The 56,558-nt window shown below is 67.8% G+C and carries 52 protein-coding genes and 7 pseudogenes (1 of these 59 running past the window's edge); 39 read left to right on the plus strand and 20 right to left on the minus strand.

Features of this window, described 5'->3' with window-relative positions; translation table 11 throughout:
* The 7 genes and pseudogenes from ACF062_RS20915 to ACF062_RS20945 form a co-directional block, all read right to left on the minus strand.
* Positions 1-207 (minus strand): annotated as a pseudogene (locus ACF062_RS20915) (phytanoyl-CoA dioxygenase family protein) (it extends 417 nt beyond the left edge of the window).
* An 817-nt stretch (positions 208-1,024) separates the two neighbouring features.
* Positions 1,025-2,659 (minus strand): flavin-containing monooxygenase, encoded by a 1,635-nt coding sequence (locus ACF062_RS20920; protein WP_392140131.1) that lies wholly within the window; start codon positions 2,657-2,659, stop codon positions 1,025-1,027.
* A gap of 99 nt (positions 2,660-2,758) precedes the next feature.
* Positions 2,759-3,814 carry a type II toxin-antitoxin system prevent-host-death family antitoxin gene (locus ACF062_RS20925; RefSeq protein ID WP_392140133.1) on the minus strand — a complete coding sequence of 352 codons (1,056 nt, stop codon included), beginning with the start codon at positions 3,812-3,814 and terminating at the stop codon, positions 2,759-2,761.
* Positions 3,815-3,915: 101 nt separating this feature from the next.
* Positions 3,916-4,306 (minus strand): annotated as a pseudogene (locus ACF062_RS20930) (IS630 family transposase); the annotation flags it as partial.
* A 386-nt stretch (positions 4,307-4,692) separates the two neighbouring features.
* A complete protein-coding gene (locus tag ACF062_RS20935; protein ID WP_392140135.1) occupies positions 4,693-5,790 on the minus strand; it encodes a PDR/VanB family oxidoreductase in 1,098 nt (365 codons plus the stop codon).
* A 77-nt stretch (positions 5,791-5,867) separates the two neighbouring features.
* A complete protein-coding gene (locus ACF062_RS20940; protein WP_392140136.1) occupies positions 5,868-6,743 on the minus strand; it encodes a metal-dependent hydrolase in 876 nt (291 codons plus the stop codon).
* 1 nt (position 6,744) lies between these two features.
* The gene (locus ACF062_RS20945; RefSeq protein WP_392140137.1) at positions 6,745-7,569 is read right to left on the minus strand and encodes an SDR family oxidoreductase; all 825 of its coding nucleotides are present in this window, start codon (positions 7,567-7,569) and stop codon (positions 6,745-6,747) included.
* 296 nt (positions 7,570-7,865) lie between these two features.
* Here ACF062_RS20945 and ACF062_RS20950 point away from each other — a divergent pair.
* The 7 genes and pseudogenes from ACF062_RS20950 to ACF062_RS20980 all read left to right on the plus strand — a co-directional run.
* Positions 7,866-9,866 (plus strand): annotated as a pseudogene (locus ACF062_RS20950) (MMPL family transporter); the annotation flags it as partial.
* A gap of 116 nt (positions 9,867-9,982) precedes the next feature.
* Positions 9,983-10,240, plus strand: coding sequence for an acyl carrier protein (locus ACF062_RS20955; RefSeq protein WP_392140138.1), 258 nt, complete (start codon positions 9,983-9,985; stop codon positions 10,238-10,240).
* Positions 10,240-11,478, plus strand: a complete 1,239-nt coding sequence (locus tag ACF062_RS20960) for a beta-ketoacyl-[acyl-carrier-protein] synthase family protein (RefSeq protein ID WP_392140139.1) — start codon at positions 10,240-10,242, stop codon at positions 11,476-11,478. The genes ACF062_RS20955 and ACF062_RS20960 overlap by 1 nt, the downstream gene beginning before the upstream one ends.
* A 31-nt stretch (positions 11,479-11,509) precedes the next feature.
* Complete coding sequence (locus tag ACF062_RS20965) at positions 11,510-12,559, plus strand: 3-oxoacyl-ACP synthase III family protein (protein WP_392140140.1); 1,050 nt, start codon at positions 11,510-11,512, stop codon at positions 12,557-12,559.
* Between the two features lie 264 nt (positions 12,560-12,823).
* A pseudogene (locus ACF062_RS20970) lies at positions 12,824-13,219 on the plus strand (transposase); the annotation flags it as partial.
* 387 nt (positions 13,220-13,606) lie between these two features.
* On the plus strand, positions 13,607-13,864 hold the full coding sequence (locus ACF062_RS20975) for a hypothetical protein (protein ID WP_392140270.1): 258 nt from the start codon (positions 13,607-13,609) through the stop codon (positions 13,862-13,864).
* An 8-nt stretch (positions 13,865-13,872) separates the two neighbouring features.
* A pseudogene (locus tag ACF062_RS20980) lies at positions 13,873-14,145 on the plus strand (hypothetical protein); the annotation flags it as partial.
* Between the two features lie 308 nt (positions 14,146-14,453).
* Here the strand turns inward: ACF062_RS20980 and ACF062_RS20985 are convergent.
* On the minus strand, positions 14,454-15,188 hold the full coding sequence (locus ACF062_RS20985; protein WP_392140141.1) for a dienelactone hydrolase family protein: 735 nt from the start codon (positions 15,186-15,188) through the stop codon (positions 14,454-14,456).
* Positions 15,189-15,820: 632 nt separating this feature from the next.
* Here ACF062_RS20985 and ACF062_RS20990 point away from each other — a divergent pair.
* Positions 15,821-16,303: an NAD(P)-dependent oxidoreductase gene (locus tag ACF062_RS20990; protein WP_392140143.1), complete on the plus strand. Its 483-nt coding sequence runs from the start codon at positions 15,821-15,823 to the stop codon at positions 16,301-16,303.
* A gap of 204 nt (positions 16,304-16,507) precedes the next feature.
* Here ACF062_RS20990 and ACF062_RS20995 read toward each other — a convergent pair whose 3' ends face one another.
* The 10 genes from ACF062_RS20995 to ACF062_RS21040 form a co-directional block, all read right to left on the minus strand.
* A complete protein-coding gene (locus ACF062_RS20995; RefSeq protein ID WP_392140272.1) occupies positions 16,508-16,903 on the minus strand; it encodes a lasso peptide biosynthesis B2 protein in 396 nt (131 codons plus the stop codon).
* 150 nt (positions 16,904-17,053) lie between these two features.
* A complete protein-coding gene (locus tag ACF062_RS21000; RefSeq protein ID WP_392140145.1) occupies positions 17,054-18,892 on the minus strand; it encodes an asparagine synthase-related protein in 1,839 nt (612 codons plus the stop codon).
* An 18-nt stretch (positions 18,893-18,910) separates the two neighbouring features.
* A complete protein-coding gene (locus ACF062_RS21005; protein WP_392140147.1) occupies positions 18,911-19,057 on the minus strand; it encodes a lasso RiPP family leader peptide-containing protein in 147 nt (48 codons plus the stop codon).
* A 675-nt stretch (positions 19,058-19,732) separates the two neighbouring features.
* On the minus strand, positions 19,733-20,605 hold the full coding sequence (locus ACF062_RS21010) for a sulfotransferase domain-containing protein (protein ID WP_392140149.1): 873 nt from the start codon (positions 20,603-20,605) through the stop codon (positions 19,733-19,735).
* A complete protein-coding gene (locus ACF062_RS21015; RefSeq protein WP_392140151.1) occupies positions 20,602-22,041 on the minus strand; it encodes an MFS transporter in 1,440 nt (479 codons plus the stop codon). Before ACF062_RS21015 ends, ACF062_RS21010 begins: the two co-directional genes overlap by 4 nt.
* 49 nt (positions 22,042-22,090) lie before the next feature.
* A complete protein-coding gene (locus ACF062_RS21020; protein WP_392140153.1) occupies positions 22,091-22,894 on the minus strand; it encodes an NTP transferase domain-containing protein in 804 nt (267 codons plus the stop codon).
* A 5-nt stretch (positions 22,895-22,899) separates the two neighbouring features.
* Positions 22,900-23,490 carry a gamma-glutamyl-gamma-aminobutyrate hydrolase family protein gene (locus ACF062_RS21025; protein WP_392140155.1) on the minus strand — a complete coding sequence of 197 codons (591 nt, stop codon included), beginning with the start codon at positions 23,488-23,490 and terminating at the stop codon, positions 22,900-22,902.
* Between the two features lie 41 nt (positions 23,491-23,531).
* Complete coding sequence (locus ACF062_RS21030; protein ID WP_392140157.1) at positions 23,532-24,284, minus strand: class I SAM-dependent methyltransferase; 753 nt, start codon at positions 24,282-24,284, stop codon at positions 23,532-23,534.
* Positions 24,281-24,823, minus strand: a complete 543-nt coding sequence (locus ACF062_RS21035; RefSeq protein WP_392140159.1) for an adenylyl-sulfate kinase — start codon at positions 24,821-24,823, stop codon at positions 24,281-24,283. The genes ACF062_RS21030 and ACF062_RS21035 overlap by 4 nt, the downstream gene beginning before the upstream one ends.
* Positions 24,820-27,222, minus strand: coding sequence for a PEP/pyruvate-binding domain-containing protein (locus ACF062_RS21040; protein ID WP_392140161.1), 2,403 nt, complete (start codon positions 27,220-27,222; stop codon positions 24,820-24,822). The genes ACF062_RS21035 and ACF062_RS21040 overlap by 4 nt, the downstream gene beginning before the upstream one ends.
* 344 nt (positions 27,223-27,566) lie before the next feature.
* Between ACF062_RS21040 and ACF062_RS21045 the strand changes: the two genes are divergently transcribed.
* From ACF062_RS21045 to ACF062_RS21085, 9 genes and pseudogenes are all read left to right on the plus strand, one after another.
* Positions 27,567-27,779: a hypothetical protein gene (locus tag ACF062_RS21045; RefSeq protein ID WP_392140163.1), complete on the plus strand. Its 213-nt coding sequence runs from the start codon at positions 27,567-27,569 to the stop codon at positions 27,777-27,779.
* 407 nt (positions 27,780-28,186) lie between these two features.
* Positions 28,187-28,663 carry a GNAT family N-acetyltransferase gene (locus ACF062_RS21050; protein ID WP_392140164.1) on the plus strand — a complete coding sequence of 159 codons (477 nt, stop codon included), beginning with the start codon at positions 28,187-28,189 and terminating at the stop codon, positions 28,661-28,663.
* Positions 28,660-28,866 (plus strand): annotated as a pseudogene (locus ACF062_RS21055) (transposase); the annotation flags it as partial. The gene ACF062_RS21050 and the pseudogene ACF062_RS21055, both read left to right, overlap by 4 nt.
* 37 nt (positions 28,867-28,903) lie before the next feature.
* On the plus strand, positions 28,904-29,179 hold the full coding sequence (locus tag ACF062_RS21060; protein ID WP_392140282.1) for a hypothetical protein: 276 nt from the start codon (positions 28,904-28,906) through the stop codon (positions 29,177-29,179).
* A 559-nt stretch (positions 29,180-29,738) separates the two neighbouring features.
* Positions 29,739-30,629, plus strand: a complete 891-nt coding sequence (sigJ, locus tag ACF062_RS21065; protein WP_392140166.1) for an RNA polymerase sigma factor SigJ — start codon at positions 29,739-29,741, stop codon at positions 30,627-30,629.
* 70 nt (positions 30,630-30,699) lie between these two features.
* Positions 30,700-31,158 carry a carboxymuconolactone decarboxylase family protein gene (locus ACF062_RS21070; protein ID WP_392140167.1) on the plus strand — a complete coding sequence of 153 codons (459 nt, stop codon included), beginning with the start codon at positions 30,700-30,702 and terminating at the stop codon, positions 31,156-31,158.
* Positions 31,159-31,255: 97 nt separating this feature from the next.
* Positions 31,256-31,829, plus strand: a pseudogene (locus ACF062_RS21075) (flavodoxin family protein).
* 740 nt (positions 31,830-32,569) lie between these two features.
* Complete coding sequence (locus tag ACF062_RS21080) at positions 32,570-33,259, plus strand: hypothetical protein (protein WP_392140169.1); 690 nt, start codon at positions 32,570-32,572, stop codon at positions 33,257-33,259.
* 486 nt (positions 33,260-33,745) lie between these two features.
* Positions 33,746-34,240 (plus strand): NUDIX domain-containing protein, encoded by a 495-nt coding sequence (locus ACF062_RS21085; RefSeq protein WP_392140171.1) that lies wholly within the window; start codon positions 33,746-33,748, stop codon positions 34,238-34,240.
* On the opposite strand, the gene ACF062_RS21090 is transcribed toward ACF062_RS21085, so the two are convergent.
* A complete protein-coding gene (locus ACF062_RS21090; protein WP_392140173.1) occupies positions 34,138-34,896 on the minus strand; it encodes a DUF6192 family protein in 759 nt (252 codons plus the stop codon). The genes ACF062_RS21085 and ACF062_RS21090 overlap by 103 nt on opposite strands.
* A 143-nt stretch (positions 34,897-35,039) precedes the next feature.
* Here ACF062_RS21090 and ACF062_RS21095 point away from each other — a divergent pair, with 143 nt between their 5' ends.
* Together ACF062_RS21095 and ACF062_RS21100 are read left to right on the plus strand one after the other, a co-directional pair.
* A complete protein-coding gene (locus ACF062_RS21095; RefSeq protein ID WP_392140175.1) occupies positions 35,040-36,614 on the plus strand; it encodes a phosphatidylinositol-specific phospholipase C domain-containing protein in 1,575 nt (524 codons plus the stop codon).
* A gap of 512 nt (positions 36,615-37,126) precedes the next feature.
* Positions 37,127-37,330: a hypothetical protein gene (locus ACF062_RS21100; RefSeq protein ID WP_392140176.1), complete on the plus strand. Its 204-nt coding sequence runs from the start codon at positions 37,127-37,129 to the stop codon at positions 37,328-37,330.
* Positions 37,331-37,336: 6 nt separating this feature from the next.
* On the opposite strand, the gene ACF062_RS21105 is transcribed toward ACF062_RS21100, so the two are convergent.
* Complete coding sequence (locus ACF062_RS21105) at positions 37,337-38,443, minus strand: alpha/beta hydrolase (RefSeq protein WP_392140178.1); 1,107 nt, start codon at positions 38,441-38,443, stop codon at positions 37,337-37,339.
* 365 nt (positions 38,444-38,808) lie between these two features.
* Here ACF062_RS21105 and ACF062_RS21110 point away from each other — a divergent pair, with 365 nt between their 5' ends.
* The 20 genes from ACF062_RS21110 (at position 38,809) to rfbC (ending at position 56,522) form a co-directional block, all read left to right on the plus strand.
* Positions 38,809-39,291 (plus strand): reverse transcriptase domain-containing protein, encoded by a 483-nt coding sequence (locus tag ACF062_RS21110; RefSeq protein ID WP_392140180.1) that lies wholly within the window; start codon positions 38,809-38,811, stop codon positions 39,289-39,291.
* Positions 39,292-39,530: 239 nt separating this feature from the next.
* Positions 39,531-39,845: a group II intron maturase-specific domain-containing protein gene (locus tag ACF062_RS21115; RefSeq protein ID WP_392140182.1), complete on the plus strand. Its 315-nt coding sequence runs from the start codon at positions 39,531-39,533 to the stop codon at positions 39,843-39,845.
* A gap of 1,088 nt (positions 39,846-40,933) precedes the next feature.
* Positions 40,934-41,083 (plus strand): hypothetical protein, encoded by a 150-nt coding sequence (locus ACF062_RS21120; protein ID WP_392140183.1) that lies wholly within the window; start codon positions 40,934-40,936, stop codon positions 41,081-41,083.
* A 156-nt stretch (positions 41,084-41,239) separates the two neighbouring features.
* On the plus strand, positions 41,240-42,082 hold the full coding sequence (locus ACF062_RS21125) for an aminoglycoside phosphotransferase family protein (RefSeq protein ID WP_392140185.1): 843 nt from the start codon (positions 41,240-41,242) through the stop codon (positions 42,080-42,082).
* Positions 42,079-43,002 (plus strand): T3SS effector HopA1 family protein, encoded by a 924-nt coding sequence (locus tag ACF062_RS21130; RefSeq protein WP_392140187.1) that lies wholly within the window; start codon positions 42,079-42,081, stop codon positions 43,000-43,002. The genes ACF062_RS21125 and ACF062_RS21130 overlap by 4 nt, the downstream gene beginning before the upstream one ends.
* Positions 42,999-43,598 (plus strand): flavoprotein, encoded by a 600-nt coding sequence (locus ACF062_RS21135; protein ID WP_392140189.1) that lies wholly within the window; start codon positions 42,999-43,001, stop codon positions 43,596-43,598. Before ACF062_RS21130 ends, ACF062_RS21135 begins: the two co-directional genes overlap by 4 nt.
* 50 nt (positions 43,599-43,648) lie before the next feature.
* Positions 43,649-44,224 carry a GNAT family N-acetyltransferase gene (locus ACF062_RS21140; protein WP_392140191.1) on the plus strand — a complete coding sequence of 192 codons (576 nt, stop codon included), beginning with the start codon at positions 43,649-43,651 and terminating at the stop codon, positions 44,222-44,224.
* Entirely contained in the window at positions 44,221-44,679 is a 459-nt protein-coding gene (locus ACF062_RS21145; RefSeq protein ID WP_392140193.1) for an ester cyclase, read from the plus strand. Before ACF062_RS21140 ends, ACF062_RS21145 begins: the two co-directional genes overlap by 4 nt.
* Entirely contained in the window at positions 44,676-45,620 is a 945-nt protein-coding gene (locus ACF062_RS21150; RefSeq protein WP_392140195.1) for a 3-oxoacyl-ACP synthase III family protein, read from the plus strand. The genes ACF062_RS21145 and ACF062_RS21150 overlap by 4 nt, the downstream gene beginning before the upstream one ends.
* Before the next feature lie 3 nt (positions 45,621-45,623).
* Positions 45,624-46,703 carry an alcohol dehydrogenase catalytic domain-containing protein gene (locus tag ACF062_RS21155; protein WP_392140197.1) on the plus strand — a complete coding sequence of 360 codons (1,080 nt, stop codon included), beginning with the start codon at positions 45,624-45,626 and terminating at the stop codon, positions 46,701-46,703.
* A 37-nt stretch (positions 46,704-46,740) separates the two neighbouring features.
* A complete protein-coding gene (locus ACF062_RS21160) occupies positions 46,741-47,547 on the plus strand; it encodes an SAM-dependent methyltransferase (protein ID WP_392140199.1) in 807 nt (268 codons plus the stop codon).
* A complete protein-coding gene (locus ACF062_RS21165; RefSeq protein WP_392140201.1) occupies positions 47,544-48,077 on the plus strand; it encodes a DUF6624 domain-containing protein in 534 nt (177 codons plus the stop codon). The genes ACF062_RS21160 and ACF062_RS21165 overlap by 4 nt, the downstream gene beginning before the upstream one ends.
* Positions 48,074-49,216, plus strand: a complete 1,143-nt coding sequence (locus ACF062_RS21170) for a glycosyltransferase (protein WP_392140203.1) — start codon at positions 48,074-48,076, stop codon at positions 49,214-49,216. The genes ACF062_RS21165 and ACF062_RS21170 overlap by 4 nt, the downstream gene beginning before the upstream one ends.
* A 5-nt stretch (positions 49,217-49,221) precedes the next feature.
* Positions 49,222-50,088 (plus strand): phytanoyl-CoA dioxygenase family protein, encoded by an 867-nt coding sequence (locus ACF062_RS21175; protein ID WP_392140205.1) that lies wholly within the window; start codon positions 49,222-49,224, stop codon positions 50,086-50,088.
* The gene (locus ACF062_RS21180) at positions 50,075-51,070 is read left to right on the plus strand and encodes an LLM class flavin-dependent oxidoreductase (RefSeq protein ID WP_392140207.1); all 996 of its coding nucleotides are present in this window, start codon (positions 50,075-50,077) and stop codon (positions 51,068-51,070) included. The genes ACF062_RS21175 and ACF062_RS21180 overlap by 14 nt, the downstream gene beginning before the upstream one ends.
* Positions 51,067-52,545: a hypothetical protein gene (locus tag ACF062_RS21185; RefSeq protein ID WP_392140208.1), complete on the plus strand. Its 1,479-nt coding sequence runs from the start codon at positions 51,067-51,069 to the stop codon at positions 52,543-52,545. The genes ACF062_RS21180 and ACF062_RS21185 overlap by 4 nt, the downstream gene beginning before the upstream one ends.
* Positions 52,532-53,302 carry an SDR family NAD(P)-dependent oxidoreductase gene (locus tag ACF062_RS21190; protein ID WP_392140210.1) on the plus strand — a complete coding sequence of 257 codons (771 nt, stop codon included), beginning with the start codon at positions 52,532-52,534 and terminating at the stop codon, positions 53,300-53,302. Before ACF062_RS21185 ends, ACF062_RS21190 begins: the two co-directional genes overlap by 14 nt.
* A gap of 11 nt (positions 53,303-53,313) precedes the next feature.
* Positions 53,314-54,285, plus strand: coding sequence for a zinc-binding dehydrogenase (locus ACF062_RS21195; RefSeq protein ID WP_392140274.1), 972 nt, complete (start codon positions 53,314-53,316; stop codon positions 54,283-54,285).
* Between the two features lie 774 nt (positions 54,286-55,059).
* Complete coding sequence (gene rfbD / locus ACF062_RS21200) at positions 55,060-55,962, plus strand: dTDP-4-dehydrorhamnose reductase (protein WP_392140212.1); 903 nt, start codon at positions 55,060-55,062, stop codon at positions 55,960-55,962.
* A complete protein-coding gene (rfbC, locus tag ACF062_RS21205; protein WP_392140213.1) occupies positions 55,959-56,522 on the plus strand; it encodes a dTDP-4-dehydrorhamnose 3,5-epimerase in 564 nt (187 codons plus the stop codon). Before rfbD ends, rfbC begins: the two co-directional genes overlap by 4 nt.
* The last annotated feature ends 36 nt before the right edge of the window (positions 56,523-56,558 follow it).

Genomic DNA, 56,558 nt, shown 5'->3' on the forward strand with positions numbered 1-56,558 from the left:
CCGGCCCTGGGAGCGCAGATTCGTGAAGTACCGGCTCTCGCCTTCGGGCGGCTAGCTCCCCTCGATGTGCCAGCCCGCGTCGTCAGGTTCCTCCTCGTGCGGGAAGCGCAGCCGCGCGCAGTCCGCGGCCACGCGCGGCGCGACAGTGCCCTCCAACGTCACGAAGCCGTCGCGGAGGAAACGGGATGCCAAGGTCGTGTCATCCATGCCCCCATGGTGCGGCGACACCGGCCCCGATCACCCGACATTCTCCGCACCGCCCTTGTCCATACACCGGAGATGTCCAGTTCACGGCCTTTTGCAACACCCTTTTGGGTCTGTTGTGAAAGTGGATCTTGAGCTGTGACGATCATGGTGTGGCGCGAGGGGACCTGACGGACCGGCAGTGGGCTCGACTGAAGCCGCTGCTGCAACCGCAAGAAGCTCGGCTTACGAGGCGGCCGGCCACCGGCCTTCGACAAGGGCGACTACAAGGAACGCCACACCGTGGAGTGCGGGATCAACCGGCTGAAACGGAACCGCGCTGTGGCCACGAGATACCACAAACTCGCCGTCCGATACGAGGCGACCGTGCTGGTCGCAGCCCTCAACGAGTGGCTGTGACCAGCGCTTTGGGGACCGGCTCTAGGTGTGGAATGTGGTGGTTGCCTCCCGGTCCGCCCGGCCGGTCGCGACCCGGTCTACCGGCGCACTTTGTCGGCGTAGAAGCTGAGCAGACCTTGCGGGCAATTGGCCACGCTGTAGCCGGTCGCGGCCCGCCGTCGCCGGTGACGAACAGGAACGCGGCATGGGGCGCCCGGTAGAAGCCCAGACTTTCCGTGTCGTAGGCCGCGCGAGCCGGGTGGTCGTCGGGGCCGATGCCCAGTGCTCCGTACAGACCGGCACCGAAGACAGCCCACCGTTCCTGAGTCGGCGGGGTCCGACACCGCCCCGCGCCAAGGTGTACCCCGCTCCAGCGTGCCGCGCCCGGCGGAATCCGGTGCGGCTCGTCACGCAACTGGGCCGGCGCCGCATACGCCCGCGCTCAGGAGGGTGAGGCGGAGAGGACGAAGCCGGTGTAGCCGCCCCGGCTCACGGCGTCGCACTCCTCCCGGTACCGGTCCAGTCCTCCGGCATAGGCCAGGAACACCCGGGGTTTGCCCGGAACGTTCGCTCCTGTGTACCAGGAGTCGACCGCCGGGTAGAGCGTTCGGGCGGCGAGTTCTGCCACCCGCGTGCCCCAGTCCGCCTCGGCTGTCGGGGTGGCGTCGATCTCTGTGAGCGCATGCTCCCGAAGGTGGGCGATGCAGTCGGTGATCCACTCGACCTGCTGTTCAAGGGACACCGCGATGTTGGTGAGCACGGACGGGCTGAGCGGTCCCAGGACGGTGAAGAGGTTGGGGAAGCCGGACGAGACGAGTCCCAGATAGTTCCGGGGGCCGTTCGCCCACTTCGTACGGAGGCTCACCCCGCCCTTGCCCACAATGTCGATGGCGAGTTGGGAGCCGGTCAGGGCGTCGAAGCCGGTGGCGAGGACGATCGTGTCGACGATGTGCTCCCCGTCCGAGGTCCGCACGCCCCGGGGCGTGAGGGTCTCGATCGGTGTCGTGCGAAGGTCCACCAGCGCCACGTGCGGCAGGTTGTAGGTGGCGTAATAGCCGGTGCCCAGGCACGGCCGCTTGGTCGCGAAGGGGAACGTGCGCGGGGAGAGCAGTTCGGCTGTCGCCGGATCGGTGACGATCGACCGGATCTTGGACCGGATGAACTCGGCCGCGGTCTCGTTGGCCGTCTCGTCGGTCAGGATGTCGGTGTAGGTGCGCAGCAGCCCGTTCAGCAGGCCTGAGTCCCAGGCCGACTCATAGGACGCCGTGCGCTCCGCCTCGTCCGCCTCCAGGGCCGACCGGGTCGGTGGCTCGAAGACGGTTCCTCCCCTGGACGACCGCTGGGCTTGCCTGAACTGCGGGTAGCGGGCCTTGAGTTCCTCCACCTCCATGGTGCGCAGTGGGCGGTTGTGGGCCGGGAGCACGTAGGCCGGAGTGCGCTGGAAGACGGTGAGGGCGGCCGCCTCGGCGGCGATGACGGGGATGGCCTGGACACCGGAGCACCCGGTGCCGATCACGGCGACCCGTCGGCCGGTGAAGGAGACGCCCTCGTGCGGCCACTGGGCGGTGTGGTGGATCTGGCCGGTGAAGCTGTCGGCGCCCGGTATCTCGGGGGCTTTGGGGGCCGACATGCAGCCCGTTGCCAGGATGACGAACCGGGCGATGACGACCCGCGCGGTGTTCGTGGAAACCCGCCAGAAGTGTCTGCCCTCGTCGTACACGGCGCGTGTGACCCGGGTGCCCAGTACGACGTCCCCACGCAGGTCGAACCGGTCCGCCACATGGTGGATGTACCGCAGGATCTCCGGTTGGGAGGCGTACCGTTCACTCCATTCCCACTCCTGGTCCAGCTCCGGGGAGAAGGAGTAGGAGTAGGACATGCTCTCTATGTCGCAGCGGGCCCCGGGGTACCGGTTCCAGTACCAGGTTCCGCCGATGTCGTCACCGGCCTCAAGGACCACCGCCGTCAGTCCGAGCTCACGCAGCCGGTGGAGCTGGTAGAGCCCGGACAGCCCGGCTCCGACGACGACGGCATCGACCGAGTGCGGGCCGGAGGGCGGGTCGGGCGTGGTATCCATCGGGGTTCTCCTGTTCTTCCGCGTCACTTCGTCGACCAGGTGTGCAGGCCTGCGGTGCGAAGGAGGCGGTGTGGACGGTGGTGGTCTCGCCGTGACGATTCAGCGGCGGGCCGGGCGGGCGCAGCGCACGTTCCCGGAGGTGATGGCGTCCCGCGGCAGGGCGAGGCCGAAGGCCCGTTCCAGGCCTTCGAAGAACAGCGCGATGTTGTCCGTCCAGTTGCCTGCCTTCTCCGCGATGCGCAGGTGCAGGTTGAGGAAGGACAGCGGTGCTTCCGGGGCGAACGGCGCCTCACCCGGGGTGTACCAGATGAGCTCGTACATGTCCCGCTGGTCTTCGGCGCCGTCCTCGATGGGGAAGGGGTTCTGGTACACCCCGTCCTCGAAGTAGTCGAAGGTGTAAATGGCCTTGGCCATGGTCGATCTGAGCGTGATCTGCTGCTCGGGAGGTGGGTCGAGGGAGCGCGAGAAGGCGTGGTCGAAGTCGTGGTAGCCCAGCCACGTCCAGCCGTTCTCCTCCCCGAAGGCCAGCACGCGGGTGAGGTCGTCGGTGCCGTCCCGTGCGTCTTGCTCCTCGACCTGGTGGAGCAGCAGCCCGTCGGCGATGTCCTGCGCGTCGGCTCCGTAGGCGTGGGCGACGTCCTCGGCGGTCGGTCCCTTGATGAACACGATTTCCGTGAAGGGCTCTTGGTTCCGCCAACTGCCGGCGATCCACGCCACGCCGTCGCCCACCGGGCCCTGGCGGGCGAGGAACTCCTCGAACGCGGCCGCCTGCTTCGGGGGCATGTAACTCTGGCGGGCCGTGTGTGCCCTGTCCTCCAGCCAGTCGAGCTCCGCCACGGACCTCAGTTCGGCCACGACCACCCGGTCCCGCACGAAGGTCATCCGCCCCCCGTCAGCGTGCACGTACCGGATGTACGGGCCCTGCTGGTCCGGCCCGAACGGGTGCCCCTGCCCCGAACCGGATCTGGGCCGGTGTCGCGCGCCGTCGTGGGCCCGTTGGGCGAAGTGTTCCAGCTCGGCGAGTTCCGCCGCGGGCAGGATCACACTCGTCGGCTCGCTGCCGTCGACGACACACACCCGCTCGCCGGTCTCCTCGACGCGACCGACGAGCCCCGCGAAGTCGGCTATAGCGTCGCTCAGTTCAACCTTGTCCATACGAGGGACATTACTGGCGGCGATGCGGCGGCCGGGTCGAAAGCGGGACACCAGGTGACCGCCGGGGCGGGGGTGAGGCGAAAGCTCGGCCCTCACGGAGCGAGGGCTCCCAGGCCCTCGTGGCTGATGTCGTCGACCACCCCCTCGACGGCCAGGAACTCGGCCGGCTCGGTCAGGCTCCAAGTCGAGAACGGCAGACTGTGCTCGGCCCGGGCTTGGACTTGGCGATCTTCTTGATCTCTCGGCGCTCACGCAGGGTGAAGGTTTTCGGCCGCCCGCCCGCATACTTCGCACAGAGCGGGTCGAAGCCGTCGGCGTTGAAGCCGTGGATCACATCCCGGCCCCGGTCCGCGTTGGGGAACGTCCCCTCGGCGATCTTCGCCACGGGCATGCTCTGCGCGGACACAGCACCATCCGCGCCCGGCGCCAAGTCACCACCGAGCCGGTGCCCTTGCGGAGCATCCGCAGCAGCTGGTGCGCCGCCGCTCGCATGTCCGGCCCGCCGCTGCGGCCCGTGCCGCCGTACCCTGACCCACGTGGTGGGTTGCTTTCCTCAGTCCAGTACGCCGATCTCGGTGTCGGGCACCAGGCGGCGGAGAGGGTGATGCGCCGTCGGCGCAGGGCGGCAGAACAAGCGAGTCAACTCGCGATGCCAGCTGCGGCTTGCCTCGGTCACCATCGCCATCGTCCTGGATAGACCGACAGTCCCAACGGCCCCAGGGGCATGGGAGCCCTCGGGCCACGGGCCCACTTCACTGCAGATGAAGGGGTGGACATCACCGCCCCGCTCCCGGAGCGGACGCGATATCGAGACGGTGGAGCAGACCCCATGCGATGGACGGACTGGAAGACCACGTCACCAGCTTCGTGCCCATGTGTCAGATGTCGATGGCCAGTAGTGTCCCCTCCTTGGCGCGCGATACGCAGGGCAGCAGGGCGCCGGCCTTGCGCTCCTTGGGTGTCAGGACGTGGTCGCGGTGGTCCGGGGTGCCGTCGAGCACCTGGACGCGGCAGGTTCCGCAGAAGCCCTGCCGGCAGGAGAGAGGGGCGGCCGGGCGGGCGTCGAGCAGGACGTCGAGTGCGGCCTGCCCGGCGGGGACCGGCAGGAGCGTTCCGTCGCGCAGGCGGAGGGTGAAGGGTGCCCCTTCGGCGACCGGGGCCGTGGTGAAGCGCTGCGCGTGCAGAGGCTGGTCCGCCTCGGCGGACAAGGCGCGGCGCACGGAGTCCAGGAGCGGTGCGGGCCCGCAGCAGTAGACCGCGGCATGACGTGGGGCGCGGGCGAGGAGGGAGGCGGGGTCCGGGTAGCCATCGGTGTCGTAGCAGTGGGTGGTGATCCGTGTGCCGGCCGGGTCCAGGGCGGCGGCCTCGGCGGCGTACGGCAGGGAGGCGTGGTCGCGTCCGGTCCTGACGAGGTGCCAGTCGAGGCCACGCCGCGCGGCTTCGTGGACCATGGGCAGCAAGGGCGTGATGCCGATGCCTCCGGCCAGGAAGAGGACGGCGGGTTCGGCCGCGAAGGGGAAGGTGCAGAAGGGGCCGCGAGCGGTCAGCCGTGTTCCGGGCACCACGGCGTCGTGCAGTTCCCGGGAGCCGCCTCGCCCGCCTGCCAGGCGGCGTACGGCGATGCGGTACGCGGTCGTGTCCACGGGGTCACCGCACAGGGAGTACGAGCGCATCCTGCCCGAGGGCAGGGTGATGTCGAGATGGCTGCCGGGTTGCCAGGCGGGCAGCGGTTCCCCCGGCCGCTCCGCCGTCAAGGTGAACTCGACGACGTCCGGCGTGAGAGCACGGCGCGAGCGCACGGTCAGCGGTGTTTTCGCGGGGACGGGTGCGGGCGCGGGCACCGCGGAGCCGCGCCGGACGCAGGGGAGGGTGAGGCAGAAGAAGAGGGCTCCTCTCAGCCGGGTGAGCTGGGTCAGGAACAGGTCGGGGCGTTCGGGCCGGTACAGGTCGGTGGGGGGCTGCGGCCGCGTGGGCATGAGGGGGCTCCGAGGGCGGGATGGGGCCGGAAGCGGGACGGGCGGCGGTGCCGGCCGCGCGCCGCCGGCCGGCTCGGTCACAGCTGGTCGGCGGCGCGGGCCGCGGGGGAGCGGGCCAGGTAGGCCAGGGCGGGCCGCAGGTCGAAGTCCCGTGACGGGTGGTACGTGGGGCGTACGTAGCGCAGTGCGGAGCCGCCGAGCAGGGCGGGCGGCCAGAGCAGGCCCCGGCGGGCCGCGTCGTGGTGGGCGCGCAGACTGAAGCGCACCGAGCCGCGCACCTGGGGGTCGACGCTCATGAGGTAGCGGGCGCCACGTGTCAAAAGCCAGAGCACGTTGACTCCGGTGAGCGCGGCGGTGCGCAGCCGTCGGGTGTAGCCGGGGTCCAGGTGGGTGAGCAGGTCGAAGGCGACACTGGAGTGTTCGACCTCCTCGGCGCCGTGCCAGCGCAGCAGGTCGAGCATCGCGGGGTGGGTGCCGGCACGGTCGAGGGCGGGGGTGTCGAGAACCCAGGCGCCCAAGGCGGCGGTGAAGTGCTCGGCGGCGGCGACGATGGCGGCCAGCTCCGTCACCTGCTCCCGGTAGTGGGGCGAGGAGGGCGCGTCGCGAGGAGAGAGGATCTCGCGGAAGTGGAACTCCATCTGCCGCAGGTAGGGGTCGATGTCCAGACCGAGATCGCGCAGCCTGCCGTGGACCTCCTCGTGGGCCCGGGCGTGGATGGCCTCCTGGCCGATGAAGCCGTGCAGCCGGTCGCGCAGGCGTTCGTCGGTGACCATGGGGAGGGCCTGCCGGAAGACCCGGCAGAACCAGCGTTCCCCCTCGGGCAGCAGCAGGTGCAGGGTGTTGAGGGTGTGGGTGACCTGAGGCTCGTTCGGGACCCAGTGCAGCGGCAGGTCCGACCAGTCGAAGCGGACGTCGCGCGGCAGATGCCGCAGGGCGGTGTGGGGGGTGGTCATCTCAGCTCCGGTTCAGCCGCAGGAGGGTGCGCATGGTCAGGTCGACGGCGGCGGGCGGGGCGAGGCGGGCGAGCCGTCCGAGGGCCGCTTCGTAGCCGATGCCGTAGCGGCGGCGGGGGACCGGGGCGGTCAGGGCCTTCGCGACGGTCCGGGCGACGACCTCGGGCCCGAGGGGGCCGCGGGTTTCGACGAGGCGGCGCATGGCCGCGTAGGCCGTCTCGTACCGGGTGTGCGCCGGCAGGAGTCTGAGCCCGTCGGTGAGCATGGGTGTGTCGATGAAGCCCGGTTCGATCAGCGATAGGTGGACACCGCTGCCGGCGATCTCCCGGCGCAAGGCGTCGGTCAGGGCTTCGAGGGCGTGCTTCCCGGCGCAGTACCAGCCGTTGAGCGGCATGGCGACCAGCCCTGCCACCGAGCTCATCTGCACGATGCGGCCCGCGCCGCGTCGGCGCATGGCGGGCAGCGCGAGGCGCGTCATCCGGGCCGTGCCGAGCAGGTTGGTCTCCAGGACGGCCCACGCGTCGGTTTCGCTGACATCCTCGAAGGCTCCGGAGACCGCGATGCCGGCGTTGTTCACCAGAGCCCAGGGGCCGCCGCCGGTCATGTCGGTGATTTCCGCCATGGCTGTCCGGCAGGATTCCGGAACGGTGACGTCGAGCAGAACCGTATGAACTCTCACATTGCGTTCGGCCGCCGCCGCCGCGAGTTTCTCGGCGTTTTCGGAGGAGCGGGCCGTGCCGATGATATTAAAACCGCGAGCGGACAATTCCAGAGCCGTGGCCAAGCCGATTCCGCTGGTGGCTCCGGTGACGACTACGCTTTTCATGGCTGCCCCTCGTGGACATGGCGAATCGGCTTCACGCCCGGACATGCCGTCGCCGGGATATCCGGCACCTTGAACGATCACCGTGCAATCATGACGAATGTGCGGGCCCGCCCGCGCATGTGACACGACGGAACTTCCCGGACGCGCGCGGCCATGCATGCAAAAGGGCCATGCAGACGCACTAAAAGGCAGATAAACCTTTCAGGGAACATTCTTCTTCCTCTTCGTAAAAGGAGTCGGTAGCCGTGCCATGGTCGGACACCCGAAATGGGCGGTACGTCGTCCTGCTGTGGGTGGTGTTCGCACTGGGTGCCTGTCTGGCCGTTCCGGCCGCGCAGGAGCGGCTGCGGGGCATCGCTCCGCAGGTCCCGGGAAGCTCATCGGACCAGGCGGCCCGGCTCATCGCCGACCGTATGCCCGGCCTCGGCTCCGAGCAGATGCTCCTCGCCTTCGACTCCCCTTCGCTGCGGGCGGACCAGCAGCCCTACCGGCGGGCGGTGGCCGCCACCTTGGAGGCGGTCGGCAAGGCTCACGGCGTCGGCAGGGCACTACCGCTCGCCCCGCCACGCGGCGCGGACCCCCGCCAGGCCCACGCCCTGGTGGGCACGGAAGGGGACGCCGAGACCCGTCGCCGACTGCTGCCCCGCTGGCGCGCCACGGCCGAGCGCACGGCGGCCACCGCCTCCGGTGGCCGGGTCTCCGTGGCGGTGACGGGCCTGACTCCCGTCTTCGCCGAGCTGCACCAGGCGGACCTGCGCGACCTGCGACGCCTTGAGCTGGTGACGGCGCCCATCGTGCTGCTGCTTCTCGTGCTGGGGCTGCGCTCGCTCGGCGCGGCACTGCTGACAGCGGCGACGGCGGGGACGTGCGCACTGCTCAGCGCCGGACTCCTCAGCGCCCTGGCCCTGTTGTGGCCGGTGGACAGCATGGCCCTCACCGTCGCCACCACGATCGGCTTCGGCCTGGGCCTCGACTACGCCTTGCTGTTCGTCCTCCGGCACCGCGACCTCGTACGGGCAGGAGCCGGTCACCGGGAAGCAGCCGCCGCCGCCCGGACCACCGCGGGCCGGGCCATGCTGTGGTGCGGCGGCGCGGTCGTCGTGACGTCGGCGATCCTGTACGTCATCCCGTCGCAGATGGTCCGCACGATGGGCCTGGCAGCCGGGCTCACCGCCCTGGTGACCGCGACGACCGTATGGACGGTCCTGCCCGTCGTCCTGCCCCGCCTCGGACCGCGGCTGCGGTGGGACCGGCGTACGCCCTCCCGCCCGCTGTTCACCAAGGCGGCCCCGGAAGACAGGGACGCATGCGCCCGACCGGACCGCTGGGAGCGGTGGGCCGTCCACCTCATGCGCCACCCCTGGCCCTGGCTGGCCGGGGCCCTCGCCGTGCTCGCCCTCGCCATCGCACCGGTCGGCGGACTGCTGCTGACCCCCAACCTCGACCGCGCCGCCATCACCCACAGCACGGCGGGCGTCGGACTGGAGCAGCTGGAACGGAACGGACTGGCCAACACCACCCTGCTGGCACTGCCCCACCGCGCCGGCCAAGGCCCGGTGGACACCCGCCCCTTGGCCGCCGTACTCCACGACGACCCCCGCGTCACCGCCGTCAGCACCCTGGACAACGGCCGCGACCTGACGCTGGCCGTGGTCTCCGACCGGGTGCCGGTGGACACGGCCGGCTCCGCACGCCTGGTCCGCGACATCCGGTCGGCGGCGGCCCGCGCCCTGCCCGCCGGACAGCCGGTGCACGTGGCCGGACCGGCCGCGGCCATGGCGGACTTCCACGCGACCCTGCGCGCCGCGCTGTGGCACGTCGGCGGGTTCTGCGCCGCGGGCGCCCTGCTGCTGATGCTCGTCGCCTTCCGCAGCCTGCTCATCCCGATCAAGGCCCTGCTGATGAACGCGCTGGCCACGGCGGCGGCCTTCGGTCTCCTGGCCCGGTTCACGGACCTCACCGGCGACCACGTGAACATCGTGGTCCCGGTGCTCGCCCTGACCATCGTGTTCGGACTGTCCCTGGACTACGAGGTCTTCCTCGTCCACCGCATCACCGCGTACTACCGCGCCCACGGCGATCACCGCGCCGCCGTCGTCCGCGGCCTCACCGAGACCGCGCGCCCCATCACCCTCGCCGCGGTCACCATGGCCGCCGTCTTCGCCGCGCTGCTGACCACTCAGCGCCAGGACCTGCGGCATCTGGGCTTCCTGGTGGCCACGGCGGTACTGGTCGACGCCACGCTGATCCGCGTGGTGCTCGTACCGACCCTGATGCGGTTGTTCGGCCACCTCAACTGGTGGCTGCCGCCCCTGCTGCGCGCACTGTCCCCGAAGGAGCCGGCCGACACGGAACGCCCCGCACCCCGACCCAGCCCAACCAGATCCAGCGACAACCGAGCGAGGTCACTCCCATGGACGACACCATCAACACCTTCGACGTCATTCGTACCGCCCTCACCTCCACTTTCCGTGCTCCCGAGGACGAAGTGGTGCCCGGCGCCACGCTCGAACAGCTCGAACTGGACTCCCTGGCCCTGGCGGAGTTCGCGCTCATCCTCGAGGAGCGGCTCGGTGTGAAGATCGACAGCGAGCACGCCGTACGGACCACCACCCTCGCCGAAGTGGCCCGCCACCTGGAGGAGCTGCGCTCGGCCACGGTGGCACCCTGATGGGCGCGGCCAAGGCCCCGGTCGCCATCACCGGAATCGGACTGGTCACACCGGCCGGTGACGACGCGGACACCACCTGGGACGGCGTCCGCGCCGGACGCTCCGCCGCCGCCAGGGACCCTCTCCTGGCCGGTCTGCCCGTCGACTTCTCCTGCCGCGTCCCGATGCCGGACGGGGAGCTGGACCACAGGGTCGGCCGCAAGTCGTGGCGGATGGGCCGCGCGGAGAAGCTCGCGGTGCTCGCCGCCCGGGAAGCCGTGAGCGACGCGGGACTTGACCCGAGGGCCTGGGACGGGACCCGGGTCGCGACCGTCATCGGCTGCGGCATGGGCGGCGTACAGAAGTGGGAGGAGCAGCAGACGCGGCTCCACGAGCGCGGGCCCGACATGGTCTCCCCGCTGGCCATCCCCATGATCATCCCCAATCAGGTGTCGGGTGGCGTGTCCATCGACCTCGACGCCCGCGGCGCCGGCCTGACACCCGCCACGGCCTGCGCCTCCGGGGCCACCGCCCTCGCCGTCGCCCGCGACCTGCTCGCCTCGGGCCTGTGCGACGTCGTCGTGGCCGGTGGCGCCGAGGCGGCCGTCGGGCGGCTGTGCACCACCGGCTTCTGGCGGATGGGCGCCCTCTCCGAGCGCACCGACGACATCGGCGGAGCCTCGCGCCCCTTCGCGGCCGACCGGGACGGCTTCGTGATGGCCGAGGGCGCGGGCGTCCTGATCATGGAACGCGTCGACGACGCCGTGGCCCGCGGCGCCCGCCCCCGCGCCCTGCTCGCCGGGTGCGGCAGCACGTCCGACGCCCACCACCCCACCGCGCCCCCCGAAGGGGCCTGGGGCGCGGAAGCCGCGTTGCGCGCGGCACTGGCGGAAGCCGGCGTCTCTCCGCACGACGTCGACCACGTCAACGCCCACGGCACCTCCACCCCGCTCAACGACGCCACGGAGGCGGCGCTGATCGCCCGTGTCCTGCCGCACCGCCCCAGCGTCACCAGCGTCAAAGGCGCGCTGGGTCACACCCTCGGGGCGGCGGGCGCCATCGAGGCGGCGCTCACGGTGCTGACGATGCAGCACCGCGTGGTGCCGCCCGTGGCCAACCTCCAGGCGCCCGCCCCGGAGTTCGACATCGACCTCGTCGTCAAAGAGCCGCGCCGCCAACACGTACGCACCGCCGTCAGCCACTCCTTCGGCTTCGGGGGCCACAACGTCGTACTCGCGTTGCGGTCCTGGCGGGCCTGACACGTCCTCCCTCCCGCACAGGAGACCGCACATGTCCGCCGCCTCCCTTCCTCCACACGCCCGGACCCCTCCGCTCACCCGGCCGGGGTGCTACAGCACCGTCAGCCAGGTCGCCGTGCACGTGCCCCCCGGCCACCAAACGGGCCAGGACATCGAGGAACTGCTGCGCGTCCGTGACCCCGACGCGCGAGTGATGCCCGGCCTCCTCAGACAGATGTACGGCTTCGAACAGCGCCGCGTCGCACCGCCGGGCACCTGGCCCTCGGACCTGGCCGCGGCAGCCGGGCGCGGCGCCCTGGACCAGGCCGGGCTGCTCCCGGACACCGTCGACCTGCTGATCTTCGCCTCGGCGAGCGAAGACGTGGAGGAACCGGCCACGGCCCATATCGTGGCCGACAAAATCGGCGTCACCGCCTCGGCCTTCGACGTGAAGAACGCCTGCAACGGCCTCCTCAACGCCATGGAGATCGCCGATGCCCTGATCCGCACGCGCCAGTACCGCCGGGTCCTCATCTGCACAGGGGAACGGGGGAGCCTGCTTTCCCGCCAGCCACGCCGAAGCGGCAACGACCTCGCCGAGTTCCTGCCCGCCTGCACCCTGGGCGACCTCGGGGCGGCGCTCCTGATGGAGGCGGGGGAGCGCCCCGGGGTGCTCGGCGGTCACTTCCGGGCCAACTCCGCGGGCTGGCGGGCCGCCACCGTGAGCAACCCGTACTTCGCACCGGCCCCCGGCACGATGACCGTGCGCTTCGACTCCGCGGCGCTGGCCGGTTCCTTCCAGGGCATGGAGACCGCGGCGTTCGAGGGCCTGCGCGCCCTGGGCCGCACGATCGATGACATCGGCCTGTTCTGCGTCCACCAGCCGTCCGTGGCCTTCACGCACACCATCCGCGACGCCCTGGGCATCCCGAAGGACAAAGTCGTCCATACGTTCCCGCAGTACGGCAACGTCGCCACGGCCAGCCTGCCCCTGCAACTGGTCGAAGCGACACGGCAGTCCAGGCTGCGCCGGGGCGACCTGGTGGCTCTGTTCGGACTCGCCAGCGGCGCCGCGGCCGGGATGCTGCTCATCGAGTGGTAATCCGACCCAGGACGGAGCATGCAAACGCCGCTTCGATAAGAGGGCGTTCAGCTCATTTATGCCACCTTATGGCCCACTTTGGGTTGAGTGACTGATGAAGCGAGAGAGAGGCATGGTGGTGAGGTGACAGCAGGGGCGGCGAAGTCGTTGTTGCGTCCCACCTGCTCCTGTTTCATCCCAAGGGGCGTCGGTTCGCTCCGAATACCTCAAACTCGTGGTCGCGCGCCCTGCCGGGCCTCCGGCGGCTGCCGCCTTCTGTGACGTATGAGCGAACGTCGACGGTGTCCCAGTGACCTTTCCGATGCCCGATGGGCCCTGGTGGAACCGTTGTTGACGAGCTGGCGGGACGACAAGGCCCGCCACGGCCTCAACATCGGCACCCCACCCCAGCGCAACCTGCGCGATCTGCTCGACGCCATCCTCTACGTGGCCCGCACCGGCATCCCCTGGCGCTACCTTCCGCACGACTATCCGCACTGGAACACCGTCTACGGCTACCTCGGCAGGTGGGCGCGCGACGGCATATTCGAGCAGCTCAACGCGCTTTTGCGACGCCGGGTCCGCGAGGGCGAGGGTCGCAGCCCGGAGCCGACCAGCTTCGTCATCGACGCCCAGAGCGTGAAGACCTCCACCAATGTGCCTGCCCGGGAGCAGCACGTGGCCACCGAGGACCCCGCTCCCATGGACGAGATCACCCGGACGGTCGGCGACGGCCCTGAAGCGTTTCCTCAAGGCGCTGCGCATGTCGGTCGGACAGTGCCTACGCCGCAGCCTGGCAGCCTGACGAGGAAGCCCGCGTCACCGCGAGGTTCGCAAAGGACGACGTGCGGGTGTGCTGGATCGCCACCCGGCTGCGGCCCTGGGTCGGCGCCGCACCTTCCATCCACACCCGATCGCCGACCGAGGACGCCCGAGGCCCTCGGTCGCCTCCGCGCTGGACGCCGTGCGGTACCAGCGAGCCAACCACCCCGAGACGACCGGCCTTGGAAAGCCCGTTACGGCTCGCATGCCCGGCCGTGCTCTGGCGATGTTGGAGGGAGCCCGATGATGTCTGATGCCGATGTCCGCATCTCCGAGGAAGCCCGCGACCGGCTCGCGGCCCTGGCAGCGGCGGAGGGCATGTCGCTGCGCGCCTGCCTGGCCCGGCTCGCCGAAACCCTCCTCACCCCGGACGAGCGTGCCGCGCGGGCCGAGCAGGCCCGGACCGCGCTGAAGGAGTGGAACGGTTACGCGCCCACCCGCGCTGAGGAGCAGGACCTCGACAGCGAGCTGGACCGCCGCCTGGCCCAGGCGGCCGCCCGGTGAGCGACGCCATGCACATCGTCCTGGACGACACCGCGATGGCCGCGGCCGGTCAGGGCAACGTTCTCGCCTCCCGGCTCATCCACCGCGTCCACACCCAGGCCGGCTGACACCTGTACGCCCCCACGGGCACGGCGGAGCACCTCGCCGCGCTGCCGGGCAGCACCGTGCTCGACCTGGACCTCCCGGCAGCCCTGGCCGTGGCCCGTCACGACACCTGGGCGGCGGCACACTGCCAGTACGCGGCCCAGCCGGCCCCCGACCGCCCCGACGGAGCGGTCATCCCGTCCTTCGGAGATGTCGACCTCAGCGAGCAAGTCGGCGGCGACTGGCAACTCGGCGCACTCAGCTACCTGTTCGGAAGACAGGGTGGCTTTGTTCACGAGAACCGACAGCACCTGTGCACGAGTTTGGGCAACACTCGAAGCTCTGCAGAAATCGAACAGTTCATGACGTTGGGCAGCACGGGCCCCTCCTGAGAGTTCAGCAGGGGCCCACGACGGAGAGAGCTGCGGAGCGCGGGCCCTGTCCGCGTTGAACGGCATACCGGCCGACACCAGCTACCGTCTGCCGCCGGTCTGACGGCCCGGTCTCACTTCAGATGTCGGGTCAAGAACTGGCCCGCGGCGTCCCCCGCGAACTGTGGGACGCCGGTGTGCCCGCCCATATTGGCGTGCAGGGTCTTCTCCCTGGAGCCGAAGGCGTCGAACAGGTCCAGGGCCGCCTGCCGGTCGTTGCCTTCGTCGTCCCACTGCAGCAGGACATGCAGCGGGATGGTGACCTGGCGGGCCTCCTCGAACATGGCGCGAGGGATGAAACTCCCGGCGAACAGAACGGCGGCCGCGATGCGAGGCTCGACCACCGCCAGCCGGACGCCGATGGAGATCACTCCCCCCGAGTACCCGACCGGGCCGCCGATCTCGGGCAGCGACAGGAGGGCATCCAGGGCGGCCTGCCATTCCGGGACAGCCTTTTCCACGAGCGGGAGGATGAGTGCGTCGACGATCTCGTCGCTGACCGGCTCGCCGGCCTCGATCGCCCGGCGCAAGTCGGCGCGGGCCTGCTCGGCGGCGGGCAGGCGGGGCCGGTCGCCGCTTCCGGGGGGCTCGACGGTGGCTGTGGCGAAGCCGTCCGCCGCGCAGTGCCGGGCCCGGGCCACCAACCGGGGGTACATCTTGCGCAGCCCGAGGGGAGGGTGGCCGAGCAGGATCAGCGGTGCCGGTGCGGATGCCGATGCGGGTGTCCACAGGATGCCGGGGATCTCACCGAGGGTGAATTCGCGTTCGAGGACGCCGTCATCGAGGCGTTGCTCAGAAGTGAATCGCATGGTCGTGCCTTTCGGGAGTGCTCAGAGCGGCACTCCCGGACGACCTATCGCCCGACCGTGACCCCGGAGGGGAGCACCCATGTCGATACTGCGTTCACGGGTACCACCTCCTCGATCTCTCGCACGGCCTCCGGGAGGCTAACAGTGGTCGGCCGTGGCGTGCCAACGAGTTTTCGCGGACGCTCGACCGGATGCCATGGAGACACGATGCACAGCTACTTGGGGTGACGTCGCGACTTTCCAAGCAGCGGCTCTGTGACGGCGGAGTGCACTGGCGCTGTCGTTTCTCATGAACATCGAACACGACGTACCGCCGACGCCTCCCAAACTCGTGCACAGGTGCTGTCGGTTCTCGTGAACAAAGCCAACAGGGCTTAGGGCACGGCGATTTGGTCCAGGGTGAACCCGTCGTCCTCAAGGAGCCCGAGCCGTCCGTCGGGGAGAGTGTGGGCGGCGGTTTACAGCACCGGGAGCCGGGCGGCCGCAGTGGCCTTCTTCTTGCGGATCTTCCGGTCACCCACCACTTTCTGGGCCCAGCCGGAAATCCGGGGGGGGGGTAGAGAGAGAACCGCCGCTTCCTCATCGCCCGCCGTGGACGACCGGGGCGGGGCGGGCCTGTTGCCCTTTGGGAGTTGGCGGGGCGGCGCCTGGGGCTCATCGGCTACGGACCCGTGGCCCAGCGCGTCGGCACCGTCGCCGCCGCGCTTGGCATGCGGGTCCTCTTCCACACGCCGACGCCCCGGACCACGGCGGAGGGCGACGCGCGCTGGGCCCCGCTGGCCGAGGTGCTCGGCTCCGCCGACTGCCTGTCCTTCCACTCACCGGCCCACCGGCACGTCGTCACGCTCCAGGACCTGCGCCTGATCCCCGACGACGCCTTCGTCGTCGTGACGACGCTGGCCCTGCCCATGGCCGAGAGCGACCTGCACACCTGGCAGTCGGGCCGCGCAGGCCGCGTGGTCCTGGACTCGTGCGCGGCCCACGCCGTGGGCGACGCGGTGCGGAAGGTCCCGGGCATCGACGTACACGATCTCTACGCGGCACGGACCACGGAGTCGATGAAGCGGGCGGAAACCCAACTGGTCGAGAACCTTGTGGCAGCGCTCCACGCCTGAGACGGACTGCGCCAGGCAACACCATGCCGTTGCAACATGGCGGGACAGCCACATCATGTCCTGTCCGCCTCGGTGGTGGCCATCACCCCTACGGTCGTCGTCGCGGCCGACGAGCGGCGTGCCTGTCCTCTGCAGGAACAGGTTGATCCGGTAAGGGTCGCTGTGACGCGGCGCGGCTCGGCAGGGGCCGGGGCCAGCCATGGCTCACCCATCCCGCCGCTTGACCGGAGCACGAGGGCACACTCCCCTTGGTCGAGGGGGCGGACCGGGGGGCACGAGCAGTATCGGTGTGTAATAGTCGCCGCTGTGCGGTTCGCCGACAGGTGTGTCTTCGACGGCCACCCAGGCATGTGCACTGAAAGGCCTGGTGCGGATTCCGGTGCACCAGGTAGGCCACACGCCACGCATGCGGCACAGCACGGTGGTGGCGAGGGAGCGTTGCAGGCAGCCTCTGTCACTGGCGCACCGCTGGCTGAGGGTCACCGTCGCGGTGCGTGCGGCGAGGGTTTGGGCCATGGTGGCCGGTTCAGTGCCGCGCCGCAGGAGGTGCAGGATCCGCACGATGCGCTGCGGAGGAAGCGCCGCCAGCAGGCGGCCCATCGCGATGGCGAGCAGTGTTGCCGGTCGTTGGCGCAGGGGCAGCGGCGGGTGACTGGGCAGGGTGAGGTTGTGGCTCAACGAAATCTTCTCCCAGGGCGGTTGATGTGTCTGCGGATGCCGCTGTGCCAGCAGGGAAGGGCCATGCCGTTCTCATGTCGTTGCAGGGGGCGCCATGTGTCCGGCTCTAGGAGCACGGATGGCGCGTAGCCACATCTCAGTCGCGAACGTGCCGTCCATGCGGGCCAGGAGCGTCGTGGTGGGATGCGGCTGCAGGAGCACACCTCGGACGACAGCAGGGTCGATCAACTTGTGTCGGGCCAGCTCGCTGTCGTCGAAGAGAGCGACCATGTCCGCCCGGTGGCGGCGCAGACCGACATAGAAATCAGCGTTGAAATTGCCCTTGGTGGTTCTGTCCAGCAGCGGACCGGGGACGAGGCCGCGCATCGCTGTCGCGAGCAGTGGTTTGAAATGCCATGGCGTATCGCGCTCTTGCAGGCGTACGGCCAAGGCCGCGTGCAGGACCGCGTCGTCGAGGTAGGGGGCAGCCAGGTGCACACCGTGAGCGGTGCTGATTCGGTCGGCCTGTGCGACGTTCACCCCGGCGATGCGGGCCAGGAGCAGTGCTTCGTGCTGCCCTCTGGTGGGAGCCAGCGGTGTGACGGGGCCGGTTGCCGTGCGGCGCAGGAGGTCCCGCGTGGCGGCGAGAGCGTGCCTTGTGGCCCACGGCGGCATCCTGAGGGGTGCCACTCCCCAACCCAGGTAGGGCACATGTGCGGCAGGCGGCTGTTTTTCCAGGCTTCGGGCGGCTCTGGCCAGTTCCCGTGCTGGACCGCTGCTGTCTGTGAGTTCCCGTAAGAGTGCGGGCAGGGGCCAGCGGGCCATGGCGCGATAGGCACGCGTTTGTCGCACGCCTTCGGCGCAGGAGTGACGTACCAGGTCGTGGAGACGGCGGTAACCGGGACGGAAGAGTTCGTCGCCGCCGTGTCCGGTCAGGTGCATGAGGGATCCAGCCCTGGCCATGGAGCGGGCGATATGCTCGATGCGGGCCCGGCTACGGACCCAGGCGAAAGGTTCCTCACGGTCGGCTGTCCCGCCTGGGGCCAGCCCGCCGAACATGGGCGCCACGTCCTGGAGGGAGTCCACTTGGTGGCGGGCGTGTGGCAGCGCGGTAGCGGCTCGCTGTGCGTATTCGGCATCGTCGTTGCCGGAGTCGTGTTCGGCCCAGCGGTAGGTCACCAGCTCTACAGGGCTACGAGTGGCCAGAAACGCCACGCTCGTGGAGTCCATCCCTCCCGATAGGTCCGTGCTTACCGTGCGGTGGGTCGATGTGCGTGCCTCTACGGCGGACAGCAGCGCTTCCCGCAAGACCACCGCACCCTCGCGCAAGGGCAGAACGGCTTCCGGTGGGGTCCAGCGCCGGCGTTCGACGGCAGTTCCGTCCGGATCCAGGCGCAGCCAGTGGTCTGCGGGTACAGCGCGTACCGCGCGCCACGGCGTCGTCTCCTGAAATGGGTAGGGCTGGGCGAGCAAGGTCAGACGCAGAGCCACCCATGCCTCGTCCCAGCCGTCCGAGACGAGGTGAGCCAGGACCTCCGCGCGGTCCGCCGCCACCACCGCATCTCCGATTCGGGCCCGGAACACACGTCGTACTGCGGCCAGGGTCCCTTGTACACGGACTCGCCCGTTCACGGACGCGACCAAGGTGAAGCAGCCGGGCACCTTGTCGGTCACCGTTTCGGCCTCGTCCACCGAGCGGATCTTGCCCAAGGCCATCCGAAGCGTGGTTGCGGTGGTCAGACACTGTCCGACCACCGCAACTTTCGACGCTCCCGCCTCGGCGACCAGCACGGTGCCCGTCCTCCAGTGACCCATCAACCAGGGCCTACCGGAGGCGTGGTCGACCACCGAGGAAGTCAGAGGCCGGAGCATCCGCTCGGCGGCGAGGGCTGCATCGCTGTCCGGAAGGACAGCGAACCATTCCTCGCTCATCTGTGTTCCTCGCGATGGTCAGAAGAAGAAGTGCCCGAAGCTGTCGGCTTCGCCGCAGCAAGGACCGAGGGTCAGCTCGGCGAAATTGCCGACCTTCGTCAGCGACGGCGGCTCGTAGGACTCGGTCAGCTGGTAGACGTCTTCCATGACGGGTTCCTTTTCCACGTTGGGTCCTTTCCCATGAGGGGTGACTCGGCTGAGTGCCGATTTCCATGCTGCCGATGAGCACTGTCGTCTCGGTCACTCGCCGGTCACTCACCGGTCACGCATCGGCCACTCGGGGCTGCTCCGCGTCGTGCATGTGGCAGGCGGTGCCCTGGCTCTCGTCCGCCTTCTTGGACAGCACCCTGTGGCTACGCCCGGTGACTTGGCCCGCGTTCTGTCGTCCTATGGCGACCTCAGCGTCTACCGCCCGCGCAACAGCCACTGATCAGCAGCTATGTCACGGCAGTTGACGGCACGGCTGTTCCTCTGTCGAGGACAGCGTTCTGCCTGGCGGTCACCAGCTGGCCGAGGACGGTGGCGTCGACACCACCGGTTGATCCCCTCGGACCAACCCGAACTCCTGGAACAGCCAATGCCGCTGCGCCCGCTGCCGGCCCGCAACGTAAAGGACATCCACGCCCTGCGGCTCACGGTCTACGAAATCGCCGACCGGCTACGCTCCCTGCACGCCCGTTGACCGCGTCTTCGGTACTGCTTTGACCAAGCGGCGACCGGAGCACGGTTGAGGGCCGCGAGCGTGTGTGCCCCCCACCGCAGCGGAACACCGCATATTGGGGTGTCGCGTATTCGTCAGCCGAGACGGGTTCATGGCCTGACGTAGAGGCCGCGTGCCCCTTATGTGTCTGTGATGCGGTAGCCGTATCGGCCAGCCACTGTTTGGGTAGGTGCGAATAGCTCCATCAACTCCGGAGTGATCCATTCGCGCCATTCACCGGGCTTCCCTTTGCGCATGATTCGCTGTTTCGGCCTGTGGCTGGTTCCTGATCCGCTGTTGCGTTCCTCGTGTGTGCGCATGGCAGAGAAAGAGCTGCGTTCGAATGCCGCCAGGATGTCGCGAGGATTCGGTGTTATTTCAAATTCCTGGAGGGCTGGGCGGAGCGTCTGCGAAGGTTCCGCCTTCAAATCTTCGAAACGTGAAACCGCATGCGAGGGCTTGCCTGAGGGGTTGACGAGCCAGGAGTCGTAGAAGTGGTTCCAGTCGTCTATTGGGTTGAGGCCGGCTGGTCCCGGCAGGCGGAGCCAGTTTTCGAAGCTTCCAGCTGCGATATCTGCGGGGTCCTGGGCGTATTCGACGCGGAAGCGGTAGCGGGAGTAGAGCGCGTCCCGGGGGTCGCGTATGAGTACCCATGCTCCGAGCAGGGGGCGGTTGGTGAAATATTCGGGGGGCAGGTGGGTTTTCACAAACCGTGGCCAGCGCCGGCGGCCGGAGGACGGTGCTTGTTCGGAATCCTTTGTGTGGCTGGCAGCCAGGCGTTGGCGCCACTCGTTGTGTTCCTCGGCCGGCTGGCTCGTGCCGTCTGGCAGGAGCCGTTCGGTGTAAGCGTCGGCATAGTTGAGGCCGAGTTCGAGAAGTACATTGCCGAGCAGTGACTGTCCCGCGCCGCCGAAGCTGGCGATGGGAACGTCTCTGTCGCCCAGCACGCTGATGTTGGCTTCGTGGAGCGGGCTGATGCGGTCACGTAATCCGTGCAGATTTTCAGACGTCACGCGTCCACCCTTTCGCTCGTACGGTCGGCGGATTTGCGGTTGTGGTGGCCCAGATATGCGGTGAGCAGACCGCCTGCAAGAGCCCCGATGGCCGCAATGGTGAATGTGAGTTGATAACCAGCTGCGTACGCGGAGGGGGTGGGGGTGTCTGCTTCGGCCCGGATTCGAGCGGCGGAGACGGTCGCGAGTACAGCCACGACGAGAGCCGTGGAAAGGTATTTCGACGTCTCGTAGAGGCCGTAGGCAGCGCCTTGGTCCTCCGGGAGGACGGTTTTTCCTGCCGCTGCGTTGAACGCGATGACCGACACTGTGCTGCCCAGGCCCAGCAGGATGAAGCTGGGCAGGAAGAACAATAGGTACGCTCCCTCGCGAGGCGCCGCCGCCAGGATTGTCAGCCCGATGGCACAGACGACCTGAGCTCCCAGCACCACGCTGGTCCAGCGCCATGTACGCAGCAGCCGGTTGGCTACTGGTGAGCCCAGCAGTACGGCCAGGCCGAGTGGGCTGAAGGCGAGGCCTGCTGTCAGGGGCTCGTAGCCCCGTACGTGCTGGAGATACAGCAGGCAGATGAAGACCATTCCGTCATACGCCAGGACTTGGCTAGGTGTGCCGATGACAGCGGTGCGGAACTGCCGGTCGTGCAGGAGTTGCGGCCGTACCAAGCGTGCTGAGCTGCGCCGCTCGTGCACGCAGTAGCCCGCCAGAGCCGCTGCTGAGGCGACGAAGGAGACGAGGGTGGAGGAGGACGCGGGCCCGGTTCGTTCGATGCTGGTGATCGAGAACACCAGCAGCATCAGCCCTGCTACGGCCAGTGCCGCAGAGACAGCGTTGAGCCGGCCCGGTCCCTCCGCCGCTTTTCCTGGGGCCAGGGTCCTGGCGGCGGCCAGCGCTGCCAGGACCGCTACGGGGGCGGTGAGAAGGAAGACGTAGCGCCATCCCAGCCCCTGGGTGATCAGACCGCCGGCGATGGCTCCGCCCGCTGCCCCCAGGCCACCGGCGACAGCGACTGCCGAGAACAGCCAGTTACGGCGGCGCGGGTCGGGCATCGCGCTGATGACGGCGAAGGAGTTGGGTACCGCGAGGGCCGCGCCCGCTCCTTGCAGTACGCGCGCGACGATGATGAGCCACAGTGTGGAGGACAGCCCCGCGAGGACCAGACCGACCGTGAAGAGGATCAGCCCGGCTGTGAGGATCTGACGGCGTCCGAACCGGTCTCCGCACCGGCCGCCGAACAGCAGGAGGCCGGCCAGCGGCAGTGTGTAGCCGGTGATCAGCCACTGTGCGTCGAGTTGGCTGATGTGGAAATCGTGCTGAATGGCGGGCAGGGCGACGGTGACGACCAGGCCGTCGAACACGGCGAGAAAGTTGGTGGCCGAGAGCACAGCCGGGACGAGGAGGACGCGCAGACGGGCGAGGGGCGAGGGGGCAGCTGTCACGAAACGGCTCCTGCGGGGTGGAACGAAGAAGGCGGGGCGGGGTGGCTGCTCAAGAACGCCCGCGGGCCGGTGACGGGGAAGTTCCGTGTGCGCCGTGTGTTTCCAGGTGCAGCAGCCGGTCGAGTTCAGCGAGTGACGCGGTGCCTGGCTCGAGGTCGGTCGGTGAGTCGAACTCGTACCAGGGGCCTTGGTTGGCAACGGCGGGGATGCGGGCGTGCTGTTGCGTGATCAGGGCGGCAAGGATGGCGGTCATGTCGCGCCGTGAGCCGGTGCTGTCAGCTGTGCGGAGTGCTGCTTGAATGCGGCGCCAACCAGCTGGTTCGGTCTTGAACAGGCCCATGTACTGGCCTTGGACCTCTCCCACCGTGACGGGCTGGCCGCCGATGTCGCTGACGGTGGCGTCCTCGCGCAGCCGGAAGGTTTCCGCGTCCTCGAGTGGATCGGCGAATCGCTGGGACCACATGGTTGACCAGTGCGGGTCGTAGGCGAGCACGATGTCCCCGGGCTGGCTGACCAAGGCGTTGACCGTGGCAGGGGTGAAAACGATGTCGCCGTAGCACACGATGGTTGGTCCCTCGCACAGCCAGTCTTCGGCGCAGGCCAGCGAGTCCGTCATGTCTGAGGTCGACCAGCGGGCGTTGTGGAAGAGGGTGAGGCCCCTCCCGTCGAATGCCTGCGCCTGCCAGCCTGTTACCACGGCGATGTCATGTACCGAGGCTGCGCGGAGAGCTGCTACCTGACGGTCGAGCAGGCGGGCGCCGCCGATCTCCATCAGGCACTTGGGCCGGTCCGCTGTGCGAGCACCCATCCGGGAGCCCCGGCCGGCCGAGAGAATGACCGCGTTGAGAGGCATGTTGGTCAATCCTTTCCGAACATCTCGACGAACAGCGTGAGGTCGGCGGGATCGGGAGTGTCGGAGCGCTCGGGATGCCACATCACTCCGGCGATGCGGGTGCCGGGCAGCTGGATCGCCTCAGCTACCGCACCCGCCCGCGCCACTACCTCCAAAGCGGGGGGCGCCTCGACGCACCCCCAGTTGTGGAAGCTGTTCACCGTGCGCCCTGCGTACGTGCCCACCAACTCGTGCCGGGTGCCCGCGTGTCCTTCCACGCGGGTGAGCCGGGCTCCGTGGACATGCAGGAGCATGAGCATGCCTCGGCATACCCCGAGCAGCGGTGTTCCCTCATCGGCGGCCCGGCGTATGAGGTGCTCTTCGAGCTGGTCACGTTCACCGGCATCGCCGCCGTAGGCTTGAAGGTCGTTCCCGCCGGTGAGGATGACGCCAGTGCAGCCGGCTTGTCGCAGTGTGGCGTCGGCGAGGTCCGCTTCCAGGGGGAGGGGCACCGCCAGGAGGCCGCAGGCGGCGAGGAAAGCGTTCCAGCGCATGTCCAGCGCCAGACGGCGTTCACCGTGGGCATCCGGTGGAAGTACTCGCTGGGTGAGCCCCACGGGTGTCATGGGCTGCACCCAGCGGCGCTCAGGGCTCATGGTCAGTGTGCGCCGCGGCGGGGCGCCATCCAGCCGACGGTCGTGTAGGGAATGCGGATGGTGTCGTCGGTCCTGCTTCGCACCAGGCCCTCGATGTCGTTGACGACGCTGTCGAAAAGAGTTCCGGCCTGGCGCTGCAGGGTGGCATGGGAGCGCCAGGCCGCTATCCAGTCCTCGACCGGCATGTCATGGACGAAGGCTTCCTCGATTTTTGTCACGGGGGAGAACAGACCGCTTGCCTCGATCACCGGTGCCTGGTCGGCGCGGCGAGAACCGTAGGAGTAGTCCGGGACGCGCTCCTGGATGAGTTGCTCGATGGACATCTGCAAGGGGTCGTCGAGCTGGCGGTGATTCCAGATGCATGCCATCCAGCCGCGGTCGGTCAGGATGCGAGAGGCCTCGGCCAGGGCTCGTGTGGTGTCTGTGGTGTTGAACGAGGAGCCGAACGTCACCAGATCGTAGGCTCCCTGGGGAAGCCCGGTGCTTTCGGCGGTTCCGCTCCGCCAGTGGACGGACGGCTGGTCGGAGGTGCGTTCCTGCCCGATGGAACGCATGGCGTCGTTGGGCTCCACCGCGTCGACGGAGCATCCGTAGGGCACCAGGCCGAGTGTGAGGTGTCCTGTGCCGGCTCCGATGTCGGCCACTCGCGGTTGCGTCCGGCCGCAGGCCTTGACGATGCGCTCCACAGCGCGTGTCGCGTAAGGCGGGCGGAGGGAGTAGGTCGGGGCCAGCTGCGTGTAGTCCCACGTCGTCATGTCCATACTCCTTTGCTTGCACACAGGTCGAGGATTTGTGCGGCCGAGGTGGTGGGTGAAGCCGGTCCGTGGTTTGTGATCACCAGGTCGGGCTGCAAAGGGAACTGGGCGTCGATGCCCATCCCGACGGTCTGTGCATGACCGCGTGGGGCCGCATAGATGCCCTTCGGGTCACGGTGCCGCAGTTCGTGCAGCGGCACGTCGAGAAGCACTTCCACATAATTGGGCAGGTGGGCTCGGTTCCAGGTGTGGATCTCATGACGCAGGGAGATGGTGGCGCACACCACCGTGTGACCCTGCTGGGACAGCAGGCGGCACATCCGGGCGTATGTCAGACCGAGTTCGCGGCGGGCGTCACTGTCATAGGCCACCGTGGCTCCCAGGACTTCGCGCATCTGATCCCCGTCCAGGAGAACCGGATGCCGTCCCGTTTTCTGCAGTTGCCGGATCAGCTCGGCGGCCACCGTCGACTTGCCGGCACCTGATAAGCCGGTGAGCCAGATGACCGGGCCCGCCTGATTGGTCCTGAGGTTGCTCACACTGCTCCTTCCTGTGGTCGGGCGCTGCGTCGGCTGCGTACCGGCACCGCGGGCCGTACCAGCCGGTTGGACGTGTCGATCTCCAGGGAGTCAGCTGCCAGCCACTGCCGGAAGCGGATGTCGCCTGCCCCAATGACGGCGGGCAGCCCGAGTTCCAGCGCACGGATGGCCATGTGGGAGTTCGCGCCGCCAAAGGCGGTGACCAGCCCGGCGATGTTGTGCGTGAAAATCCAGTCGTATCCCGGATCAGCGGCCGGGATCATGGCGATGGCGCCGTCCAGCGGGTCCCCGGCATCGACGTCGGCCACTGGTGCGACGACGCGTGCGTGGGCGACGAAGTTGGGCTCCACATCCAGGCCGGTGAAGGACACCAACTCCTCCGGGCCGCACAGCAGTGCTGGCCCGTGCAGTGACATCGTCACCTCGTGAGCGTCACGGCCCTGGGCGACGGCTGCCGCGAGGCGGCTGTGGTCCCCGCTCCTGTCCCCGGTGCAAGCGGCGAGCGCATCGACGGGTACGTATGACAGGTCAGCGGGAGTAAAGCCCAGGCGCCCGCCGATCGTCCGGGCCTGGGTCAGGATCTCGCTCACCACACGTGAATACTGCAGCTTGGCGTACTCGCGGCCGGCGACGCTGCCGCGTACGAAGTCCAGAAAGTCTCCGGCTGACGCGGGCATACCGTGCTCTGCCAGCAGTTGCCCGACAGCCCGCACCCGCCCGGCGTCCATGTGGAACTCCACGGGTTCTTCCGCCCCAGCGCTCGCGGGCGACGACCAGTCGAAGTACTGCCCGTCGCTCTCGTCATAGCGGGGGGAGAGAATGTCGTACGTACCAGGGCGAAGATGCCCGTATCGGCGCAGAAAAGCCTTCCTGTCACCGGTCGCGAAATCCCGGCGCAGCTGATTCGACACCGTGTCGGCGCTGCCCAGGAGCGCATCCGCTTCCTGCGCAGACATCACTCCCCGCTCGACCAGACTGCGCACCAGGCGCGTAGCCGTGAAGGCCGCTCTGGCGATGCCCGCAAAGGGCAGCGCCCCTTCGCGACGGCACAAGCTGAGCAAGGACCGGAAGTGCTCCTGGGGGCTGACTCCTGGACCGGGCTCCAGGGGCCGCAGGGCAAGCTGCTGCGCTGTACGAAGGTCGCGCCGGTAGGGGCCGTCCGTCGCCATCATCTGGGCCGTGAGGAAGTGAAGTGCGTCAACGAACTCCGTTGCCTGATGACTGGACAGGACGCCTTCGGCAACCCAGGATTCGGCGACGCGTGGCAAAGCGAAGTCGTATGAGGACTGCACGATGTCGAACTCGACCTTGTCGTGCAGGTGCGGCCGGTCCCGGAGCCTCTCCAGGTAGTGCCTCATCAGTCGGTGTGCCGCTTCCTCTTCCATGTTCCGCGGCATCAGCGAGGAGAAGCTGGCCCTGATGTCGATGTACGGCAGCCCGCTCAGGTCGACGAGGAGCGGAACACCCCGTACATCGCGGTACCCGTAACGGTGACGGGATTCTGCCCAGGTGTCGTCGGTGATCAGGCGCCGGTACAGCGAAAGCGCCAGCGGGCGGGGCCGCAGACCGATCATTTCGGCCGGGTTCCAGTCAGGCATTACCCCTAAGCACGTGTCAGCCCCGACTGCTGGAGGCTGATCCCGTAACAAGGCGCGGAACTTCCGCTGGCACTGGTGCACGGCCGCTCGATGCCGGCTCTTGGACAGTTCCATGGCTGGCGCGGCCAGCGGCCGGGCCTGAAATAGCACAAGAGAGGCGTCTTGCCGTACGGCGAACTCGAACTCGAATGGGGCCTCCCCCAGCAGGTGTTCGAGTTCCGCAGCCAGGCGTGGCAGGCCGGCCAGGTACCACATGGGGCAGCGGCTGCCCTCGTCCGGCAGGAAGTACCACGACCGAACACCCGGCTGCCCAGCGGTCACCAGAGTGGTATCGGCCCCCTCCGACCAGTTGACCAGACGGTAAGGAGCACCGGTGCTCGGTTCACATGAGGAACACACGCCACTGGCTATGGCGTCCGGCAGATGGGGCTGCACCAGCACCTGGTCTTGGTCATCTGGCTCTCCGAACGAGGCGATGACTGTGTCGATTGCCCGCGTCAGCTCCTTGTCGGTGTGCACATCCAGGCAAGAGGCGTAACGCCCCGCACTTGAAGCGCCCTCACCGTCTTCGCTCAGGGAGCTGCTCCGTACCACCAGCGGCGCATCAGACCAGGAACACCCGCGGATCTTTCTGCGTACAGCTGCGGATTCTCGTTTCCACTCGCCCACGGTGAAATACACCAGCGGCAGCACCGCAGCCTCGCGCAGTCTCGGCATCAGCCGGGACAGAGTCTCGGCCTTAGTGCCGAACCGGACCACGCCACGGTGAGAACCCGCCCTGTCTAACATCAACACCCCCATGCCGATCAGACGTGATCAGTCGCGTACCGCTGCCCCAGGTGTTCAAACGTGAGGGATACACGGAGTTTCTCCCTGGCGTACTGGAGGTGAAGCGAACCAGCCAACTCGGGCAGGATCGGGCAGGACCTGTCACAGTGCTGCGATCCGTCGTACCGCCTACACGGTGTATGTGACGAGCAGCGGGGGAGCGGGGATGCTGAGCAGCATGGACTTGCAGCCGGTTGAGCGTGCCTCGGAGGCGTTCCAGCAGTCATTGACCGCGCAGGAGATCGGGAAGGTCTGTGGGTGGGCCTTCGGGGGTGCCGCCGTGCCGGTGTCTGCCGTCGAGCTTGGCGGAGGGGGGTATGTACAACAACGTCTACCGGGTGACCCTGGCCGGGCGGGACCGGCCGGTGATCTTGCGTGTCGCGCCGGAAGAGCACCGTCAGTTCCGCGGCGAGCGGCACCTGATGCGCAACGAGTACGCGAGCCAGCCCTGGCCGGCCGTGATCGCGCCGCTGATGCCGCAGGTGCTCGCCGCGGTCTGGTCGCACGAGGTGATCGCCCGGGACGGATGATCCAGACCCACCTGGACGGCATCCTTGCCCCGGAACACCTGGGGACGTATCCGCGCACCGCATGGCCTGCGTTCTTCCGGCAGATGGGCGCCATCGCCCGCTCCGTGCACGACGTACGGGCCCGCACTCTGGGCCCGTCAGCGGCCCGGGATACGGAACGTGGAGCGAGGCGGCGATCGCGCCACTGGAGGAGATCGCCACCGACCTGGACAGCGTCGGCCTGGACGCGGCCGACATCCGGAAGGCCGCTGCGGTGGCTGCGCACGGGAGCGCCGTGCTCGATGAAGAGACAAACAACGGGTCAAAACGCCCTCTGAGCTTGTCATTTAACGAAGGGGGAGCCTGGGGGCCGCCGCTCTGTTGGTGCGGGAGTGGTGGAAGCGGCCGTCGAGCGCCAGGATGAAGCCGTGGATGACATCGTGTGCCGCCCCGCCCAGCCCCATGAGTTAGCCGCCGTAGGTGAGTTGCGATGGCGGTGGGTGCAGGAGCTCTACGGAACCCCCGACACCATGCTGGACGAGTTCGTCCCCCGATTCGTGGCATGGGCCCGGGAGGCCGAGTCCTCACATCGGTGCATGGTGATGGTCCGTGACGACGTGGTGATCGGCATGGCCTGGCTGGCGATCACGCAGCGTGTGCCGCATCCACGCGCGTTCGAGCGGTTGTCGGGTGACGTGCAGTGCACGTACGTCGTACCCCAGGAGCGCGACCACGGTCTCGGCGGCAAGCTGATCGAGGAGGTCTTGGCCTGGGCGAGGGACCTCGGTCTTGAGCGTGTGACCGTTCACTCCAGCGACCGGGCGGTTTCGGCGTACTCCCGCCATGGCTTTGACGCCTCTCCGCGCCTGCTCCAGGCGGAGGTTGGGCGGGGCCGCGCGGGGTGAGCCTTCCGACTGGTGGCCGGCGTGAGTCGCTGGCCATATCGTCGCAGTCCCGGGCGGACTTCTATCCGTGTCTCACAGGACGCTCGGACGCGTTGTCCGAGCTGACGGAGGCCCTCCTGTGCACGGAGGGCCCGGTCAAAACGCTGGTGGATCTCGCGCTCGCTCCCGAGCATCGCCGTGGTCACGGGCCTCTGTACGGCGGACTCAACCAGGGTCGGATCGATGTAGCCCGGCTGCGTCGTGTTCTGGTGGGGCTTCGCCGCCGGCGTCGGCGACCCACCGGCCGCCCACCTCCTGGCCGTGTACCACGCCCTCGACGACACCCACACCCAAGCCCCCGCCCGAGCCCGCGCCTGGCGCGCCTTCACCCGCCTCCTGCACTACCACCCCGACCACCACCTGCCCCGCCCCGTCCAAGGCGAGCCCCGCATCGCCGAAGGCCTTGCCCGCCCCGTCCCCTGGAAAGCAGAAATCCGCGACTTCATGATGCGCGACCCCGCTGAACTCACCCGCTGACCGAACCCCTGGCCCAGCAGACCCGTCCGCCGGCCCCGCCCCACTGCTACACAGCCCCACCCCACCCGCTGACCCAGCCACGCCCCCTTCCTTCTTCATCTCCATCACGCCGCTGCGGCCACGCGGGCCTCACCCATGCCCAGAACAAGGAGCACCCGACGACCACCCCTCCCGAAAACCCCGCCACCCCCGCCGCCCCCGCCGAACCCTCCACCCCGCGCACCAGGCCGGACCGCCACGCGCCCACCGGTACGCCACGCGCTCTCACTACCCGCAAACGGCTGCACCTGCTGGACCGGCTGCGCCGTACCGCCGCAATCCACGTCTTCCGGGGGCTCTGCTACGGCCTGGGCACCGCCGCGTCCGGCCTGCTCGGGTACTGGATTCAGCAGCAGTACCTGTGAGTGGGTGTCTCATAAGTCCGCCCTTTCCCACTATGAGGTGCCGCCGTCCTGCGTCGTCGGTCTGAGCGGACTCGCCCGCTTCTGCGGAGCTGTCTTCGAAGATCCCGCGTTCGGATGGCTACGCTGGTCGGCACGGTGGAGGAGGCGCGATCGGTATGGATGACGGGCACGGGCCCGGACGGTCTGAGCGGGAGGATGCGCTCGGGGCCGGTTGGGAGCGGCACCGGCCTGCGGTGTTCGGTGTGGCCTACCGGCTGCTGGGGAGTGTGGCCGATGCGGAGGACGTGACCCAGGATGTGTGGTTGCGGGCGGCCGGAGCGGATCTGCGGGACGTCGGTGACCTGAGGGCTTGGCTGGTGACGGTGGCCGCGCGGCGGTCGTACGACCTTCTCAGAAGTGCCCGTTACCGTCGGGAGAGCTATGTCGGGCCGTGGCTGCCGGAGCCGCTGCTGACGGGGCCCGACGCGTCGCAGCCGGTACTCGTTGATGAGTCCGTCGGCTCGGCGATGCTGTTGATCATGGAAGAGCTGAGTCCGCCGGAGCGGGTGGCTTTCGTCCTGCACGACGTCTTCGGACTCGAGTTCGCCCAGATCGCCGAAGTGCTGGACGTCTCGGTGCCGGGCGCCAGGCAGCACGCCTCGCGGGCGCGACGACGGGTCGCCAAGGCGAAGCAGTCCGTGCCGCAGGCGTCGAAGGCGGAGCGCGAACGCGTCCTTGAGGTTTTCCGCGCCGCGTATGAGGCCGGGGACCTGGCGGGCCTAGTCAGGCTCCTGCATCCGGACGCCGTCTTTGTCACCGACGGTGGCGGCAAGGTCTCCGCGGCGCGCAAGCCCATCCACGGCGGCGAGCGTGTCGCCGAGGTGATGGCGCGTGTAGGGCGCCAGTGGCGTCCGGATCGCATCGCCTTCGCCGAGGTCGGCGGCGAGATCGCCCTGGTGCTCTACCGCGAAGGCCGGGTCCACTGCGTGGACACGGTCCAGATCACCGACGGCCTGATCACCGCCTATCGCAGGGTCATCAATCCCGACAAACTCGCGCGCCTCTGAGCTGTCACATCCGCAGGGGCTGCCTCGTCTCCCTGATGAGAAGGCACACGAGCGACGAATCGAAGGAACAATGAACGACCTCCAGCGCGTGAACATCGGCAAGCAGCACCCGGCCTCCTACAAGGCCCTCATCGCCCTGTCCCAGGAGGTGGAAGAGGGCGCGGCCGCGGCGGGCCTCGACCCGCTCCTGATCGAGCTGCTGAAGATCCGCGCCTCCCAGATCAACGGCTGCGCGTTCTGCCTGCGCATGCACACCCGCGACGCCCTCAAGAAGGGCGAGAACCCCGACCGGATCGCCGTCCTGCCCGGATGGGAGGAGACCGGCTACTTCTCCGAGACCGAGCGCGCCGCCCTCCGCCTGACCGAGGCGGTCACCCGCGTGTCGGACGGACACGTCAGCAACGCGGAGTACAACGCTGCCGCGGCCCACCTCACCGCGGACCAGATCTCGGCCGTCTCCTGGCTGGCCATCCTGATGAGCGCGTTCAACCGCGTCGCGATCACCAGCCGGTACCGCGTCAACGGCTGACCTCGACGCCGACACTGACGGTGATACAGGTCGGCGAGGAGCCTCCACCGTCATGAGATTGACCGCCTCGCGCCATGATCTGAGGAGCCCTCGCAGCATGCCCCCGCCTTCCCCGGCTGCTTCGTCTGCCGCTGCCGTCCCGCCGGTCGTCGCCATCGCCTATCACTCAGGCTTCGGCCATACCGCGGTGCTGGCCGAAGCGGTGCGCGAGGGCGCCGCCGACACCGGAGCGGATGTCCGCCTGGTCAAGGTCGATGAGAGCATCGAGGAGCAGTGGGGGCTGCTCGACGCCGCCGACGCGATCGTCTTCGGCTCGCCGGCCTACATGGGCATCGCGTCCGGCGCTGTCCAGGTCTTCGCCGAGGCCACTTCGAAACGCTGGGCAACTCGAGACTGGCAGGACAAGCTGGCGGCGGGCTTCACCAACTCCGGTGTAAAGAGCGGCGACAAGCTGAACACCCTGTAGTTCTTCTCCGTGCTGGCCGCCCAGCACGGCATGCACTGGATCAACCTCGGCCTGACGTCCGGCCGGCACTCCACCACCGCCTCCGAGAACGACCTCAACCGCCTCGGTATTTACCTGGGCGCCGGCGCGCAGACCGATACCGACCGGGGGCGCGGACAGCGTCCACAAGGCCGACATGGCCACCGCCGAACACCTCGGCCGGTGAGCCGCCGCTCAGGCCGCGGTGTACGCCGCCGGTCGCGCCACGGTCGCCGCCTGACTCGCCTCCCACGGGTGCCGGGCGCCCGTGAGCGACGTACGCGCCCGGCCCGCGCGCCTCGTTGCGATCGCCTGCACCTGCTCATCGACACGATGGCCGGCGGCGAGCGCCAGGCGCTCGGGCATCCCCGCCATCGCCCGGCGCCGGTCGCGGTACGCGCGGTCCCGGCGCTGGCGCGGCCGCGCGCGGTATCGTCGCCGTGGGGAGCCCGCGCCGAGCGGCTGCCCGCACCACCGGCAGCGCGGACCCGGCTCCGGGCTGCTGCCGTCTTCCCTGGCAAGTTCTTGTGTTCTGTATGTGAACCGCGCTGGGGCCGTTTTGGCGGTGGAGTGATGGTTGCTTTCGAGGGATCGGGCACAGCCCGCCCCCGTCTGAGGTCGGGCACTTGGTCGAGACTTCGGATATCAGGCCCTGTTGCATGCGGCCCTACGGCGCCGGAATACGGAGTTCCAATGTGTCCGTGCTGGTTCCTGGGCCACGACCGGAGCTGATCTCTCCTTAGGGTCTGTCCGAAACCACGCTTCGTTCACCTGTGCGCCTTGAGTCAACTCCTCGTGGCCCGCGACCATCTGTCTTGACGGGTCGGCAGCAGGAAACGGCGAAACCCAGGCTCCGACCCGCCGCTGCCCTACCTCGCATCCGATCAGTCGGGCGAGGTTACGCCTTCAATCGAAAGGCAGACCGGCATGAAGTTTGTGGACGCCGCTACGGAGATCGCGGATGAGGGCGGGAGCTGGCGGACCCTGCTGTTCCGCGGATCTCGGTGCCTGGAGCTGAACTGGGACAAGGGCATCAACTACGTGGGCGAGATCGGCGGCTATCAGAAGCACTGGCGGGACGTGGGCAACACCTCGTTCGCCAGTGACCTGGATGCGGCCGTGCAGTTGCCGAATGACGGCGGCAGCTGGCGCACCATGCTGTTCAAGGGCGACCAGTGTCTGGTCCTCAACTGGGACCAGGGCATCAGGTACGACGGGAAGATCGGCGGGTACGAGAAGCACTGGCGGGACGTAGGCGGCACCTCGTTCGCCAGTGACCTGGATGCGGCCGTGCAGTTGCCGAATGACGGCGGCAGCTGGCGCACCATGCTGTTCAAGGGCGACCGGTGCCTGGTCCTCAACTGGGACACGGGCATCCAGTACGACGGCCGGATCAGCGGCTTTCAGAAGCACTGGCGGGACGTGGGGGGCACCTCGTTCGCCCGCGACCTGGACGGGGCGACTCAGTTGCCGAATGATGGCGGCAGCTGGCGCACCATGCTGTTCAAGGGTGACCAGTGCCTGCTCCTCAACTGGGACACGGGCATCCAGTACGACGGCCCGGTCACTGGGTACCAAAAGCACTGGCCCGACGCTTATCGGGAGCTGACCTCCTGATAGTGCGTGCCGTGTGATCCACCTGGAATCCGAAAAGGTACGCCTCGCGGGCTCCTGGCCGACTCGGTGGGCTTAACACCCTTAAGCCTTGTCGTGTTCGAGGAGCCTGCTTGCGGTATACCACTCCCGGCGGTCCTGAACTTCCAAAACACGTGATCCTCCTGATGAGCCTGAACACGTCAGATCACGAGGGAAGTGGCCCACACCGGACCGTACGGCCGTCCTCGCACGACAGCCAGGGCCACGCAGCGCGTGCTGTCCGCCCCCCTGGGTCGTTGGCCGGGCATGAGCGATTTCGAGCAGTGGATGGCCGCCGTAGCGGCGACGCCCGGCCTCGGTGACTCAGGCCCGCGCCGACGGGCGTCTGCTGCGGGGCGGGCGAGGGGGCAGGCGGCTGGGCGGGCGCGGGAACGTTGTCCCGGCTCATATGCTGCTCCCTCGAGTAGTTGTTTCTCTCCCTCGCGGGCTCCAGGGGATCTGCGCGTAATGTTCGATCATGTTTTTGCTGAATTACGTCACGCGGCGCGTGGGGTCGTCTTGGATGGGGAGAACCGCATCCTGCTGTGCCGGTGCGTGCTTCCGGGTGCGGTGGTCTGGATAACCCCGGGAGGTGGGATCGAGGAGGGAGAATCGGCAGGCTCAGCCCTACGGCGCGAGCTGTTGGAAGAAGTCGGGCTCAACTTTGAAGGTCCGCTGCGGCCTGTGTGGCATCAGCGGCTCATCGGGCCTGAGTACGCGCAGGGCTATGACGGCGTCATCAACGACTATTTCCTGGTGTATGCCGAGGCGTTCGAGCCGGCGGGCAGGCTGTCAGAGGTAGAGCTGGCTGCCGAGCACCTCACGTCGTTCCGGTGGTGGCGGCTGGACGAGATCGCTGATTACCAAGGTCCAGAGCTGTTTGGTCCGCGGGACCTGGCTGCTGCTCTCGACGAGCTGATTGCTGAGGGGCCCAGCGAAAACCCGGTTGTTCTCGGTCCGTAGACCGGTCCGGGGAGTGCCGAACTCCATGCTGCTCTCCGGCTTCTTCGTCCCGCTCGGGGTGCGCCCGTTGGAGTCAGGCGCCGGGTCCTGAGCATGATGAACGCCCAGTTCAGATGGGCTTCCGCATGTTGGGGAAGTCGCTCATAGTCCCTAGCGTTGCGGCGGGCGTTCATGATCCAGCCGAGGGTGACTTCCTGCACGGTGTCGTCGTCGCGGGTCAGCTCGGTGACCATGCGCATCTTCTCGGCCGGGGTGACGTGCTCGCTCACCTTGGGCCGCTTCAGCAGGTCGGCGGCGACCTCGTCATCCCGCGTCAGATCGGCGACCGTCGCGACCTTCTCATCCAGCGTCACTGGGCGGTCGACCCGCTGGCCGACCACGCGCTTGGCGCCGTCCGGCGTCCACTGCCTCGCTCCGGTGCGCGGGTTGAACGGCGCGTACTCGATCGCCGCCCACCGCTCGCCCTCGTCCGCGACCGAGGCCAGGATGCGGTGAACGGTGAACGACGCCCCCTCCTTGCGCCTGTCCTTGGGCCACCGGTTGGCGGTGCAAACTGGTAATGACCAGCGACAGTGGGGCCGGACAGGATCACCTGTCCGGCCCTGTGCCAGCGCCACCGCGAAGAGGCGGCGCTGGCGGGCAAGGCGTCGGGGCATCAGGTCTGAACGCGAGGGCAACGGGGTAACGGGGGCTCAGGTCCATGCGGGCGTGTGCTCGGGGGGTGAGTGAAACGTGAGCGGAACGTGAGCGGCGGGGCTCAAGCTGGACCGTGTAACGCCATGCTCTGGACAGGAGTCCCATGCTCAGCTCCACCCCCCGCGCCGTCGGCGCCGGATCGCGCAGACGGTCCCACTCGCTGACAGGTTTGATGACGGTCTGCGTCGCGCTCGGCGCGGCACTGCTGATGCCGACCGCTGCCGGGGCGGCCGGGTCGACGAACAAGGACGCCTTCAACAACCTCGGGCAGGCGGACCGAAACGAGTGGATGCATGGCATTTCGAGCAGCACCAAGCTGTCGCAGATGTCCATTCCCGGTACCCACGACACGCTGTCCATCCACGGCGGTGAGAACGTGCAGACGCAGGAGGACCACGGCGACAGCGCCAATACGTTGACCGCGCAGCTGAACGCGGGCATCCGGGCCATTGACATCCGGGTCCGCCGCGTCAACAACACCTTCACGATCCACCACGCCTCGTTCTACCAGAAGGCCAACTTCGCGGACGTCCTCGACAAGGCGCAGGATTTCCTCAAGGCGAACCCTAAAGAGACGATCGTGATGCGGCTGAGGGCCGAGTGCCCCTACAAGAACGCCGGCACCTTCGAATGCGCGAACAGTCCCACGGCGAGCGAAGACGAGGTCCGGTCGACGTTCCAAAAATACGTGGCGGCGCCGGAGTACGGAGGGCTCTTCTACGCCCCTTCGGTGTCGGGCAGCAGCCAGGCGGACATCCCCAAGCTCGGGGACGTCCGCGGCAAGATCGTCCTGGGCAGCTTCGACAATGCCGGGAAGGAAGGGGACGAGAAGTACGGCATCAAGGGATTCAACGCCCACAAGGAAGACACCTACGCGGCGCCGACCATCCCGGCCAAGTGGAACTTCGTCAAGGACAACGTCGATAAGGCGATGCCGAAGGGCAGCTCCTCGGATGACCTGTATCTGACGTACTCGTCCGCGTCCAACGCCCCCTTCTCGTTGGTGCCATCCGCCTACGCAGGCGGCTACCGGACCGTCGACAACGACCCCAATACGTACGTCGAGGGCATCAACTACCGGTTGATGAAGCACCTCAACAACACACAAGGCCGCGTCGGCATCGTCATGATGGACTTCCCCGGCTGGGGCCTGGTGAACGCCATCATCGACCACAACGCCGACAACACCGTCAGCGGCGGCAACCGGATGATCTGGATGGTCAACAAGGACAAGACGTACGTCAACAGCCTGAACGGCCGCTGCATGGTGCGGGGCCCCGAGTTCGACGACTCCAAATCCGGCGGTCTGGTCACCCAGCGCGAGTGCCAGTCGAGCCCGCCCAGCAGCCACCAGTGGGAAGCCCAAAAGCCGTCGTCGTTCGACAACAAGGGCTACTTCTGGATCAAGGCGAGCAACGGAAAGTGCCTGACGGTCCCCTACAACAACGGCAACCCGCCCGGCTCCGGCACCCAGCTGTTCTGGTGGGACTGTGAGACCCGCTGGTTCTCCGGCAGCCAGATGTGGAACGTCGTCCCGACCAAGGTCGCCACGGCGACCGGCTCCAAGGACGGCTTCAAGTTCATCAACAACTGGACGGGCATGTGCCTGTCGATGGACCCGGCCACCGCCGACAAGTCGGGCGGCAAGGTGACCCAGGAGACCTGCCCGAAGAAGTAACCCCCCGGCACGCTCCCAACGCTTCCGACGTCCAGGCCGCCCCTCCTTACCGGAGGGGCGGCCTGGACGCGCTCACCCGGACTCCTCTGACTCTTCTGCCAGTTGCGCCACGCCCGGCTGCCCGTTCCAGCAGCGTGCCGAAACCGTCATCGAAGTTGTCCATGAACTCCGTATCGACTTCCCCGTCCTGCTGACCTCCGCTGCCCTCAACGGGCCTTCTGAGGGCTGAGCAGACCTGTCTTCTGACGCCCCGGAACTGCCTGTACCGGTACGCCCGAACGTTGTGTATCAAAAGCGTAAGGCGCCCTAGCGCTTTGCGGTCTGAGCTGGCCTTACCAGTGCTATGGCCGCTTTCCGCCCCCGGCCGCTATTCCCCACGCCACGGCCCCTGTCGGACACAGCGAACAGGGGCCGTGGCCGATCCGCGCGGCGCCGATTCCGCGCGGCCTGATCGAGGCCGGACTTCCCCTGGACCGCACCCCGCATGAGGCGCTCGTCACCGCTGTCCTAGCGTGGAAGGGCCCGGACCTCGCACCCCACGACACGAGCAGATCGCCTTCCAGCTCACCGGGCACGCCCGCGCGGTCGCCGCCGACGTCCAGCGCCACGCCGTCACCCTGCCCCAGAACGACGGCCGCGGTGCTCTTTCCGAAGTCATCCTGGCCCTCTCCACGCGCCTGGGCCGCCTCACCGAACTCGCCCCAGTCGGCACGTAGAGCCTGTCAGCGGCTCGGTTCCGCGTTGGCCGTGAGCAGAGGCAATGAGTGTCGCAGTTCACGCTGCCAGTACGGCGGGCTGTGCGTGCCGCGGTAGAAGTGAGTGGTGACCCCGACTCCTGCTTCCTGAAGGCGGCGGGCCACGGTGCGGGACTCATCGCCCATCACGGCCTCGGTCAGTGAGATGACCTCGTCGGGGTAGAACGGGGCGAGGTCCTCCAGTCCCGGGATCTTGGGGTCCGGCTCGGTGTCCGGAGGGTCGAGGGTTCCTGGAGTGCCGTCCCCGGAGGTGATGTGGACCCGTGTGCCGCGCAGCCGTTCGGCGAGGTAGTAGGGATCGTTCTCCCGCCAGATGTGGCGTTGCCGGACTGGGTCGCCCCAGATCTTCTGCCACGGCACTCCGAGGTATTCCGCGCCGCCGCTGACCGCCTCCGGGTACTGCAGGGGATGGAGGAAGCCGCTGAAGCTGACGGCGGCACGAAACATCCCGGGACGGCGTGCCGCGTACTTGATGGCTCCGTACCCGCCCTGGGACTGCCCGGCGACGGCCCGCTGCCGGCCGGCACCGTACCGACGCTCCAGGATGGGGCGCACCTCGTCGAGGTGGAAGGACTCCACGGCCGGGGCGCCCCCTGCGCCGGTGTTCCACCAGTTGCTGTAGAAGCCGTAGAAGGGCATCTGGGGCATGACGACGAGCGTCCTGCGTAGCTCGGGCCACTTCTCGACGTGGTAGTCGCGGGTGTAGGTCTGGTAGTCCCCTTCGCCGTCGGGCAGCAGGTAGAGCACCGGCCAGCGGTCGCCGGGGCGTCGCGTGGTCCAGCCGTCCGGGGTGAGCAGCCGGACCTTCCCGGTGCCAGCGAGGGCCGGGGAACTGATGGTCAGATCGAGCTGCCGGGGCCCGATTCGCTCTTCCTCGACGACGCGGGCCGGGTGCCCGGATCGGGGGAGAAATGGATGCTGCTCATCCCCTTCGGGCTTCGTGGTCGTGGGGGTGGCGCCGGCCGAGGCAGTGGCCATTGCTGGGGCTGCCACCGCTGGCAGCGGCCCCAGCACCGGTATCAGGGCTGCTGCCAGCACGGCGGATCCGAGGCGGGTACGGGTGCGTAAGGTCATGTCGTCAATGTGGCCGGAGCGGGCCGTACCCGGCATCCGGGAAACCCCCCGAACTTAGTTCAGGACACCCCTGAGATGTCCCCGACCCGGGGGACGCTCCGGGTGCGGTTGGCGACCCAGTCCGGATCACGTACGGGTGTCGGTGTTCGGGTCTCGGTGGCGGGGGTGCGCATGAGGCGTCAGCTGGTGCGCGACCCGTGCCGCCGAACGTCACCAGGGCGGGGGCGGTCTGGCGGGCGGTGTCGTCCCGGGCCCACGTGCCGGTGAAGCGGGCCTGATGGGCCGCCCGGTTGGCCAGCTGCTGCCACGGGCGCAGCCGTCTAAGCAGGTAGCTGGTGGCGAGCGCGGCGGCCGGGGTGACGAGGATGCCCACTGTCAAAGCGGGGCGGCCTGGGGAGTCCAGGCTGCTTTCGGTTCCCATCGTGGCGGACCGGGTGGTGATGACGGCCGCGAAACTGGTCCTGGAACCGGTCTTCGAGGCCCAGTTCACCGAGGCGAGCTACCGATTTCTGCCCAAAGGGTCCGCGATTGACGCGTGCGAAGCTGTGCGCGTCGCGGCGAACCAGCGACGGGGGTGGGTTTTCGAGGCCGACGTCCGGGGCTGCTTCGGCACGATCGACCACGACGCGCTCATGGCCCAGGTGGCCCGGCGTGTCGTGGACCGGCCGGTGCTGAAGCTGATCCGGGCCTGGCTGCGGAGGGGTGTCCTGGAGGGCGGGGTGGCCTCCCCGACCGGGGCGGGGACTCCGCAGGGCTCACCGATCTCCCCGCTGCTGGCGAACATCGCCCTGCATGTTCTCGACGAGGCGTGGCACGACGAAGGGTACCCGTGCTGGGAGTGCTGGTGAGGTATGGCGACGATTTCGTGGTCCTTTCGCTGATCAGACAACGGGCCGAAATGGCCTGGCAGTTGGCGGCGGGGGTGCTGGAACGGCTCGGGATGCGCTTGCCCCCCGAGAAATCCGGGATCACCTGCCTCACCCGGGGCGGGCAGGGATGCGACTTCTTCGGCTTCCACCACCGGAAGGTCGCATAGTGGAAATGGCGAGGCAGGTTCTATCTGCAACGCTGGCCCTCGGTGAGAGCGATGAACGTGCTGCGGGACGAGGTCCGCGCAGCCACTTCCCGCTCGAAGACCGAAAGGCCGGTGACCGCCGTGGTGTCCGACCTCAACCCCGTGCTGCGGGGCTGGGCAGCGTACTTCCGCAACGGGAATTCCGGACGGAAGTTCAACGCGGTCGACGGCTACGTCCACGAACGTCTGGCCATCTTTGCCAGCCGGAAACACAGACTCCGAGGCCGGAACTGGACCACCCGATTCACTTGCGGATGGATCACCCGACTCGGCGTCTACCGCCATACCGGAAACGTGCACAGGGCGACGGCGCATGCCAGTCGGTGAACGATGCCGGAAAGCCGTGTGCGGGAGAACCGCACGCACGGTTTGAAGCGGCGGGGGCTGGAAACGGAGCGGAAGCCACCGCGCCAGTCCCCGACCCTGCTGAGGGGCATCTGGCAGACATCGGGCGGCTGCTGAGCCCGGCAAGACGCGCCCCAGCCCGCCCTTCTTGCGGCGTGCCGGTCTGCGTCCGTACGGATCGTGAGCCGGAAACCGTGGGGCACGCATTCCCTTACACCGTTGCGCCCAGGGGCTTTCCGGAAGACCTCTCACCCGTAGCCGCGTGCTGCAGGGATGGAGCATGCCGGCCCCCTTCGGGCCAGGCTTGGCGAGACCGGCATCACTTTGCGTAGGCATCAGCTGATCGCTCCCGAGCACTGGGACCTCGGACGGCCTTGAGTCCTTGCCTCCTCTTGACTCCCGCGCAACGGCCCCTCGCAGGTTCCGGCGGCCTCGCTGCTGCCGGCGGATATTCAGCCATGCTGGAGCCCGATACGTGATGTGTCATCAGGGCAGTGGTGGGCGACTGTCCAGTCCACGGGTATCGCGGTACGCGATCGTCGAGATGCGGTGCACCCCTGGAGCGCGGCTTCACCCCAGCTGACGGTGGCCAGGACCTCATCACGCGTCAGCCCTTCAACAAGCTCACCCATGGGTTGGGGCGGCGCCGAGTGCGCCGCCCCAACCCATCCGCATCCCCCTGCCTGTCCGGTGTTACGCCATACCCCTACATGTACGGGGATTGTTCGGATCATGGAGATATCCGCAGATAGCCATTAGGGACAGGGAAGTCCAATTCCCACAAGAAATGGAATTGTTGAATCCGTAAAGAAATGCTCGGTGCGCCAAGTTCCCGACGGGACGCTGTCGACTCAAATCACTCCCTTTCTGGCTTGTTTTGTCGGATCTCTCGCCAGGCAATTACGGAATAAACTACTCCGCAGTGATCCGCGTCACATCGACTGGAAATTCGATTGCCTCGGTGATCGCTTTCCATTTGAATGATCTGGCGCCCCCGCTCTCGAATGGCTCGTGAAATCTGTCACGAGTCTGCGAGGGGTTGCGTTAAATAGACAGAAAGGACTACCTCCATGCCTAACGCGGAGATGACTGTCGAGGACGTTCTGGCCAACCTTTTGGAGGCCGACGAAGTGGCCGGCCTGGCCGACCTGGAGATCGACCCGACCGAGATGCCGACCGCCAAGGGTTCGGTCATCTACACGACCATGATCCACTGCTGATCTAGCTGGTGCACCTGGTCTAAGGTGCCGATGTGTATCGGATGCGAACTGTCCGATGCGCATCGGCACCAACCGCCGCTCTCGGGTTGGGCTACTATTCTCAATTTCCTGACCCGCCCTATTTTAGTGCTACACCTTTGAAAGAGTGCGCATTTAATGCCTACCCAGTACGGAAACAGTCGGCTGTCCGAGGCCGAAATTGTGCGATGGGCGGCCTCTCTGGAAGTCTCTCCTGGAGTGGCGATGGCGCCAGCCGTCGCCTCGGCAGCCCGGGGCAGGCGGCCCGTGATTTCAAAGGTGCCTGGCCCACGGCTGGACGCCCGTCTGCATGGAGGAAGCGCCACGCTTGAGCAGCTGCAGCACGTGGGGCGAGCACTCGCGGTCCTGCACGCCGCTGCTCCTCCCGGGCGCCACTCGGTCATGCTCGAATCGCTGCCCTGGAATCCTTTGCCGCTGCGATTGTGGTCCGGTCTGTCATCCACACAGCGCCGACTACTTGGGGCGCTGCATCGTGACTCCGCTCTGCGGCACCTGGGCAGCGTGACCCACACCCTCCTCACCAAAGGACCGGTGTGGTGCCACGGCGACGCACGGACCAACAACGTCGTGGTCGATCGCAACGGCGTTCCGTACTTCATCGACTGGGAGTGCGCTGGGCTTGGGCGCCCGGAAGCCGACCTCGGCGCCTTCTGTGGCTCGCTGATCACCGACGCACTCGTCCCCATGGATGCTCCACACGGAGCGGAGGCGCAAGCCGAGCTGCGATCGGCGATGGACACGGCCGCGATACACGTGAGAGCGGCTCTGTCCGCTTACCGCGGCGCAGGCGGCGCAGAGCTCAACCGAGAACTGCTCGCCGCTTCCGTCGGCTGCTGTCTGCTGGCCCGTGCCTTTCTGAGGGCCGCAATGACCGGACGGGACCGGATCGTCGCCGCCCTGCACAGCATCGGGCGCGGCTTGCTCAAGGACTCAGAGCGCTGGGAGGCGATCGACCGATGAGGCGATCTTGTGACACCCCCGAGATCAACCGCCTCCGTGAACTGGCTACCGAGGTGCTGCGCCGCCATGGGCGCCCGGACCTGTCTCCTGGCCACCGGGAGCAGGGGCTGTCCACAGAGGAACGCGGCGACCTGGTCGACCGGCTGTATTGGGCCGTTCACGCCCCCCAGGAGCGGCACGACGGTACGTTCTCCTCCGACCGCCGCCGATTCGCCACGATGGTGCGGGAGGCCGAGCAGAGACTCAACGACCTCACCCACGAATACCCCGGGTTCTCCTGGATCTCCGAGGACACCGGCACCGGACAGACTCTCGTGGCCTGTCCTGACGGCGTCGAGGTCGTCCTCGACTCGGCCCAGGTCCGCAGAGCAGCAGATGGGTCCCTTGCTACCTGTGTGGCAAGCGCCGTTGCTGAACCAGTGGGAGCGCGATGGCTCTACTGGTCTCCCCCCGGAGCAGCCGGGCACACAGAGGCACGGGTATACGTGCATGCTCCCATCGACCAGGCATTCGACATGTGGTGCGGCATCATCCGCGCGCTGGAGACCGCAGGCCTGCGGTTCGCGGCGAAGGTGGGCGGCTCCGACGCAATGCTCGACCGTCCCGACGGCATCGTCCTCTACTGCTCCACTGCTCAACTAAGCAATGTAGTCAGCCATGTGGTGCCGGCAGCCAGAGGCACGAAGGACTCCGTGCCGGGCTTCAGTGTCGCCGTGGCACCGGGCGTCGGGGTGACTCTCGCCCCTGATAAGGAGTCCGGAGGGCTGATGGCAGGAAGCGTCGGCCACCACTGGTCCAAGGCACTCGTCGATGCCTGGGCGGCCTCTGGGGAAGGCGGTCTGGAGGCTGTCCTCGGGCAACTGGATGAGTCGTGGAAGCGGGCGGTCGAGTTCACCCGGGCGACAGAGGAGGCGGCATGACCGGCGAGTTACCCGAAAGTCTTGGAATCGAGCGGGTACTGGTGGTCGGAACCGGTGCGATCGGTGTGAGCCATCTTCCCACGTTCGTGACACTGCTGCGGCATCACTACCGACTGGACGTCGCAGTCACTCTCACCAGTGCAGCCCGTGATCTCGTTTCACCGCGTGCCCTGAGGGTGCTGTCGGGACGGCCGGTCATCCCCCCGACCTGGCCAGAAGGGAGCGGTCCCGACCATGTCGAATGGGCAGACTGGGCCGAGGCCGTCATCGTCTGGCCCGCCACTCTCGATTTCCTGTCCCGCTGCGCGTTCGGAATCTCCGACAGCCTTCCCGTGAGCATCGTCGTGGCTACGAAGGCTCCGGTGGTCCATGCGCCCTCGCTTGCCACAGGGGCCGTTGACGGCGGCCCGTTCAAGCGCGCCGTGCGTCTGCTCCAGCAAGACGGCCACCGCGTGGTCGGGCCTGTCGCAGGACACTCCGTCGCCAACTGGCAGGTCTCCCCGGGAGCCGTGGCTCCTCCAGGAGCCGTCCTGAAGGAGCTAGCTGGGCAGTTGACCGCCACCCCGGCGCCAAGCACGCCACCGACCGCCGCATAACGCACCATCGGGCCACCTCGCAAAGCGTCCACCTCGTAAGGGAATTGACCATGACCCAAGAAGCACGCCGTCTGCTGCCCAGCGAACTCGTACTGCGCAAGGCCACCTTGGCGGACCAGCCCTTGATCGACAGTTTCCTGTCCGACGAGCGCATCGCGGAGATGAGCGATTCGGGGTTCACCGAGGCGGACCAGCAGACCCGCGAACAGGTGCTCGCCCTGATCGACCAGGGAATGATCAAGGGCTGGATCGTGGAACTTCCTGGACACGGGCCGCTGTCCGCGCAGATCTACGCCCCCGCCGGCACCCCCGGCGTTTGGAGCGGTGACACGCTCAACGCCCCCGACCTCGCCAGTCTGGGGCTGCGCTGGATAGGCACCGCCGCTATGGCACTCACCTTGGACGAGCTGTTCAAAGACCCTGACGTCTATCGCCTCACCGGATTCGTCGCGGTGACCAACCGCCCTTCGCTGTCGATGTGCGACCGCCTGGGCTTTACCCGTGAGGGGCTCGCACGCGAGCACATGCCGCACGCGGCCGGCGGACGGGTCGACGCGGTCGTGATGGGGATGCTCCGTCACGAATGGATGGGTGCCGAGGCACTGGAGAAGCAGGCCGCGGCGTGAAAGCAGTGGCGATCAGCAGCCACTCACCGGCCGAGACGGTCACAGGGCTCCTCAAGCACGTCTGGACCCTGGGCCAATTCGCTTCGGTGCCCCGCTTCATCCACCCTGAGTACCGACTGCTGGATGAGCGTGCTGAGCTCAAGCTCAGCGGGCGCCAGGAGTTCATCGAGGGTGTCTCCGCGTTCCGGGGACTGCTGGACGATCCGTACATGACCGCCACCCATGTGGTGGTCGGGCAGGACACCGTCGCCTACCGCTGGGAGCTGACCGGGCAGCTCAAGGACGCCCGCCTGCTGACGCCCGCCCTGCAGGTCCTGGCCCGCCACCTGCCGGAGATCCGGAGCGTCAGCGTCCGGGGCGTGAACATCGCACGCCTGGAAGAAGGGCTGCTCATCGAAGAGTGGTCGGAGACAGACCACGCATCGCTGAACGAACAGATGGGACATTGGCAGTGACCGGGACCGGAATCATCGCACTGTCCTCCTACCTGCCTGGCCCCTCCGTCGGCAACAGCACGGTCGCCGAGGCCACCGGAGCAGACACCGCCTGGATGGAAGAGCGCATCGGCATCCGTTCCCGCCACTACGCCCGGCCGCAGGAGACGACGCAGGACCTTGCGACCGAGGCTGCACACCGCCTTCTGCAGGATGTGCGGACCAAGGCCGACCTGATCGTGCTGGCGACCGTCACCCCCGACCAGCCGGTCCCAGCCACTGCCTGCCTGGTACAGAACCGCCTCGGCCTGACCGGTGTGCCGGCGGTAGACGTGAACGGTGCCTGTTCCGGCTTCGTGTACGCGCTTGCCTACGCACACGGGCTGACGCTGGCCGGTGTCTCACGGAACCCACTGGTCATCGGAGCGGACGTGTTCACTCGTCACGTCGACCAGTCCGATCGCCGCACCGCACCGCTCTTTGGCGACGGAGCGGGTGCGGTGCTCCTGGGGCCGGTACCCGACGGGTACGGCATCCTCGGCATCGAACTGTGGGCCGAGGGCTCTCAGGCCGACTACGCCACTGTGCCGCCAGCTGGCAACGGCCCGTTCTCGATGAACGGCCGAGGGGTGAGCGAAGTCGTCCTGGAGATGGGGCCGAAGGTACTCAACACGGCCCTGGCCCGTGCGGGTGTCCGTCTCGAGCAGCTGGAGCGGGTCATCGTCCACCAGGCCAATCCGAGTCTGGTACGCAAGCTGGCCGACCAGGTGGGACTGAGCGACACCGTCGTACCCGCCCTGGGTAGCCGTACCGGCAACACTGCCTCCGCTTCGATCCCGCTCACCTTGGACCTGTCCCATCAGGAGAAGCCGCTGCGTCACGGGGACTTAGTGGCCTTCGTCGCGGTCGGCGCAGGGATGACTGCAGGGGCCGCCGTCGTCCGTTGGCACGGGGAGGGCTGAAGGATGCGCGTTCTTGTCACGGACCATGGCAGCGGGGCCCTGCCGGAAGGCTGCACACCGCGGGCCGAAATTACGGTGCGCGGCAGAACGCTTCGCTTTGGGGCACTGGAACGGCCCGATACGGCCTTCCGCCCCGGGGCGGACTACAACCGCAGCTATGCCCTGATCCGGGTACTGGCCTTCTCGCTGACCCAAGGTGACCGCGAGGCCTTGGAGAGCAACCCGCCCAGCAGCGCGGGGCGCGGAGAGTTCGGCACGGATTTCGTCGGGGAAGTTGTGGCCGCAGGCAGCGAGGTGCCCCTGTCACCCGGGGATCACGTGCTGCCCGTGCCCTGCTGGCCGCCGCAGCGGCCCGACACCGTGTCGGACCTCGGTCTGCCGACCGGCGCGTCATCCCAGCTGCGCCGCCTGCACCACCGACATCTCTTGCGGGTGCCACCGGACCTGGGCATCGCGGTGGCGGCGGCACTCCCGACGGCCGCCATCTCCGCCTACGCCATGGTGCACCGCGCCGCTCTGCGCCCAGGCGACAACGTACTGATCATGGCGGCCGCCACACCGTTTGGACGCCTGGCGGTGCAGGCCGCCACGAAGCTGGGCGCCGTGGTGCACGCCTTGGTCGAGGACTCCACCGAAACGCGGCCGCCGGCCGGACTGGGCGTACAGGAAGCCTTCTCGCTTACCGAACCGGCAAAGCTTTCCCACTACGCCCGGACGATCCGGGGATTCGACGCGGTCCTCGCCCCGTCACTCAGCTGCGATCTCGAGGCGGCGGTGCGTCTTTGCGGGTTCGGGGCGCGCTGCGTCGTCGGCACCACCCCTTCTCACAGCGGTGGCCCCGCCTTACCCAGCCTGAGCTCGGCCGCCCTGGAGAGCCTGGTCACCAAGAACGTCACGCTTCTTGGCCGAAAGTTGGGTGAGAAAACGGACCTCGCGGCCGCGATCGCCGACGTCCAACAGGGGACCCTCACCCCTGTGATCGAACAGAGTTTCATGGGAGATGACGAGATCGCTTCGTTCATCCACCGAACGTTCGACCCGGAGCGGGCGGACGGCGTCACGTACATGTTTGAGAAGGGCTGACGGAGATATGCAAGGAGTTTCGCGGGACCTGTTCGGGATGTTCGCCGGAATCCAGGCGCTGCACCTGCCCGACACCAAGGTCACAGAGCCCTTCGATGGGTTGCTCGGCATGTTCTACACCAAGCTGGTGAGCCAGTATCAGCAAGACAGTGCATGGTTTGCCGAGCACGCCGCGCCGCAGCCGTCCGAAGTCCTCGACCTGTGCTGCGGCGGCGGGCGTTCGGTGGTCGCGCTCGCCGCAGCCGGGCACCGCGTTACGGGCGTCGACATCTCCGCCGCACAACTAGCGGCTGCCGAGAAGCGGGTGGCAGACAAGGGAGTGGCCGACCGAGTGGATCTGCTCCGCGACGACGTCACCACGCTCAACCTCGGCCGCACGTTCAACGCGGTGGTGATCGGCGGACTGAGCCTGACACTGTTCCAGGGTCCGCAACGCGCAGCCCTCCTCAATACCGTCCGGACCCACCTCGCCCCTGGTGGCCGACTGCTGTTCGACCATACGCCGGTACGGAGCGGGGAGACGGAGCTCGAGCAGGTGCTGACCCTGCCGGTGAAACTGCGCGACCGAGCCGGCTTCGTCTTGGTGGGCACCCTGCGACAGCCCGATTCCGCGACTCAGTTCACCAACATGTACGGCGAGCTGGTCGACGGCACCGGCCACACCCGGCGTTACTTGACGGGATTCCGTTTCCGAATCGATAACCAAGCTCAAATCGCCGAGGAGCTGACCGCGGCCGGCCTCACTGCGCGGGCAGTCCACGACGACCCGATGACCGCGTCGAAGGGCAAGGCGTCGCCGTTCGCCACCCGCCAGTACGTCATTGCCGAACAGGCTGACCGATGACGACCCATGCCGAACTCGTCGCGGAACTTGAGCACCGAGCCGACCAGGACCAGCAGGTACGCCGCATTCCCGACAAGACCCAGCAAGACATCGACCGCTGGATGGCGGTGGACGCGGACAACCAGCGCTGGATGTGGGGAGTGCTCCGCGAGTACGGCTGGCCCGGACGCGCTCTGGTCGGCGAGGAAGGCGCGGCGCACGCAGCACTGATCGTGCAACACGCGGACCGGGACCGGGCGCTGCAGCTGTTCGGCCTGGGCCTGCTGATCGAGGCAGTCGATGCCGATGACGCGGACCCGTCACACGCCGCCTATCTGATCGACCGGATCCATATGCACCGCGGAGTGCCCACTCGCTACGGAACCCAGTACGCCCGAAACCCGCAGGGCGAACTCGAACTCCTGCCGGTCGAGGACCCAGATGCGCTGGACGCACGACGGGCGGGGGTAGGCCTGCCGCCGCTGCACGAGTTCGAACACCAGCTGCGGGAGCTGCGTCCCGCCTTGAACGACGCGAAGGAGGAACTGTGACGACACAGCTACGGGTCATGGCCACCCCATCCCCAGCGGTCGGCCATTTCTTCCCAATGGTCCCCTTTCTGTGGGCGCTGCGCGCGGCCGGCCACGACGTACGGGTAGCGGTGCCCGCGTTCTTCGCAGGCACCGTTCTTCAGTCGGGGCTTCCGGTGATCGCTACTGCTCCGGCGTCGGAGACGGCCGCCGCGCAGACAGGGCCCGACACGCAGGAGGACCTGGAGCCCGGCACTGTCGCCACCTACCGGCGCCTGGGACGGGTGGCGCAGATGATGCAGTCGGATATAGACCGCGTCGTGGAGCAGTGGAGACCACACCTGGTGATCGCTGACCCCATGGAGTACACGGGCCGCCGTGCCGCCGCCGTGCACGGGCTGCCACACGTGGAGCACTGGATCGGCCAGGCCCTGCCGGAGGCTCCCCTGACCGAGGCCGCACATGACCTCTTCGGCCCGGAGTGCAAGACCTGGCCGGGGATCGCGGGCAATCCGTCCTTCGCACAGATCGACCCTTGCCCTCCTGCCTTTCAGCAGCCTGGGGCCGCTGCCGGCATCCGCACTCGGTACGTCCCCTACAACGGGCCGGCCCTGCTGCCCGAATGGCTGTCGCAGCGAGACTCCGACCGGCCGCGCGTGCTGATCACCCTGGGCACCATCATCTCCCAGAGCGAAGAAGCACCCCAGCTGCTGTCACGCGCCGTCGACGCGGCCGCCGCCCTCGATGCCGAAGTGGTGGTGGCGGGCAACAAGAAGGCCATGCCAGCTGACGTGACCTCACGGGTACGTGCCGCCCAGTGGCTGCCCATCGGCCTCGCAGCCCAGCACTTTGATCTCGTCGTCCACCACGGCGGCTCCGGCACCACGATGTCGTCGCTGGCCCACGGCGTGCCCCAGGTGGCCTGCCCGTCAATCCTTGACCAGGACGCCAACGCCACGCGCCTGGAAGAGACGGGGACCGGGCGGCGGGTGACTCATTCCGCGGCGCTGCACACCCACGCCCTGGACGAGGCCGTCGAGCAGGTGCTGCGCGACGCCACCTTCACCCGCGCTGCGGCCGCGATGCGGGCTCAGAACCACGCCGCGCAGCCGCCCGCCGAAGCGGTCCGGCAACTGCTCCGACGATTCGATGAAAGGTGACCGAGGTGCCGGTTCTGACTCCCCAGCAGATGGCTGACTTCCACAAGGACGGCTTCCTCTTTCCGCTCGACGTACTCGAGGAGGAGGAGACGTACGCGCTGCGTGACGCAGTGCTGCACCACATGGCGGTCAGCGCGGAGCGGGGCGGCCCAATAGCCGCCTTGGCCAGCGGGCCCAAGATTCACCTGCTGTGGACGTGGGCGGACCGGCTCGTGCGGCACCCCCGCCTCCTGGAGATTGCGCAGACTGTGGTCGGCCCCGACGTCCTGGTGTGGGGGACGAGCGTCTTCGTCAAGGAGCCGCAGGGGGAGACCGATCTCGCCTGGCACCAGGACGCCCTGACCTACGATCTGGACGGCGACGGCCAGGTCAACGCGTTCCGGGTCTGGCTCGCGCTCACACCCACGACGGTGGAGAACGGCACCCTGCGCTTCGCAGCTGGAACCCACCGCCAGGGCATCTTGGTCCATCACCGCGCGTCTCACCTGCGCGGCCGGATGCGGGGCGACGAAGCGGCCTTCGCGGAGCAGGACTTCACCCAGCACCACGTGCTCCTCAGCCCCGGCCAGTGCTCGCTCCACAACATGCTGGTCGTGCACGGGTCGGGGATCAATCAAACCGACGAGCCCCGGGTCACGTTCGCCATCGACTATCTGGCGACGTCCGTCCGTCCGAAGGACGGCAAGCCGGACTCCGCGCTACTGGTGAGCGGGACAGATAGATACGGCCATTTCGCCCCCGAGAAGTCCCCGGGAGGGGACATGGACGAGTCAGCCCAGAAGGAGTTCCACGAGGCGGCACTCCTGCGCATGCGCCGGCTAGTGACCGCCGCGGCGGAAAAGAAGGAGGCGGGCCTGCTTGTCAAGACTTGAGACACACGCGCAAGCCATGCTCGGCTCCGGACTCGGCGTCTACTACCCGCTGCAGCCACACCACCCCGCCCAACTGGCTCCTTTCGGCCAACTGGTGGCCCGGGGCTACGCAGACCGGCTCTGGCTGGGCGAATCACTGGCCTTAGGGACGCACCAGGTGTTGGCCTATCTGGCCGGACAGGGAATCAGCCCCGCCCTGGGGATAGGTGTGTCACTCATGCCGCTGCACGACCCCTATCAGGCAGCACTCGCGGCGCGTTCTTTGGCCGCGCTGTCCGGCAAACCGCTTACTTCGGTGTTCGGCACGTCCAAGCCCTCGTATGTCGCCGCGCTGCGCGGCGCGTCGTACGCCAGCCCGCTGACCGCCGCCCGCGAGTACATGAGCACCGTACGGCGGCTACTGGACAACCAGCCGGTGGTCCCCCAGGGCGAGTATGTCCACACGCGTGCTCAGCTTCCCCTGGGGCTGGCAGCCCCCCATGTCGATGTCGGCCTGGGGGTGCTCCGGCCCGGGATGGCGCGCGTGGCTGCAGACACCGCCGATGTGGCTCTCACCTGGATGACACCCCTTCCGTACCTGCGCCGTGACCTCTTACCGGTACTCATGGGAGTGCGCGTGATCAGCGTGGTGCCCGTGCTCGTCGTCCGCCCCGGGCTCGAGGTGGACGAGGTCATCTGGCGGGCGACGCACAGCCACGTCGGTGAAGGGCACTATCGGGCGATGCTGACCGCAGCCGGTCTTGGCCCCATCGCCGACGGGCCAGCCTTCGCCCGCGCCCTCGTGGACCACGGGGTGGTGCTGGCTGGATCGCCTCAGACCGTGGCGGACGAGATCGAGCGCTACTGGGCGGCCGGCGTCGATGAGGTTGTCCTGAACCCCACGGCGCTGGAGACAGAAGGTCCTGAAGCGGCATTGCGTGACCTGCTGGAGATCACGGAAGTTTGCCGAAGTCGAGGCAGTGCGAGGGAGCAAGACACATGACGACCAGGCAGGTCGGCACGCGGGGCGTGAGCATTGGCGGTGCCCTCGCGGCGCCGTGGGTAATCCGGCGCAACCGGGCTGAGAACGGCACGGTGGCCTATCAGGAGAGCGTGGGCGCGGGTGTCGCCATCATCCTCTTCCTCTCCGTCCTTGAGATCGTCCTGGTTGACCTGGTCCTCGACACGCCCTGGGTGCGTCTTGTGGCCGCCGCAGCCGGCATCGCAGCTGGCTACCTGCTCATCGGATTCTCTATGGCCCTCAGCGCTTATCCGCACCAAGTTGCGGACGGGAAGCTGAGGATCCGGTACGGGGCTACGTTCGCAGCGGATATCAGCACGAGTCTGATCACGTCCGTCAGCGGTCAGCGCAAGGGCGGCGATTACCGGCGCACCGCTGAAGTGGTCGACGGTGCGCTGACAGTGCCCGTCATGGGCGTAACCAATGTGCTGGTGACCCTGGAATCTCCGGTGGAGATGGAGCTGCGCAAGGAAGCCGTCTCGCTGCAGGAGATCCGATTCTTCGCCAAGGAACCAGAGACGGCGGTACAGCTCGTGCGCGCTGCCCTCGAAGGCACCCAGCCGGGGACTCCACCAGTGCCTTCGACCTCGGCCCCGGACAGCAGGCCGCAGGTGCCAGGCTGGCTGCGCAAGCTGCGCTGGGCCGGCCTGCTCGTCCTGCTCGCCGAGATCGTTCTGGTCACCAGCGGCCTCCTTGACTGGCGTATCGCCGCAGGCATTTTGGCAGTGACCGAGGGCACCCTTGCCATTCTGGGCGTCGTCTACGGCGCGGCCTTCGTCTCGCAGTACCGCAAACTGCGCCGAGCGGGGGTGCCTCGGGCCGAAGCGTTCTCGTCATCATTCTTCGCGCTGCTTCCGCCTCCCATGGCGGAGCTGGTGCGCCGGGAGATGAGCATCTTCAGGGTTGTCGCCTTGTTCATGGTGCGCCAGACCGAGCAAAGCCGACTCGGCGGCACCCTGCTGAGGTACGGCCGTGATGGGCGCCGGATGTTCACGATCGTTGCGGTGCTGCTGGCAGTTGCCGGGGCGGTCGCCCTTGCCACCGTGTCACCCGCCCTGCCGCGCTATGTGGTGGGTGTGCCCCTCCTGTACGGGGCGCTGTTGACCACGGCTATGGCCGCAGCCAGCAGCACCCGGCCGCATGTGAGCCACGGCGACTGCCTGCGTCTGCGGTGGGGCCTGCACCAAGAGCTTGTGGTGCCCGTCGAGACGCTGGAGGAGGTGCGGGCGGAGCAACCAAAGCCCACACCCGACCAGGGCAGCGCGCCGGACGTCTTCCTCGTTCCCTGTCAGGGCCGTGAGGCCCTGGTCCTCCACCTGGCCAGCCCTGTCGAAGTACCGACCCGGCTGGGTTCTCGGCGGCCGGCGACGACGGTTGTGGCCCCGGTGGACGACGCGGAAACCGCCCGCGAAGTCATCGCCCGGGCGATGGAGGAGTGCACCGATGCAAGTTGCTGACACCGTTGCGCTCATCGCAGGAGGCACCTCCGGCCTTGGGCTCGCTACGGCCAGGTACCTGGTCAAGGAGGGAGCGAGCGTCGTCCTGCTCGCACGTACCAAGCCCGCGGGCGAGGCAGCGGTCGCCGAACTGGGCAGCGGCAGGGCACGGTTCGTCTCCGGCGACGTGGCCGACCCCCAAGACGTCGAGCACGCCCTGGAGGCGGCCGAGGCGATGGGGTGGTTGCGCACTGTGGTGTGCTGCGCTGGCTCGACGTATGCGCGGCGCTTGGTCGGCCGCTCCGGTCCGGCGGCACTGGACGAAATCGAGTCGGTGCTCCGCAGTCATCTGCTGGGGACACTCAACCTTGCCAGGCTCTCTGCGCACCGAATGATGGCTCAGCCGCTAGTCAGCGAGGAGCGCGGCGTCATCATCAACACGTCTTCCATCGCCGCTTGGGACGGCCAGCCGGGGCAGGCTGCCTACAGTGCGGCCAAAGCGGGAATCGTCGGCATGACCCTTCCGCTGGCAAGGGAGCTGGCACCGCACGGCATTCGTGTAGTGACCATCGCACCGGGCTTGTTCGACACCGCCGTGTTCAGCGCAGTGCCGGAGCCGGTACGCGCGACGCTGCGCGAGTCCGTTCCCCACCCAGGCAGGCTGGGGTCACCGGATGAGTTTGCCTCGCTGGTCGCGCACGTGCTTGCCAACCCGATGGTCAACGGCACCGCGATCCGTATCGACGGCGCACTGCGGCTGCCCGCCCCAGGGAAATAGGGAGCGTGCACATGCTTGCCGTTTGCGCTGTTCGATTCGATGCCGACGCACCACTCGAGGGACTGGAGATCAGAAAGATACCCGCCCCACGTCCGCCCAACGAAGATTGGACAGTCGTTACGGTGCGCGCTGCCTCCCTCAACCACCACGACCTGTGGACACTGCGGGGTGTCGGAGTCCGCCCAGGCTGCGGCCCGCTGGTGCTCGGTTCCGACGGCGCGGGATTGGACGAACACGGCCGACGGGTTCTCATCCACAGCGTGATCGGCGAGGAGGGGCATGGGACACCGCCCGGGGCAGGCCTGTCAATCCTGGCCGAGGACTACCCAGGGACCTTCGCCGAGCAGGTGACAGCCCCCCGGTGGAATCTTCTGACAATCCCCCCGGAGTTCTCCTTCGAGGAGGCAGCTTGCCTGCCCGGTTCCTACCTCACGGCGTACCGAATGCTCTTCGACGAGTCGCACACCCGGCCCGGTGACACCGTGCTGGTACATGGCGTCGGAGGCGGAGTGGCCACAGCGCTGATCCTCCTGGGCACCGCGGCCGGGTTGCGGATGTGGGTAACCAGCCGCACCGAGACAGGCCAGCGGAAGGCACTACGCCTCGGCGCCGAGGCCGTGTTCCCGGCAGGCGTTCCGTTGCCAGGGCAAGCAGACGCAGTGATGGAGACGGTAGGGGCTGCAACATGGCAGCACTCGATCGCCTCGGTCAAGGACGGAGGAGCCGTAGTCCTCGCAGGCGCCACCTCCGGGGACAACCCCCCCAACCTCCTCATGGATGACATCGTCGCCCGAGGACTGCGCATTCACGGAGTGAGACTCGGTCGCCGCAGCCAACTGTCCGATCTGATCACTTTCTGTACAGCGAAAGGGATCCGGCCGCTCATCGACACCACGTTCCCGCTCACCGAGGCCCACCACGGATTCCGCCGCATGGAAGCGGGTGGCCTATTCGGCAAAATCGTCTTTAAGATGAATTCTTGATTTCATGCAGGAGGGGCCGACCTAGAGATACAACGGGCACTCAATAGAGGAAGGGTGGTAGATTCGCTTTCTGGCGTGAAGGGTCGGGAATCCTCCCCATTCAAACAATGGCCCTTCCGTGAAACAACTGACACCAGTAGCGGATGCGGTTATCTTCGACCGGATGGAGCCAAGCTAGAGGCTGGCAACCCAGGTCGGGCGAGCCTTCAGAGCCATCTCCCGCTCGGCAGTCTGCGATGGTGAGCCACCGAAACGCAGCTCACGGCCAGGTACGCCTCTCGACGCCGTGAAATCTGCACGCAGCTAGATCGGCGCCTTACCCTCTGGGGCATCGAATCCTTCAGTGACCCGCTCAGCTCACCCTCCGAGGACTAAGCATTAAGAACTTGAGACGGTCACTTCATTGCCTTGACTGGGGCCCGGGCCTCCAGGTTGCGACGCATTGACATGCCTTGACAGGAGAAATAACGAGCCAGATTTTCCCTAATTCGGCTGCGTGCCGGCTCGTGATCAACGACAGTAGCGAGGTATATACCTAATGGGCGAAACCAGAAATCTTATATCTGATGACTCCGGGCCAGGTCCTGCCCCAGGAGTCAGAAATACAGTGGGCGATACTCTCGCCCGCGTGGGGAATCTCGCCGACCCGCGAGGCGTCGGCGGCCACCCGTGCTACCCGGTCGTCCGCAGCGGAATCTGCAACACCAAGCACCTGCGCGAACTCGAGGCTCGCAAGACCTTTCAGTGGTCGAAGAGGCCAACGGAGGGCGCGGCGTGAGCGGGCCAACCTGGTTAATCACCGGTGCTGAAGGACTGCTCGGGCAGCACCTACAGGTCAGCCTTGCGGGGCAGAGCGTCGTAGCGCTGAGCCGAGGGGCGCTCGACGTCACCGATCCAGAAGCAGCCCGAGCAGCACTCGCCTGCCACAAACCCGACATCGTCATCAACTGCGCGGGGTGGACCAACACCGAGGCTGCGGAGCTACATCCGCAACAGGCGTGGCAGGTTAACGCCAACGGGCCAGCGAACATCGCCGCACCGTGCGCACGTATCGGGGCGGTACTTCTGCACATCTCCACCGACTACGTCTTCCCTGGCGCCACGAGCGTCCCTTACCCCGAAGCGGCGCCGACCGCCCCGCTCAACGCCTACGGACGATCCAAAGCCGCAGGCGAGCAGGCTGTCCTGGAGGCACTCCCTGCAGGCTATGTCGTCCGCACCGCGTGGCTGTACGGGGTGGGTGGCAGGAACTTTGTCCGCACCATGATCAACCTCGAACGCGCCCGCGACACGGTAGATGTCGTAAACGACCAGCATGGGCAGCCTACTTGGGCAGCAGATCTCGCCGAGCAGATCGTCCAACTCGGCCATGCCGCCCGCCGCGGGACGGCTCCTGCGGGCATCTACCACGGCACCAACAGCGGCGCAGCCACTTGGTACGACCTTGCCTGCGAGACATTCCGGCTGCTGAGGGCCAACCCGGCCAGGGTTCGCCCAATCACCACAGACGAACTCGATCTTCTCGCAGCACGTCCCGCCTACAGCGCGCTGGCCCACGGCCGCTGGCAGGCAACCGGCATACCCCCTCTCCGCCCGTGGCGCGCAGCGCTCCACGCCGCCTTCCCTGCCCTCTTATCCGACTGCGTATCGACACCACTGAAGGCAGGCGCCTCATGAAACAGCTGAGCATCGACGGCGTGTGGCTGCATGAGCCACATGCCTACTCCGACAACCGGGGCGTCTTCCACGAGTGGTTCCGGTCCAGCTCGTTCGAGAGCGAGACAGGTTTCGACTTGCCCATAACCCAAGCCAACTGCACCTTCTCTCGCCAGGGCACGCTGCGTGGGATCCATTTCTCAGCTGCGCCTGGTCAGGCCAAGTACGTCACTTGTGTGCGGGGTGCCGTCCTGGACGTAGCCGTGGACCTGCGTGCGGGATCCCCTGCCTTCGGAAGCTGGGAAGGTGTACGGCTCGACGACGAGAACCGCCGCGCCCTCTATCTCGCACCCGACGTCGGACACGGATTCATGGCGCTTACTGAGGGAGCGGTTGTCGTCTATCTGTGTTCTAACGAGTACAGCGACAACTTGAGCAGGAGCGTTCACCCACTCGACCCAGATCTGGCCATCGACTGGCCGCTGGAAGCGGTCCTGTCCGAACGAGACGCATCTGCCCCCTCGCTCGCTCAGGCGCGGGCGCAAGGACTGCTGCCGCTGGCGCGGCCGCGCTCTGGTTGAGCGGCTATGGCGTAGCTGATGGTGTGCTTATGATCT

The sequence above is a fragment of the Streptomyces sp. NPDC015345 genome (assembly GCF_043078805.1).
GTDB lineage: Bacteria > Actinomycetota > Actinomycetes > Streptomycetales > Streptomycetaceae > Streptomyces.

What these genes read in the sequence shown, in the direction of transcription:
- ACF062_RS20920 (WP_392140131.1), bottom strand. Translation starts at nt 2,659, where the DNA reads ATGGATACCACGCCCGACCCGCCCTCCGGCCCGCACTCGGTCGATGCC.
- ACF062_RS20925 (WP_392140133.1), bottom strand. Translation starts at nt 3,814, where the DNA reads ATGGACAAGGTTGAACTGAGCGACGCTATAGCCGACTTCGCGGGGCTC.
- ACF062_RS20935 (WP_392140135.1), bottom strand. Translation starts at nt 5,790, where the DNA reads ATGCCCACGCGGCCGCAGCCCCCCACCGACCTGTACCGGCCCGAACGC.
- ACF062_RS20940 (WP_392140136.1), bottom strand. Translation starts at nt 6,743, where the DNA reads ATGACCACCCCCCACACCGCCCTGCGGCATCTGCCGCGCGACGTCCGC.
- ACF062_RS20945 (WP_392140137.1), bottom strand. Translation starts at nt 7,569, where the DNA reads ATGAAAAGCGTAGTCGTCACCGGAGCCACCAGCGGAATCGGCTTGGCC.
- ACF062_RS20955 (WP_392140138.1), top strand. Translation starts at nt 9,983, where the DNA reads ATGGACGACACCATCAACACCTTCGACGTCATTCGTACCGCCCTCACC.
- ACF062_RS20960 (WP_392140139.1), top strand. Translation starts at nt 10,240, where the DNA reads ATGGGCGCGGCCAAGGCCCCGGTCGCCATCACCGGAATCGGACTGGTC.
- ACF062_RS20965 (WP_392140140.1), top strand. Translation starts at nt 11,510, where the DNA reads ATGTCCGCCGCCTCCCTTCCTCCACACGCCCGGACCCCTCCGCTCACC.
- ACF062_RS20975 (WP_392140270.1), top strand. Translation starts at nt 13,607, where the DNA reads ATGTCTGATGCCGATGTCCGCATCTCCGAGGAAGCCCGCGACCGGCTC.
- ACF062_RS20985 (WP_392140141.1), bottom strand. Translation starts at nt 15,188, where the DNA reads ATGCGATTCACTTCTGAGCAACGCCTCGATGACGGCGTCCTCGAACGC.
- ACF062_RS20995 (WP_392140272.1), bottom strand. Translation starts at nt 16,903, where the DNA reads ATGGGCCGCCTGCTGGCGGCGCTTCCTCCGCAGCGCATCGTGCGGATC.
- ACF062_RS21000 (WP_392140145.1), bottom strand. Translation starts at nt 18,892, where the DNA reads ATGAGCGAGGAATGGTTCGCTGTCCTTCCGGACAGCGATGCAGCCCTC.
- ACF062_RS21020 (WP_392140153.1), bottom strand. Translation starts at nt 22,894, where the DNA reads ATGCCTCTCAACGCGGTCATTCTCTCGGCCGGCCGGGGCTCCCGGATG.
- ACF062_RS21030 (WP_392140157.1), bottom strand. Translation starts at nt 24,284, where the DNA reads ATGACGACGTGGGACTACACGCAGCTGGCCCCGACCTACTCCCTCCGC.
- ACF062_RS21040 (WP_392140161.1), bottom strand. Translation starts at nt 27,222, where the DNA reads ATGGGGGTGTTGATGTTAGACAGGGCGGGTTCTCACCGTGGCGTGGTC.
- ACF062_RS21045 (WP_392140163.1), top strand. Translation starts at nt 27,567, where the DNA reads ATGTACAACAACGTCTACCGGGTGACCCTGGCCGGGCGGGACCGGCCG.
- sigJ (WP_392140166.1), top strand. Translation starts at nt 29,739, where the DNA reads ATGGATGACGGGCACGGGCCCGGACGGTCTGAGCGGGAGGATGCGCTC.
- ACF062_RS21070 (WP_392140167.1), top strand. Translation starts at nt 30,700, where the DNA reads ATGAACGACCTCCAGCGCGTGAACATCGGCAAGCAGCACCCGGCCTCC.
- ACF062_RS21080 (WP_392140169.1), top strand. Translation starts at nt 32,570, where the DNA reads ATGAAGTTTGTGGACGCCGCTACGGAGATCGCGGATGAGGGCGGGAGC.
- ACF062_RS21085 (WP_392140171.1), top strand. Translation starts at nt 33,746, where the DNA reads ATGTTCGATCATGTTTTTGCTGAATTACGTCACGCGGCGCGTGGGGTC.
- ACF062_RS21090 (WP_392140173.1), bottom strand. Translation starts at nt 34,896, where the DNA reads ATGCCCCGACGCCTTGCCCGCCAGCGCCGCCTCTTCGCGGTGGCGCTG.
- ACF062_RS21095 (WP_392140175.1), top strand. Translation starts at nt 35,040, where the DNA reads ATGCTCAGCTCCACCCCCCGCGCCGTCGGCGCCGGATCGCGCAGACGG.
- ACF062_RS21105 (WP_392140178.1), bottom strand. Translation starts at nt 38,443, where the DNA reads ATGACCTTACGCACCCGTACCCGCCTCGGATCCGCCGTGCTGGCAGCA.
- ACF062_RS21110 (WP_392140180.1), top strand. Translation starts at nt 38,809, where the DNA reads ATGCCCACTGTCAAAGCGGGGCGGCCTGGGGAGTCCAGGCTGCTTTCG.
- ACF062_RS21115 (WP_392140182.1), top strand. Translation starts at nt 39,531, where the DNA reads ATGAACGTGCTGCGGGACGAGGTCCGCGCAGCCACTTCCCGCTCGAAG.
- ACF062_RS21120 (WP_392140183.1), top strand. Translation starts at nt 40,934, where the DNA reads ATGCCTAACGCGGAGATGACTGTCGAGGACGTTCTGGCCAACCTTTTG.
- ACF062_RS21125 (WP_392140185.1), top strand. Translation starts at nt 41,240, where the DNA reads ATGCCTACCCAGTACGGAAACAGTCGGCTGTCCGAGGCCGAAATTGTG.
- ACF062_RS21130 (WP_392140187.1), top strand. Translation starts at nt 42,079, where the DNA reads ATGAGGCGATCTTGTGACACCCCCGAGATCAACCGCCTCCGTGAACTG.
- ACF062_RS21135 (WP_392140189.1), top strand. Translation starts at nt 42,999, where the DNA reads ATGACCGGCGAGTTACCCGAAAGTCTTGGAATCGAGCGGGTACTGGTG.
- ACF062_RS21140 (WP_392140191.1), top strand. Translation starts at nt 43,649, where the DNA reads ATGACCCAAGAAGCACGCCGTCTGCTGCCCAGCGAACTCGTACTGCGC.
- ACF062_RS21155 (WP_392140197.1), top strand. Translation starts at nt 45,624, where the DNA reads ATGCGCGTTCTTGTCACGGACCATGGCAGCGGGGCCCTGCCGGAAGGC.
- ACF062_RS21160 (WP_392140199.1), top strand. Translation starts at nt 46,741, where the DNA reads ATGTTCGCCGGAATCCAGGCGCTGCACCTGCCCGACACCAAGGTCACA.
- ACF062_RS21165 (WP_392140201.1), top strand. Translation starts at nt 47,544, where the DNA reads ATGACGACCCATGCCGAACTCGTCGCGGAACTTGAGCACCGAGCCGAC.
- ACF062_RS21185 (WP_392140208.1), top strand. Translation starts at nt 51,067, where the DNA reads ATGACGACCAGGCAGGTCGGCACGCGGGGCGTGAGCATTGGCGGTGCC.
- ACF062_RS21190 (WP_392140210.1), top strand. Translation starts at nt 52,532, where the DNA reads ATGCAAGTTGCTGACACCGTTGCGCTCATCGCAGGAGGCACCTCCGGC.
- ACF062_RS21195 (WP_392140274.1), top strand. Translation starts at nt 53,314, where the DNA reads ATGCTTGCCGTTTGCGCTGTTCGATTCGATGCCGACGCACCACTCGAG.
- rfbC (WP_392140213.1), top strand. Translation starts at nt 55,959, where the DNA reads ATGAAACAGCTGAGCATCGACGGCGTGTGGCTGCATGAGCCACATGCC.